The sequence below is a fragment of the Micromonospora sp. DT46 genome, assembly GCF_049841735.1.
GTDB lineage: Bacteria > Actinomycetota > Actinomycetes > Mycobacteriales > Micromonosporaceae > Micromonospora > Micromonospora reichwaldensis.
Genome location: NZ_JBNCKW010000001.1, coordinates 834,948 through 890,537, shown reverse-complemented (window position 1 = coordinate 890,537; position 55,590 = coordinate 834,948). Strand labels below are relative to the sequence as shown.

At 73.5% G+C, this 55,590-nt stretch carries 51 protein-coding genes, 1 tRNA gene and 2 pseudogenes (1 of these 54 cut by a window edge); 29 read left to right on the top strand and 25 right to left on the bottom strand.

Features of this window, described 5'->3' with window-relative positions:
- On the top strand, positions 1–438 hold the 3' portion of the coding sequence (locus ACLQ20_RS04170; protein ID WP_425854215.1) for a DivIVA domain-containing protein. The gene continues 18 nt to the left of window position 1, outside the view; 438 of the gene's 456 nt are visible here — the last part of the coding sequence; its start codon lies beyond the left edge, outside the window; the stop codon is at positions 436–438.
- Between the two features lie 37 nt (positions 439–475).
- On the opposite strand, the gene ACLQ20_RS04165 is transcribed toward ACLQ20_RS04170, so the two are convergent.
- From ACLQ20_RS04165 to ACLQ20_RS04150, 4 genes are all read right to left on the bottom strand, one after another.
- Positions 476–1,030 carry a hypothetical protein gene (locus ACLQ20_RS04165; protein WP_425854214.1) on the bottom strand — a complete coding sequence of 185 codons (555 nt, stop codon included), beginning with the start codon at positions 1,028–1,030 and terminating at the stop codon, positions 476–478.
- 87 nt (positions 1,031–1,117) lie between these two features.
- Positions 1,118–1,696, bottom strand: coding sequence for a hypothetical protein (locus ACLQ20_RS04160; RefSeq protein WP_151453424.1), 579 nt, complete (start codon positions 1,694–1,696; stop codon positions 1,118–1,120).
- Between the two features lie 236 nt (positions 1,697–1,932).
- Entirely contained in the window at positions 1,933–2,139 is a 207-nt protein-coding gene (locus ACLQ20_RS04155) for a hypothetical protein (RefSeq protein WP_151453425.1), read from the bottom strand.
- Between the two features lie 90 nt (positions 2,140–2,229).
- A complete protein-coding gene (locus tag ACLQ20_RS04150; RefSeq protein WP_425854253.1) occupies positions 2,230–4,740 on the bottom strand; it encodes a DEAD/DEAH box helicase in 2,511 nt (836 codons plus the stop codon).
- A gap of 189 nt (positions 4,741–4,929) precedes the next feature.
- Between ACLQ20_RS04150 and ACLQ20_RS04145 the strand changes: the two genes are divergently transcribed.
- From ACLQ20_RS04145 to topA, 6 genes are all read left to right on the top strand, one after another.
- Positions 4,930–5,286 (top strand): STAS domain-containing protein, encoded by a 357-nt coding sequence (locus ACLQ20_RS04145; RefSeq protein ID WP_151453426.1) that lies wholly within the window; start codon positions 4,930–4,932, stop codon positions 5,284–5,286.
- The gene (locus ACLQ20_RS04140; RefSeq protein WP_151453427.1) at positions 5,286–5,720 is read left to right on the top strand and encodes an ATP-binding protein; all 435 of its coding nucleotides are present in this window, start codon (positions 5,286–5,288) and stop codon (positions 5,718–5,720) included. Before ACLQ20_RS04145 ends, ACLQ20_RS04140 begins: the two co-directional genes overlap by 1 nt.
- Positions 5,721–6,065: 345 nt before the next feature.
- Complete coding sequence (locus tag ACLQ20_RS04135) at positions 6,066–8,420, top strand: sodium-translocating pyrophosphatase (protein WP_151453428.1); 2,355 nt, start codon at positions 6,066–6,068, stop codon at positions 8,418–8,420.
- Positions 8,421–8,534: 114 nt separating this feature from the next.
- Complete coding sequence (locus tag ACLQ20_RS04130; protein WP_151453429.1) at positions 8,535–9,077, top strand: hypothetical protein; 543 nt, start codon at positions 8,535–8,537, stop codon at positions 9,075–9,077.
- The gene (locus tag ACLQ20_RS04125; protein WP_370518914.1) at positions 9,068–9,778 is read left to right on the top strand and encodes a hypothetical protein; all 711 of its coding nucleotides are present in this window, start codon (positions 9,068–9,070) and stop codon (positions 9,776–9,778) included. The genes ACLQ20_RS04130 and ACLQ20_RS04125 overlap by 10 nt, the downstream gene beginning before the upstream one ends.
- A 343-nt stretch (positions 9,779–10,121) precedes the next feature.
- Entirely contained in the window at positions 10,122–12,953 is a 2,832-nt protein-coding gene (gene topA / locus ACLQ20_RS04120; RefSeq protein ID WP_425854210.1) for a type I DNA topoisomerase, read from the top strand.
- A 182-nt stretch (positions 12,954–13,135) separates the two neighbouring features.
- Here topA and ACLQ20_RS04115 read toward each other — a convergent pair whose 3' ends face one another.
- Both ACLQ20_RS04115 and ACLQ20_RS04110 read right to left on the bottom strand, forming a co-directional pair.
- Positions 13,136–14,104 carry a DUF559 domain-containing protein gene (locus ACLQ20_RS04115; protein ID WP_425854208.1) on the bottom strand — a complete coding sequence of 323 codons (969 nt, stop codon included), beginning with the start codon at positions 14,102–14,104 and terminating at the stop codon, positions 13,136–13,138.
- 168 nt (positions 14,105–14,272) lie between these two features.
- Positions 14,273–15,589, bottom strand: a complete 1,317-nt coding sequence (locus tag ACLQ20_RS04110) for a D-arabinono-1,4-lactone oxidase (protein ID WP_425854207.1) — start codon at positions 15,587–15,589, stop codon at positions 14,273–14,275.
- Positions 15,590–15,811: 222 nt separating this feature from the next.
- Here ACLQ20_RS04110 and ACLQ20_RS04105 point away from each other — a divergent pair, with 222 nt between their 5' ends.
- Positions 15,812–16,384, top strand: a complete 573-nt coding sequence (locus ACLQ20_RS04105) for a TetR/AcrR family transcriptional regulator (RefSeq protein WP_151453433.1) — start codon at positions 15,812–15,814, stop codon at positions 16,382–16,384.
- 145 nt (positions 16,385–16,529) lie between these two features.
- On the opposite strand, the gene ACLQ20_RS04100 is transcribed toward ACLQ20_RS04105, so the two are convergent.
- Positions 16,530–17,738, bottom strand: coding sequence for an amino acid deaminase/aldolase (locus ACLQ20_RS04100; RefSeq protein WP_425854204.1), 1,209 nt, complete (start codon positions 17,736–17,738; stop codon positions 16,530–16,532).
- Between the two features lie 334 nt (positions 17,739–18,072).
- On the opposite strand from ACLQ20_RS04100, the gene tmk reads away from it, so the two are divergent.
- The 6 genes from tmk (at position 18,073) to ACLQ20_RS04070 (ending at position 23,832) form a co-directional block, all read left to right on the top strand.
- Entirely contained in the window at positions 18,073–20,136 is a 2,064-nt protein-coding gene (tmk, locus tag ACLQ20_RS04095; protein ID WP_370518917.1) for a dTMP kinase, read from the top strand.
- On the top strand, positions 20,136–21,407 hold the full coding sequence (locus tag ACLQ20_RS04090; RefSeq protein WP_425854203.1) for a DNA polymerase III subunit delta': 1,272 nt from the start codon (positions 20,136–20,138) through the stop codon (positions 21,405–21,407). The genes tmk and ACLQ20_RS04090 overlap by 1 nt, the downstream gene beginning before the upstream one ends.
- A 181-nt stretch (positions 21,408–21,588) precedes the next feature.
- A complete protein-coding gene (locus tag ACLQ20_RS04085) occupies positions 21,589–21,918 on the top strand; it encodes a YbaB/EbfC family nucleoid-associated protein (RefSeq protein WP_121397041.1) in 330 nt (109 codons plus the stop codon).
- 1 nt (position 21,919) lies between these two features.
- On the top strand, positions 21,920–22,225 hold the full coding sequence (locus tag ACLQ20_RS04080; RefSeq protein ID WP_425854201.1) for a hypothetical protein: 306 nt from the start codon (positions 21,920–21,922) through the stop codon (positions 22,223–22,225).
- Complete coding sequence (locus ACLQ20_RS04075) at positions 22,225–22,911, top strand: hypothetical protein (RefSeq protein ID WP_425854200.1); 687 nt, start codon at positions 22,225–22,227, stop codon at positions 22,909–22,911. Before ACLQ20_RS04080 ends, ACLQ20_RS04075 begins: the two co-directional genes overlap by 1 nt.
- Before the next feature lie 81 nt (positions 22,912–22,992).
- Positions 22,993–23,832 (top strand): PSP1 domain-containing protein, encoded by an 840-nt coding sequence (locus ACLQ20_RS04070; RefSeq protein WP_151453437.1) that lies wholly within the window; start codon positions 22,993–22,995, stop codon positions 23,830–23,832.
- Positions 23,833–23,875: 43 nt separating this feature from the next.
- Here ACLQ20_RS04070 and ACLQ20_RS04065 read toward each other — a convergent pair whose 3' ends face one another.
- Positions 23,876–25,609: a metallophosphoesterase family protein gene (locus ACLQ20_RS04065; protein ID WP_151457090.1), complete on the bottom strand. Its 1,734-nt coding sequence runs from the start codon at positions 25,607–25,609 to the stop codon at positions 23,876–23,878.
- Between the two features lie 148 nt (positions 25,610–25,757).
- Between ACLQ20_RS04065 and ACLQ20_RS04060 the strand changes: the two genes are divergently transcribed.
- Positions 25,758–25,831 (top strand) — tRNA-Thr (locus ACLQ20_RS04060).
- Between the two features lie 188 nt (positions 25,832–26,019).
- On the opposite strand, the gene ACLQ20_RS04055 is transcribed toward ACLQ20_RS04060, so the two are convergent.
- A complete protein-coding gene (locus ACLQ20_RS04055) occupies positions 26,020–27,483 on the bottom strand; it encodes a multicopper oxidase family protein (protein ID WP_358114692.1) in 1,464 nt (487 codons plus the stop codon).
- 261 nt (positions 27,484–27,744) lie between these two features.
- On the opposite strand from ACLQ20_RS04055, the gene ACLQ20_RS04050 reads away from it, so the two are divergent.
- The 3 genes from ACLQ20_RS04050 (at position 27,745) to ACLQ20_RS04040 (ending at position 29,279) form a co-directional block, all read left to right on the top strand.
- Positions 27,745–28,122 (top strand): hypothetical protein, encoded by a 378-nt coding sequence (locus ACLQ20_RS04050; RefSeq protein WP_327030299.1) that lies wholly within the window; start codon positions 27,745–27,747, stop codon positions 28,120–28,122.
- Between the two features lie 122 nt (positions 28,123–28,244).
- Entirely contained in the window at positions 28,245–28,781 is a 537-nt protein-coding gene (locus ACLQ20_RS04045; RefSeq protein ID WP_151457087.1) for a DUF4240 domain-containing protein, read from the top strand.
- A 93-nt stretch (positions 28,782–28,874) separates the two neighbouring features.
- On the top strand, positions 28,875–29,279 hold the full coding sequence (locus ACLQ20_RS04040) for a VOC family protein (RefSeq protein WP_151457088.1): 405 nt from the start codon (positions 28,875–28,877) through the stop codon (positions 29,277–29,279).
- 355 nt (positions 29,280–29,634) lie between these two features.
- Here ACLQ20_RS04040 and ACLQ20_RS04035 read toward each other — a convergent pair.
- From ACLQ20_RS04035 to ACLQ20_RS04020, 4 genes and pseudogenes are all read right to left on the bottom strand, one after another.
- Positions 29,635–30,084, bottom strand: a pseudogene (locus tag ACLQ20_RS04035) (SRPBCC family protein); the annotation flags it as partial.
- Positions 30,085–30,210: 126 nt separating this feature from the next.
- Positions 30,211–31,503, bottom strand: a complete 1,293-nt coding sequence (locus tag ACLQ20_RS04030; RefSeq protein ID WP_425854197.1) for an MFS transporter — start codon at positions 31,501–31,503, stop codon at positions 30,211–30,213.
- Positions 31,500–32,294 (bottom strand): helix-turn-helix domain-containing protein, encoded by a 795-nt coding sequence (locus tag ACLQ20_RS04025; protein WP_425854196.1) that lies wholly within the window; start codon positions 32,292–32,294, stop codon positions 31,500–31,502. Before ACLQ20_RS04025 ends, ACLQ20_RS04030 begins: the two co-directional genes overlap by 4 nt.
- 375 nt (positions 32,295–32,669) lie before the next feature.
- The gene (locus ACLQ20_RS04020; RefSeq protein ID WP_132232018.1) at positions 32,670–33,287 is read right to left on the bottom strand and encodes a pyridoxamine 5'-phosphate oxidase family protein; all 618 of its coding nucleotides are present in this window, start codon (positions 33,285–33,287) and stop codon (positions 32,670–32,672) included.
- A 186-nt stretch (positions 33,288–33,473) separates the two neighbouring features.
- On the opposite strand from ACLQ20_RS04020, the gene ACLQ20_RS04015 reads away from it, so the two are divergent.
- Genes ACLQ20_RS04015 through ACLQ20_RS04005 form a run of 3 tightly spaced genes read left to right on the top strand, consistent with a single transcriptional unit; the run spans position 33,474 to position 35,696 of the window.
- Positions 33,474–33,980, top strand: coding sequence for a DUF2231 domain-containing protein (locus ACLQ20_RS04015; protein WP_151456572.1), 507 nt, complete (start codon positions 33,474–33,476; stop codon positions 33,978–33,980).
- A 37-nt stretch (positions 33,981–34,017) separates the two neighbouring features.
- On the top strand, positions 34,018–34,566 hold the full coding sequence (locus tag ACLQ20_RS04010; RefSeq protein WP_151456573.1) for an Hsp20/alpha crystallin family protein: 549 nt from the start codon (positions 34,018–34,020) through the stop codon (positions 34,564–34,566).
- Positions 34,567–34,574: 8 nt separating this feature from the next.
- Positions 34,575–35,696 carry a glycosyltransferase family 9 protein gene (locus ACLQ20_RS04005; RefSeq protein ID WP_425854195.1) on the top strand — a complete coding sequence of 374 codons (1,122 nt, stop codon included), beginning with the start codon at positions 34,575–34,577 and terminating at the stop codon, positions 35,694–35,696.
- A gap of 27 nt (positions 35,697–35,723) precedes the next feature.
- Here the strand turns inward: ACLQ20_RS04005 and ACLQ20_RS04000 are convergent, their stop codons facing one another.
- Positions 35,724–36,602, bottom strand: a complete 879-nt coding sequence (locus ACLQ20_RS04000; RefSeq protein WP_425854193.1) for a glycosyltransferase family 2 protein — start codon at positions 36,600–36,602, stop codon at positions 35,724–35,726.
- Positions 36,599–38,392 (bottom strand): D-glycero-beta-D-manno-heptose 1-phosphate adenylyltransferase, encoded by a 1,794-nt coding sequence (rfaE2, locus tag ACLQ20_RS03995; RefSeq protein WP_327030304.1) that lies wholly within the window; start codon positions 38,390–38,392, stop codon positions 36,599–36,601. The genes ACLQ20_RS04000 and rfaE2 overlap by 4 nt, the downstream gene beginning before the upstream one ends.
- Before the next feature lie 113 nt (positions 38,393–38,505).
- Here rfaE2 and ACLQ20_RS03990 point away from each other — a divergent pair, with 113 nt between their 5' ends.
- Both ACLQ20_RS03990 and ACLQ20_RS03985 read left to right on the top strand, forming a co-directional pair.
- Positions 38,506–39,066, top strand: coding sequence for a type 1 glutamine amidotransferase domain-containing protein (locus ACLQ20_RS03990; RefSeq protein WP_425854191.1), 561 nt, complete (start codon positions 38,506–38,508; stop codon positions 39,064–39,066).
- Positions 39,067–39,174: 108 nt separating this feature from the next.
- On the top strand, positions 39,175–40,842 hold the full coding sequence (locus ACLQ20_RS03985) for an MDR family MFS transporter (RefSeq protein ID WP_425854189.1): 1,668 nt from the start codon (positions 39,175–39,177) through the stop codon (positions 40,840–40,842).
- Positions 40,843–40,937: 95 nt separating this feature from the next.
- On the opposite strand, the gene ACLQ20_RS03980 is transcribed toward ACLQ20_RS03985, so the two are convergent.
- The gene (locus ACLQ20_RS03980) at positions 40,938–41,429 is read right to left on the bottom strand and encodes an NUDIX domain-containing protein (RefSeq protein ID WP_151456579.1); all 492 of its coding nucleotides are present in this window, start codon (positions 41,427–41,429) and stop codon (positions 40,938–40,940) included.
- 83 nt (positions 41,430–41,512) lie between these two features.
- Here ACLQ20_RS03980 and ACLQ20_RS03975 point away from each other — a divergent pair, with 83 nt between their 5' ends.
- Positions 41,513–43,162: a fatty acid--CoA ligase gene (locus tag ACLQ20_RS03975; protein WP_425854187.1), complete on the top strand. Its 1,650-nt coding sequence runs from the start codon at positions 41,513–41,515 to the stop codon at positions 43,160–43,162.
- A 200-nt stretch (positions 43,163–43,362) separates the two neighbouring features.
- Here ACLQ20_RS03975 and ACLQ20_RS03970 read toward each other — a convergent pair whose 3' ends face one another.
- The 8 genes and pseudogenes from ACLQ20_RS03970 to ACLQ20_RS03935 all read right to left on the bottom strand — a co-directional run bounded on the left by ACLQ20_RS03970 (position 43,363) and on the right by ACLQ20_RS03935 (position 49,546).
- The gene (locus ACLQ20_RS03970) at positions 43,363–44,379 is read right to left on the bottom strand and encodes an NADPH:quinone reductase (protein WP_425854186.1); all 1,017 of its coding nucleotides are present in this window, start codon (positions 44,377–44,379) and stop codon (positions 43,363–43,365) included.
- Between the two features lie 89 nt (positions 44,380–44,468).
- Positions 44,469–45,122 carry an HAD family hydrolase gene (locus ACLQ20_RS03965; RefSeq protein WP_358114714.1) on the bottom strand — a complete coding sequence of 218 codons (654 nt, stop codon included), beginning with the start codon at positions 45,120–45,122 and terminating at the stop codon, positions 44,469–44,471.
- A 46-nt stretch (positions 45,123–45,168) separates the two neighbouring features.
- Positions 45,169–46,059, bottom strand: a complete 891-nt coding sequence (locus tag ACLQ20_RS03960; RefSeq protein ID WP_151457717.1) for an SCO6745 family protein — start codon at positions 46,057–46,059, stop codon at positions 45,169–45,171.
- Positions 46,060–46,220: 161 nt separating this feature from the next.
- A pseudogene (locus ACLQ20_RS03955) lies at positions 46,221–46,908 on the bottom strand (FKBP-type peptidyl-prolyl cis-trans isomerase).
- 88 nt (positions 46,909–46,996) lie between these two features.
- Positions 46,997–47,641 (bottom strand): DUF4241 domain-containing protein, encoded by a 645-nt coding sequence (locus ACLQ20_RS03950; protein WP_358114720.1) that lies wholly within the window; start codon positions 47,639–47,641, stop codon positions 46,997–46,999.
- An 82-nt stretch (positions 47,642–47,723) separates the two neighbouring features.
- Complete coding sequence (gene trxA, locus ACLQ20_RS03945) at positions 47,724–48,071, bottom strand: thioredoxin (RefSeq protein WP_151457488.1); 348 nt, start codon at positions 48,069–48,071, stop codon at positions 47,724–47,726.
- Positions 48,041–48,433 (bottom strand): MerR family transcriptional regulator, encoded by a 393-nt coding sequence (locus ACLQ20_RS03940; RefSeq protein WP_151457489.1) that lies wholly within the window; start codon positions 48,431–48,433, stop codon positions 48,041–48,043. The genes trxA and ACLQ20_RS03940 overlap by 31 nt, the downstream gene beginning before the upstream one ends.
- 96 nt (positions 48,434–48,529) lie before the next feature.
- Positions 48,530–49,546, bottom strand: a complete 1,017-nt coding sequence (locus ACLQ20_RS03935) for a Ku protein (RefSeq protein WP_425854184.1) — start codon at positions 49,544–49,546, stop codon at positions 48,530–48,532.
- Positions 49,547–49,632: 86 nt separating this feature from the next.
- Here ACLQ20_RS03935 and ligD (ACLQ20_RS03930) point away from each other — a divergent pair, with 86 nt between their 5' ends.
- Together ligD (ACLQ20_RS03930) and ligD (ACLQ20_RS03925) are read left to right on the top strand one after the other, a co-directional pair.
- Positions 49,633–50,574 carry a non-homologous end-joining DNA ligase gene (gene ligD / locus ACLQ20_RS03930; protein WP_425854250.1) on the top strand — a complete coding sequence of 314 codons (942 nt, stop codon included), beginning with the start codon at positions 49,633–49,635 and terminating at the stop codon, positions 50,572–50,574.
- Positions 50,564–51,478, top strand: a complete 915-nt coding sequence (ligD, locus tag ACLQ20_RS03925; RefSeq protein ID WP_327030311.1) for a non-homologous end-joining DNA ligase — start codon at positions 50,564–50,566, stop codon at positions 51,476–51,478. The genes ligD (ACLQ20_RS03930) and ligD (ACLQ20_RS03925) overlap by 11 nt, the downstream gene beginning before the upstream one ends.
- 41 nt (positions 51,479–51,519) lie before the next feature.
- Here ligD (ACLQ20_RS03925) and ACLQ20_RS03920 read toward each other — a convergent pair whose 3' ends face one another.
- The gene (locus tag ACLQ20_RS03920; protein WP_425854183.1) at positions 51,520–52,680 is read right to left on the bottom strand and encodes a hypothetical protein; all 1,161 of its coding nucleotides are present in this window, start codon (positions 52,678–52,680) and stop codon (positions 51,520–51,522) included.
- 249 nt (positions 52,681–52,929) lie between these two features.
- Here ACLQ20_RS03920 and ACLQ20_RS03915 point away from each other — a divergent pair, with 249 nt between their 5' ends.
- The 3 genes from ACLQ20_RS03915 (at position 52,930) to ACLQ20_RS03905 (ending at position 55,501) form a co-directional block, all read left to right on the top strand.
- Complete coding sequence (locus ACLQ20_RS03915) at positions 52,930–53,694, top strand: TIGR03089 family protein (protein WP_425854182.1); 765 nt, start codon at positions 52,930–52,932, stop codon at positions 53,692–53,694.
- Positions 53,695–54,291, top strand: coding sequence for a dihydrofolate reductase family protein (locus ACLQ20_RS03910; protein WP_358114729.1), 597 nt, complete (start codon positions 53,695–53,697; stop codon positions 54,289–54,291).
- 250 nt (positions 54,292–54,541) lie between these two features.
- Positions 54,542–55,501 carry a zinc metalloprotease gene (locus tag ACLQ20_RS03905; protein WP_425854180.1) on the top strand — a complete coding sequence of 320 codons (960 nt, stop codon included), beginning with the start codon at positions 54,542–54,544 and terminating at the stop codon, positions 55,499–55,501.
- The last annotated feature ends 89 nt before the right edge of the window (positions 55,502–55,590 follow it).

The following is a 55,590-nucleotide window of genomic DNA, read 5'->3' as shown; positions in this document are numbered from 1 at the left end:
ACCGCTGGGATCCTTTTCGGGCTGGGTGCCGGCGTCGCCGTCGGCTCGTCCCTCGGCGCGGACGCCGCCTGGCCCGGCGTCGCGGTCGCCGTGCTCGGTGTCGGCCTGTCCCTGGTCGGCACAGCGGGACCCGCTCCAACGGGGGACAACCTGGTCGACCCTGACGGGGACGCCTGGTTGACCACTTCCATGACGGCCGCGGAGAGAGCGGCTGCCGCGGAGCAACGGTGGCAGGATCAGACGCGGCCCACGCTCAGTGGTCTCGGCAACCGGGTGGAACAGATTCTCAGGCTCGCAGAGAAACAGGGGGAAGACCACCGCAACGCGGCGCGGCGTGAGTCCGAGGAACTCGTCGACACCGCGCGGCGGGAGGCGGAGACGATCGTGAACCGGGCGCGCGAAGAGGCGGCCCGGATCGCTGGCGCCGAGGGCGGGTAGCGCGGCGGCGAGGGCGGGTAGCGCGGCGGCGAGTGTTTCAGGCCCGGGTGGGCGGCGTCCCGCTGCGCCCGCGACCCCGGCGCAGCAGCCGGGCGGCGATCACGGGCAGCAGGTTCAGCACGACAATGAGCGCGACCACCAACGAGACGATCTGGCCGGTGGCGAGCCCGTGCAGCGCCAGCACCAGCCAGGCGCAGGCGCCGGTGAGCAGCGCCTGGGCCGCCACGCGCAGCAGAACCCGCTGAATTGGCTGTGCCGTGCCGTCCGGGCCGGGCTTGGGGTCGCGCTGCCAGATCGTGCTGACCGACGCCGCGATCGCGATCAGCAGGGCGATGTCCAGCGCCCAGATCGCTGCCGTACCGACGCCAGCGTCGTTGGTCTGCGAAGGCACGGCGACTGTCGCGGCCACAAACACGACGAGGGTCGGCGGCCAGGTGAAAAGGAAGGCCCATACCGCTGTCGTGATCGGGTTCCGGTTCGGGTTCGGCAGGCCTGGCGGTGACTGCACCTGTTGCGTGATGCCGTCGATCACGTCGTCGGAGGCTCGCACCAACTGACGAGCCGAACGAGTGTCGGGCATCGGATCTGACATGCGAGCAAGCCTAATAACCTCTCGCTATGCCGGGCTCGGGCCGTGCCCGGGCCGGGTGCCGGAAGTCGACACCTCGGCCCGGACGGATCAGCGTCCCTGGAGTGCGTCGAGGGCGATGGCCATCGCGATCACGAGGCGGCGGTCGACCTGCGGCTGGTGGATCTGGACGATGTACCGGTCGCGCAGGCCCCACTTCTTGATGACGGAGAAGACCGGCTGACCGCCAGCGACGAAGTCGAAGTGGTAGGGCAGCCAGGACAGCGAGTCGACGAACCGGCGGAGCAGGGCCACCGGCATGCTGCGTTCCTGGCCGGTGACCTGCGGCAGGCCGGGCTGCTCGACGTGCCAGGTGGACCGCAGCAGGGACTGGGCGAAGTCCTTGCGGAACAGGCCGATCGGGCTGCCGGCGTGGTCGGTCACGTCGTACGTGGCGCCGAGGTCGAGACGCTGGCGGGCCTTGAAGCCGAGCAGGGGCTGCTGCTTCGAGTCGTCGGTGTAGATCGTCACCTGCTCCTTGAAGGCGAGCCGCTTCTGCTGGGCGAACGCCAGCAGCCCACCTTCCGAGCCGTCCGGTGCGACGGAGTGCACCTCGTACTGGTTGACCATCATCCGGATTCGCTGCCGGATGTGGAACTGCTGCTGGGCCTGCAAGTTGTCGGGCTGCATGGGTTCTCCTTCGAGGGGTCGCCGGAGTGTCGCACAGCTTCAACCGCGCTGCCGCCCACAGGTCACGCGGCCCCACCCGCAGCCCGCCCGGCTCCGCCACTCGCAACCCGGTCAGTCACGCACCGGCACCGCAACCCGGTCAGTCAGGCACCGGCACCCGGTCAGTCACGCACCGGCACCGCAACCCGGCCAGCCACGCACCGGCAGCCGCAACGGTCGGCCCGCGTGCACCGGTCTCAGCGCCCGCCGTCGACGGTCGCCTTCAGCGCCCACGCGTTGAGGACCTGGTGGATGCTGCGCAGCCGCTCGTTGATCTGCTCCAGGCGCTCGGCCTGCGCCAGCCCGGCGAGCGCGGAGCCCAGGGCGATCTGCTGGTCGAGGGTGAGTTTCTCCTGGTCGATCGTGTAGAGCAGGTCGACGGTCTCGGCGATGGTGTCGGCCACGACTCCTCCTTCGGGCGGGAAGGGCAGCTGGGGATCCGCGAGCTTGCATGGAAGCGCTCCCACACCCTTGATGCCCGGGGGGAAGAGGTTCTATGCCTGCTTCCCGCGACCCGGGACGGGGGCGTCCCCGGCAGGCGGTTCCGCCACCACCGGGGAGCGGAAGCCGCCCGAGCCCTCGGGGCCGCCGGTGGCGGCATCGTCCGCAGCGGCGCGTTCCCCCGGAATGGGAAAGTGGGAGGGGCCGTCGGACTGGCGGGGTGCCGGCACCGCGTCGGGCAGATTGGTGAGCACCACGTCCAGCACCTTGACGGCGTCCGGCTTGGAGAGCGGGTTGTTGCCGTTGCCGCACTTCGGGGACTGCACGCAGGACGGGCAGCCCGCCTCGCAGCCGCACTCCGCGATCGCGTCGCGGGTGGCCCGCAGCCAGGCTGCCGCCGTCCCGTACGCGCGCTCGGCGAAGCCCGCCCCACCCGGGTGCCCGTCGTAGACGAAGACCGTCGGGGCCTCGGTGTCCGGGTGCGCCGCCGTCGACAGTCCGCCGATGTCCCAGCGGTCGCAGGTCGCGGTGAGCGGCAGCAGGCCGATCGCGGCGTGCTCGGCGGCGTGCAGCGCGCCCGGCACGTCGGCGGGCTCCACGTCGGCGGCCGCCAGGGACTGCGGCGACAGGGTGAACCAGACCGCGACGGTACGCAGTTCCCGGGCCGGCAGGTCCAGCGGGCGGGTGTCGATGACCTCGCCGGTGGCGATCCGTCGCCGCTGGTACGACACCACCTGGCTGGTCACGTCGACCTCGCCGAGGAAGAGCCCGACGGGGCCGGCGTCCACGTACGAGCGGACCGACACCACCGACAGCGAGGTGACGTCGCGGGCGTGGGTGGACCAGTCCGGCTCCTCGGGGTGCACCAGCGCGCACCCGTCGGCCAGGTCGAGCGAGTCGACCACGTACGAGACGCCCTGGTGCAGGTAGACCGCGCCGGGGTGGAGCAGGAAGTGCGACGAGCCGCCGTCGACGGTGCCGAGCAGTCGCCCGGTCGCCGCCTCCACCACGCAGACCGGTGCGCCGCCCTCGCCGCGCAGGTCCACCTCCGGCCGCTCCCGGTGCCGCCAGTACCAGCCGGTCGGCCGCTGCCGCAGCGCCCCCGCCGCCACCAGTTGGTCCACCGCCTCCTTCGCCCCGTCGCCGAAGAGTGCCAGGTCGTCGGGGGTCAGTGGCGCCTCGGCCGCGGCGCAGGCGAGCTGCGGTGCCAGCACGTACGGGTTGGCCGGGTCGAGCACGGTCGCCTCCACCGGCCGCCCGAACACCGCCTCGGGATGGTGCACGAGATAGGTGTCGAGCGGGTCGTCCCGGGCGACCAGCACGGCGAGCGCCTCCTGCCCGGAGCGCCCCGCCCGGCCGGCCTGCTGCCACAGGGAGGCGCGGGTGCCCGGGTAGCCGCAGATCAGCACCGCGTCGAGGCCGACCAGGTCGACGCCCAGCTCCAGCGCGTTGGTCGAGGCCAGCCCGAGCAGGTCGCCGTGCAGCAGCGCCCGCTCCAGTTCGCGTCGCTCCTCGCGCAGGTAGCCGGCCCGGTAGGCGGCCACCCGGTCGCCGAGCCCGGGCACCGCCTCGTCGAGGGACCGGCGGGCGTTCGCCGCCACCACCTCGGCGCCGCGCCGGGAGCGTACGAAGGCCAGCGTGCGTACCCCCTCGGCGACCGTGTCGGCGAGCAGGTCGGCCGTCTCCCGCAGCGCCGACCGGCGGACCTGGGTGAGGTCCGCCTGCTGGTCGGCGGCGGAGTCCCGTGGCAGCAGCGGCGGCTCCCAGAGCGCGAACGTCACCCCGCCGCGGGGCGAGGTGTCCTCGGTGACGGCGGTCACGGGCACCCCGGTGAGCCGGCCCGCCGCCGTCGCCGGGTCGCCGGACGTGGCCGAGGCCAGTACGAAGACGGGTGTGCTGCGGAACCGGGCGCACTGCCGCCGCAGCCGGCGCAGCACGTGCGCGACGTGCGAGCCGAAGACCCCCCGGTAGGTGTGGCACTCGTCGATGACCACGTACGTGAGCCGGCGCAGGAAACCGGACCACTGGGCGTGCCCGGGCAGGATGCCGTGGTGCAGCATGTCGGGGTTGGTCAGCACGAACCGGGAGTGCTTGCGGATCCACTCCCGTTCGGCGCGCGGGGTGTCGCCGTCGTAGCAGGCGGGGCGTACCCCCTCCAGTTCGAGCGCGGCGACGGCGCGCAACTGGTCGGCGGCGAGCGCCTTCGTCGGCGCCAGGTAGAGCACGGTGGCCCGGGGGTCGGCGAGCAGGGTGGCCAGGGCGGGAAGCTGGTAGGCCAGGGACTTGCCGGACGCGGTGCCCGTGGCCACCACGACGTGCCGGCCGTCGTACGCCAGGGTGGCCGCCTCCGCCTGGTGCCGCCAGGGCGCGACCACGCCGCGTCGGGCGAACGCCGCGCGCAGTTCCTCCGGTGCCCAGTCCGGCCACGGGGCGGGCTCGCCGGCCCGTGCCGGCACCCGCTCGACGTGGGTGACCGGGTCGGCGCCGGCGCGGGCGCGCAGCCGACCCAGCAGGTCGGCCGGCGCCGGGTGCGTCGGGCCGGAGCGGTCGGACGACGGCTTCAGGTCGTGGCGCGGCGCTGGATGCGCCGAGCTGGGGCCGTCGGTGGTCACGTCCTGCACTCTCGCACTGGTGTTCGGAGATGGAAAGCGGGGGGCCGGGGTAAGGGGAGGCTCCGCCGGTGAGCAGAGCCGGTCTCCGGCGGGGATGGTTAGATGCCCAGGAGAGTTTACGGCTCTTGCGAGGGAGGACCGATGGAGCTGTCGCTGGCGACCCGCACCGTGGGCGAGCACACGGTGCTCGAAGTCGGCGGTGAGGTGGACGTCTACACCGCGCCCCGGCTACGGGAGCGGCTCCTCGAGCTGATCGACGGTGGGGCCCGTCACGTCGTGGTCGACCTGGGTCGGGTGGACTTCCTCGACTCCACCGGGCTGGGCGTGCTGGTCGGCGCGCTCAAGCGGCTGCGCGCGGCCGGCGGCTCGTTCGCCCTGGTCTGCGACAAGGAGCCGCTGCTCAAGATCTTCCGGATCACCGCGCTCGACCAGGTCTTCCCGCTGCATCCCACGGTCGACGCGGCGGTCGGCACCGACCCGGCCGGCACCGGCGTCTGATGGCCACGGTCAAGCTCTCCTTCTCGCCGGCCCCGGTGCACGTGCGCACCGCGCGCCTGGTCGGCGTGGCGGTCGCCCGGCGGGCCGGGGTCCGCGAGGAGCTGCTGGACGAGGTACGGCTGGCCATCGGCGAGGCGTGCACCCGCGCGGTCGCCCTGCACCGCCAGTACGGCGTGTCCGAGCCCGTGCTCGTCGAGATGTCCGACACGGGCGCGTACGCGGTGCGCGTAGTCGACCGCGCGCCGATCGAGGCCGGTCTCGGCCTGGCGGCGCTCAACGCCGACCAGCTCGCCAACGAGTCGCTCGACGAGGACGACCTCACCACCGGCGTGGGCTTCGCGCTGCTGGCCGGTTTCGTCGAGGATCTCCAGGTGCGCCCGGTCGACGAGGGCGTCGGCACCGAGGTGCGGATGGTCTGGCCCGTCGGCCGGTGAGCTGATCTTCCACCGCCCTCGCTGAGGGCGTCGTACGCCGTGAGAGGCCGTGTCCCGCCGGGGCGCGGCCTCTTTGGCATGGATGGGCTCCTATATCAGATTTTTCCTCATAACACAGCGACGAAGATCATCGCGGCGCGGTGCCCCCTCGGTGTGACCTCCAACACTGTGGAGGGCTAGAGTACGCGAGTTGTCAGCAAGTGATCCATCCCGCGGCCAGCGGGAACGGTTGTTCATCGCTGGTCCGACCGGGGTGGAGTGGCGCGCGCTTGCGACTCCGCATCCAGGCGCCGGGTCGGTGCGTCTCCACCGGCCGGCGCGAGCGTTCGGTACAGGAGGACACAGATGTCCGACACCTTGGCCGCCGATGGCGGCGGGATCTCCCTCACCGGAAACAACGTCACGTACGTCGTCATCGCCGCGGTCATCGCGCTGGTGGCGCTCGCCTTCGCCGGCGCGCTGACGAAGGCCGTACTGGCCGCCGGCAAGGGCACCAACAAAATGCAGGAGATCTCCGGCGCGGTCCAGGAGGGCGCCTCGGCCTACCTGCTCCGGCAGTTCCGGACCCTGGCGATCTTCGTGGTCATCGCCGTGGTGCTGCTCTTCCTGCTGCCGGTGCACGGCACCGACGGCAGCGAAGTGGCGGTGAAGATCGGCCGATCCGTCTTCTTCGTCGTGGGCGCGCTGTTCAGCGCGTTCATCGGCGGCGCCGGCATGTGGCTGGCCACCCGGGCCAACCTGCGGGTCGCCGCCGCCGCCCGGGAGCGCGAAGGCGGCCGGGAGGCCGCGATGAAGATCGCCTTCCGCACCGGTGGCGTGGTCGGCTTCCTCACCGTCGGCCTCGGCCTCTTCGGCGCCGCGCTGGTCGTGCTGTTCTACCGCAGCGACGCGCCGACCGTGCTGGAGGGCTTCGGCTTCGGCGCCGCGCTGCTCGCCATGTTCATGCGGGTCGGCGGCGGCATCTTCACCAAGGCCGCCGACGTCGGCGCCGACCTGGTCGGCAAGGTCGAGCAGGGCATCCCCGAGGACGACCCGCGCAACGCCGCCACCATCGCCGACAACGTGGGCGACAACGTGGGTGACTGCGCCGGCATGGCCGCCGACCTCTTCGAGTCGTACGCGGTCACCCTGGTCGCCGCGCTGATCCTCGGCCGCGCCGCCTTCGGCGAGGAGGGCCTGGTCTTCCCGCTGATCGTCTCCACCATCGGTGTGCTCGTCGCGATCGTCGGCGTCTTCATCACCCGGCTGCGCGCCTCGGACCGCAACGGCCTGACCGCGATCAACCGGGCCTTCTACATCTCGGCGGTGCTCTCCGCGGTGCTGGTGGCGATCGCCACGTACGCGTACCTGCCGGCCACCTTCGCCGAGCTGGAGGGCGGGCTGACCGACGTCAGCGAGAACCCGCGGACGGTCGCCATCGGCGCGGTCGTCATCGGCATCGTGCTGGCGGCGGCGATCCAGGCGCTGACCGGCTACTTCACCGAGACCAACCGGCGCCCGGTGCAGGACATCGGCAAGAGCTCGCAGACGGGCGCCGCCACCGTCATCCTCGCCGGCATCAGCATCGGCCTGGAGTCGGCGGTCTACTCGGCGCTGCTGATCGGCGCCGGCGTGTTCGGCGCGTTCCTGCTCGGCGGCAGCTCCATCACGCTCTCGCTGTTCGCCGTGGCGATGGCCGGCACCGGCCTGCTCACCACGGTCGGCGTGATCGTCGCGATGGACACCTTCGGCCCGATCTCCGACAACGCCCAGGGCGTGGCGGAGATGTCCGGCGACATCGACGAGCACGGCGCCCGGACGCTCACCGAGCTGGACGCGGTCGGCAACACCACCAAGGCGATCACCAAGGGCATCGCGATCGCCACGGCGGTGCTCGCCGCGACGGCGCTGTTCGGCTCGTACACCGACACGCTGCGCACCGCGTACTCGGACGCCGGAGTGGGCGACGTCGGCACCGAGATCCTCAACTCGCTGAACGTGGCGAACCCGCGCAACCTGGTCGGCCTGATCATCGGCGCCGCGGTGGTGTTCCTCTTCTCCGGCCTGGCCATCAACGCGGTCTCCCGCTCGGCGGGCGCGGTCGTGATGGAGGTACGCCGGCAGTTCCGTGAGCTGCCCGGCATCATGGACGGCACCCAGCGCCCCGAGTACGGCAAGGTCGTCGACATCTGCACCCGGGACGCGCAGCGCGAGCTGATGACCCCCGGTCTGCTCGCCATCCTCGCGCCGATCGCGGTGGGCTTCGGCCTCGGGCCCGGCGCGCTGGCGGCGTACCTGGCCGGTGCGATCGGCGCCGGCACGCTGATGGCGGTCTTCCTGTCCAACTCCGGCGGCGCCTGGGACAACGCCAAGAAGCTCGTCGAGGACGGCGCGTACGGCGGCAAGGGCTCCGAGTCGCACGCCGCCACGGTCATCGGCGACACCGTCGGCGACCCGTTCAAGGACACCGCTGGCCCGGCGATCAACCCGCTGATCAAGGTGATGAACCTGGTCTCACTGCTGATCGCGCCGGCCGTGGTGGCCTGGAGCGTGGGCGACGAGCGGAACACCGCCCTGCGGGTGGGGATCGCCGTGGTGGCGACGCTGATCATCGCCGCGGCGGTGGTGTTCAGCAAGCGCAAGGGCGTGGCCATGTCCGACGCCGACTCCGGCACGGGTGCGGGCAGTCCGGACCAGCGGCCGGAGACGGTCAACGCCTGATCCGTCCGACATCGGAGGTCCCCGGTCGGCCCGCGCGGCCGGCTGGGGACCGCCCGTGCCACCCGGCAAACCTGTCCGGTGCCCGGACTCGACAGAGGCCGTACGCTGCAACGCATGCGCACGTGCCGGGCGGCAGCCGCCGGAAAGCTCACGGTGGTCCTGGCCACGCTCGTTCTCGTGCTGGCCGGATGCGGCGGCGGCACCAACTCCCGGGCGTGGGCGGCGTCGGTCTGCACCGCGCTCACCCCGTGGCGGGCCGAGATCAGCAAGCTGACCAGCAGCACCGACCAGCAGATGACCGCCCAGACCACCCCGGCGCAGGCGAAGGAGAACCTGGTGCGGCTCTTCGGCGGCGCGGAGCAGGCCAGCGAGACCGCCCGACGCAAGGTCGAGGAGGCCGGCGTACCGGACGCCGAGCGCGGCGAGGAGGTCTCGGCGGGCTTCCAGGCCTCGCTGGCGAAGGTGCGCGACGCGTACGGCAGGGCCCGCGACACCATCGACGGGCTGGGCACCGGCCAGCCCACCGTCTTCTACGACGGCGTCCGGGCCGCCGTGGAGACCCTGAACAAGGAGTACGACGCCAGCGCGCTCGACACCAGCCAGCTCAACTCCGAGGAGTTGAAACGCGCCTTCGACGAGGTGCCGGAGTGTCGCTGAGCGGGACCGGTGACCCGTCGGGCGGCGAAGCGCTGCCGGTGCTCTTCCCGGCCCCCACGGACCGGGTCGCGCCGGTCGCCCGCCGACCCGTACCGCCCCCGCCGGCCGACGCCGACGAGTCCGCCCGGCAGCTGACCTTCTTCGGCGCGGAGGCGGCGGACCCGTCCATCGCCGATCTCGCCGGGCTGCTGGCCGGCCCGGGCGAGGCGGTCCGGATGGGCGGCACCGCCCGGCTCTCGATCGTGGTCGACGCGGCCTGGCGGGTGCACGTCCTCGTCGCCGAGCTGGCGCTGCGCGGGGTGGCGGCCACCTGGGAGGCGACCACCGACGGGCGGCACGCGGTGCGCACCTCGTACGCCCGCACGCTGAAGCCGCTCGCGGCGGCCTGGCTGCGCGGTACGGGCAAGCGACCGCCCGCCGGCTTCCACCTCAACGGGCGGCGGCTGCGGCTCTGGCTCGCCGCGGCGGGAGCCGCCGAGCCGTCCGGCTTCCTGCTCCGGCTCGGCGCCGCCGACGAGGAGTGCTGGGGGCCGGTCGCCGGGGCCCTCGACGCGGTCGGCCTGTCCGGGGCGCTGCTCGGGCCCGGCGAGGGCGGGCCGGCGTACCGGATCACCGGCCGGCGGCGGCTCGCCCGCCTGGCCGAGCTGGTGGGCGACCCGCCGCCCGCCGCCCCCGCGACCGACTGGCCGGCCCGCTCCTGACCGCCCGTCGGCGCCCGCCTCGTCGCGCCGGTCGGGCCTGTCCGATGAGGGACAACAAGTGCGCAATTTCGCGGAAAACAGCCGGGTGGCGCCTCGACCGAGGGCCCGCCATCGTCACAGTGTCCCGCCCAGCGGCACACGCACGGTGTACGGTGGCGCCGTCCGGCACGCCCCGCCGCCGGCGGAGAAAGAGGCCGCCCCGCCGGGACGGTTTGCCGCCCGCGAAACCCGAAACGCGGACGGCGCGTTACGTTGGACATCCGGGCCGCCGGGGGTCGGCGGGCCGAGAGTGGCCCGAACCGGGCGCCGGTGGCTGCGAGCAGGAGTGAGGTCGGGGAGAGACGTGCCGAGCAACGCTGGAACCACCCGTCTGGTCATCGTCGAGTCACCGGCGAAGGCCAAGACGATCTCGGGCTATCTCGGCCCGGGGTACGTCGTGGAGGCCAGCTTCGGCCACGTCCGGGACCTCCCGCGCAACGCCGCCGACGTGCCGGCCAAGTACAAGGGCGAGTCGTGGGCCCGGCTCGGGGTGGACGTCGACAACGGCTTCCACGCCCTCTACGTGGTCTCCGCCGACCGCAAGCAGCAGATCAGCAAGCTGGTGAAGCTGGCCAAGGAGGTCGACGAGATCTTCCTGGCGACGGATGAGGACCGCGAGGGCGAGGCGATCGCCTGGCACCTGGTGGAGACGCTCAAGCCCAAGGTGCCGGTCAAGCGGATGGTCTTCCACGAGATCACCAAGCCGGCCATCCAGGCCGCGGTGGCCAACCCCCGCGAGATCGACCGGGACCTGGTCGACGCCCAGGAGGCCCGGCGCATCCTCGACCGCCTCTACGGCTACGAGGTCTCGCCCGTGCTGTGGAAGAAGGTCATGCCGAAGCTCTCGGCGGGCCGGGTGCAGTCCGTGGCGACGCGGATCGTGGTGGAGCGCGAGCGGCAGCGGATGGCCTTCCGCACGGCGGAATACTGGGACATCCTGGCCACCCTGGCCGTGACGGACGCCGGCGAGGGGCCCCGCAACTTCAACGCCACCCTGGTCGCGCTGAACGGCGACCGGATCGCCACCGGCAAGGACTTCGAGCCGACCACCGGCCGGGTGAAGGCCGGCGCGGGCGTGGTCCACCTCGACGCCGGGGGCGCCCGGGGCCTTGCGGCCCGCCTGGAGGGCCGGCCGTTCACCGTCACCCGGGTCGAGGAGAAGCCCTACCGCCGCCGCCCGTACGCGCCGTTCATCACCTCCACCCTCCAGCAGGAGGCGGCCCGCAAGCTGCGGTTCTCGTCGCAGCAGACGATGCGCACCGCGCAGCGGCTCTACGAGAACGGCTACATCACCTACATGCGTACGGACTCGGTGAACCTGTCGGAGACCGCCATCACGGCGGCCCGCCGGCAGATTGTCGAGCTGTACGGCGAGCGCAGCGTGCCGCCGGAGCCGCGCCGCTACACCGGCAAGGTGAAGAACGCGCAGGAGGCGCACGAGGCGATCCGCCCGGCGGGGGACAACTTCCGCACCCCGGGCGACGTGGCCAAGGAGCTCTCCGCCGAGGAGTTCAAGCTCTACGAGCTGATCTGGCGGCGCACCATCGCCTCGCAGATGACCGACGCCGTCGGCTCGAGCGTCTCGGTGCGCATCCGCGCCGTCTCCTCCGCCCAGGAGGAGGCCGACTTCGGTGCCACCGGCAAGACCATCACCGACCCGGGCTTCCTGCGGGCGTACGTCGAGTCCAGCGACGACGAGAACGCCGAGGCCGAGGACGCCGAGCGTCGCCTGCCCAACCTGGTCAAGGGCCAGCCGCTCACCGCCGACGAACTGGCCGCGCAGGGCCACCACACCCAGCCACCGTCGCGCTACACCGAGGCGTCGCTGGTGAAGGCCCTCGAGGAGCTGGGCATCGGCCGCCCGTCGACGTACGCGTCGATCATGCAGACGATCCAGGACCGCGGCTACGTGACCAAGCGCGGCCAGGCGATGATCCCGACCTTCCTGGCCTTCGCCGTGATCGGCCTGCTGGAGCGGCACTACCCGCGCCTGATCGACTACGACTTCACCGCCAGCATGGAGAACGAGCTGGACGAGATCGCCGGCGGTGACCACGCCGCCGTCGACTTCCTCACCGCGTTCTACTTCGGCGGCGCCAACGGCGCCGGCGACCGGGACATCGCCCGCTCGGGCGGGCTGAAGAAGCTGGTCACCGAGAACATCAACGAGATCGACGCGCGCAGCGTCAACTCCATCCCGCTGTTCACCGACGACGAGGGCCGCGAGGTCGTCGTGCGGGTGGGCCGCTACGGGCCGTACCTCCAGCGGGCGGTGCCGGGCGAGCAGCAGGCGCCGGCCGCCGAGGGTGAGGAGGGCGGTGGCCAGGGCGACCGGGCCCCGATCCCCGAGGGGCTGGCGCCGGACGAGCTGACCCCGGAGAAGGTGCACGAGCTGTTCCTCGGCGGCGGGGGCGAGCGCAAGCTCGGCGACGACCCGGCCACCGGTGAGCCGATCCTGCTCAAGTCGGGCCGCTTCGGCCCGTACGTGGCCAGTGGCGAGCGCAAGTCGTCGCTGCTGCGCTCGCAGTCGCCGGACTCGCTGACCTTCGACGAGGCGCTGAAGCTGCTGAGCCTGCCCCGGCTGATCGGGGTGGCCCCGGACGGCGCCGAGGTCCTGGCGAACAACGGCCGCTACGGCCCGTACGTCAAGCAGGGCGACGAGTTCCGCTCGCTGGACTCCGAAGAGAAGATGTTCACCGTCACGCTGGACGAGGCGCTGGCCCTGCTGTCCGCCCCGAAGGCCCGCCAGCGCCGCGCCGCCGCGCCGCCGCTGCGGGAGATGGGCGTCGACCCGCTGACCGAGAAGCCGCTGGTCATCAAGGACGGCCGGTTCGGCCCGTACGTCACCGACGGCGAGACGAACGCGTCGCTGCGGCGCGGCCAGACCCCGGAGGCGCTGAGCATCGAGGAAGCCTCCGAGATGCTCGCCGAGAAGCGGGCGAAGGGGCCGGCGCCGAAGAAGAAGGCCGCCGCGAAGAAGGCGCCCGCGAAGAAGGCCACGGCGGCGAAGAAGACGGCCGCGGCGACCAAGTCGACGGCGGCGAAGAAGACCACGACGGCCAAGGCCACCACCGCCAGGAAGACCCCGGCAAAGAAGGCGGCCCCGAGAAAGGCCACCACCCCCAGCCCCGACTGACCCGATCCCGGACTGACCCAGGCCGGCTGGGCTGGAGATCTTGGTACGAGCGTGCCCCTTGGAGGGCGTGTTCGTACCAAGATCCGACGTAGCAGGGTGAACAACACGCCCAGTAGCCCGGTGAACAATGCAGCCGGGGCGCCCGGCGGCCGGTTGATGGCGCCGTCAGTCGACGGTGCTGGTCAGTACGAGTCCATCCAGCCCGCGGCTCGCAGGGCTGCTCGGAGCTGGGCGACGACGGTGCGCGAGTCGTTGCGGACCGCCCAGGCGGGGAAGCGGAGCACCCGGTCACCGTCGATCCACAGGTCGTTCTGCCGGCGCATGTCCGTCCAGGCGGTGGCGGGGTCGAGGTGCTGCCCGCCGTCGATCTCCACGTGCACCCGCCACTGCTCGAACCATGCGTCGAGGTAACGCCGGCGGCCCGCAGAGTCGTATCGGACGGCCTGCCGGGACGGGTCGGGCAACCCGGCTCGTCGGACCAGGTCGAGGAAGTCCAACTCGGCCAGGGAATGCGCGCCTCCGGCGGCGTCCGCGGCGGTCTGCCGGATCAGGTTCCGGCGCCGGATCCGGGGCATGGCGTCCAGGACCAGGTGCAGGTCGTCGCCGCCGACGAGGCGTTGCTGAAAACCGGCGGCGATGATCGCCCGAGCCTGCTCGTCGGTCGCCGCCCACTGCGCCGCGTCGACCAGCGACCGGGCGGGCATGGTGCGGGGCGGCTGCCCGACGTGCAGCACGTCCTCCTCGCCGAGCAGGGTGGTCCGGTGCAGGCGTACGCCGGGTGGCAGGGCGCGGCTCTGGTGCGCGGCCGGCAGGAGCACGTCCACGATCCGGCTGTCGTGACCGCGTAGGCCCCAGGCCTGGGCCGCTGTGAGTCCGCCGAGCATCGCGGCCGGCCCGGCGGCGAGCACGGCGATCCATCGATGCTGGGCGGGACCGACCGGACCGTTGTGCGCGACGAAGACGGCACGGTGCACCTGGCGCCAACGACGGGTGGCGACCCGGTGCCGGATCGCCTTCGACGACAGATGGCGCCGGGCCTGGTCGAGGCTGATCACGTCTTCCTGATGGAACAGCAACCAGGTCAGCTCGTCGGCGTCGTCACGCGGCAACGCCCGCCGTAGCCCTGCCAGTGAACTCGGAGACCTCGCCACACCCGCACTCTGCCCACCCGGTGCCGCCCGTGTCCGCCCCTGTGGACGGCGGACAGATCTTGGTACCAGCGCGCCCCTCGGAGGGCGTGTTCGTACCAAGATCGCGGCGCTCGCTCTCGCGAGCGGCGAGCGAGCGGGGCCGCCGCGCGCCAGGGCGGGGGCGGTGTGTCAGCCGAGGGTTCGGGTCAGGTGGGGGTTGGTGAAGAGGTGGTGTGGGTCCAGGCGGGCGCGTAGCGCCTGGAAGTCCGCCCAGCGGGGGTAGGCCGTCGCGAGCGACTCCGCGTCGCGCCAGTGCAGCTTGCCCCAGTGGGGCCGGCCGCCGAGGCTCGCGGCGACCTGCTCGAAGGCCCGGAAGTACGGCTCGTACGGCATGCCGACGTACTGGTGGACGGCCACGTACGCCGACTCGCGCCCGTAGCCGTGGGAGAGCCAGATGTCGTCGGCGGCGGTGAACCGCACCTCGACCGGGAAGAGCACCTTGAACGGCAGCCCGTCGACGATGCGCCGCAGCGCGTCGAGCGCCTCGGGCAGGGCGTCGCGCGGCAGGGCGTACTCCATCTCCATGAAGCGGACCCGGCGCGGGGTGCAGAAGACCTGGTCGGAGCGGCCGGTGTAGCGGCGTTCGGTGAGTGCGCGGGCGGAGACGGCGCTGATGCCGGGGGCGAGCGCCGGCACGGCGCGGCCGAGCCGGCAGGCCCCGGCGAAGACGGTGTTGGAGAGGAACTCGTCGTCCAGCCAGCCGCGCCACCGGGGCAGTGGCCGGTCGTCTTCGGGCACCCGGTCGTTGGCCTTGACCTGCACTCGGGCGGTGTACGGGAACCAGTAGAACTCGACGTGGTCGTGCCTGTCGATCAGCGCGGGCAGTTCGTCGAGCACGGCCGCCAGCGGCGCCGGCCGCTCGTGGGCGCGCAGCACGAAGGCGTCCACGCAGCGCAGGGTCACCTCGACGAGCACCCCGAGCGCGCCCAGCGACACCCGGGCGGCGGCGAAGACGTCGGGGTGCTCGTCGGCGGAGCAGCGCAGCACCTCGCCGGTGCCGGTGACGAGGGTGAGCGCCTCGACGAACGTCGACAGGCAGCCGTAGGCGGCGCCGGTGCCGTGGGTGCCGGTGGAGATCGCGCCGGCGATCGTCTGTGCGTCGATGTCGCCCAGGTTGGGTAGGGCCAGGCCGTGTGCGGTGAGCAGTTCGTTGAGTGCGCGCAGGGTGATCCCGGCCGGTACGGTGACCAGTCGGCGGTCGGCGTCGACGCGTACCCCGGTGTCCAGGTGGGTCAGTTCCATGCGTCGTCCGTCGGTGATCGCGACGCCGGTGAAGGAGTGGCCGCTGCCCACCGCCCGGATCCGGTCCCCGGCCGCCGCGGCGGCGCGGACGGCCTCGGTGACGTCGGCGAGGGAGGCGGGGCGCAGGATGGTGGTGGCGGTGGCGCGTTGGTTGCCGGCCCAGTTGGACCAGGCTGCCAGGGTGGGCGGTGTGGTACCGGCCATGCGCACTCCTCCACATGAATGTGAACTGACTTCATATCAGCAACGTTGTCGCAGGTAAATACCGCAATCGAGGTTTGCTCGTTGTACCGGTAGTCACGAACCCGTGACGTGCAGATATGTTCATCCGTCGAAGGGGGGTGGCGAGTGTCCACACCAGCCGCCACAGCCGGGCCGCTGCGCCGCGTACCGGTGCAGGGTCGAAGTGTCGCACGGGTCCAGCGGATGCTGGACGCCTGTGCAGAACTCGTCGACGAGGTGGGGTACGAGGGTCTGACCACGACCCTGCTCGCCGAGCGTGCCGAGGTGGCGATCGGGTCGGTCTACCAGTTCTTCCCGGACAAGCGGGCGATCGTGCAGGCGCTGACCCTGCGCACGATGGAGTCCTACCTCCAGCGGCTCGACGAGCGGTTCGCCTCCGACGACCTGACCCACTGGTGGGACGGGGTCGACGCGGGCATCGACGAGTACATCACGATGCACCGCACCGTTCCGGGATTCCGTACCCTGCACTTCGGCGACGTGGTCGACCTGCACCTGCTCGACGAGCAGCGGGACAACAACGGCGTGATCGCGGACCAGTTGGCCCGCGTACTGGCCGAGCGCTTCGGGCTCGACGTCCCCGACCTCCGGTTCCACCTGGAGATCGCCGTGGAGGCGGCCGACGCGCTGATCAAGTTGGCGTTCCGCCGGCTGCCCGAGGGCGACGACCGGGTCCTGGCCGAGGCGAAGGCGCTGATCAGGGAGTACCTGCACCGCCAGGTCGACGCCCCGGCCGACGCCAACCAGTCCGGCTGACCCGGCCGACGGCCGACCAGCCGGGCCGCGGTCGACCAGCCCGGCCGGCGGGCGACGGCGATCAACCCGGCCGACGGCTGACCAACCCGACGGAGGGCCTCGCCGACGCGGGCGCAAGCTGGCGGTGCCGCGCTGGTCGGCCGGATCAGAGGAAGGCGTGGCCCTCGCCCCGGTAGGTGGGCACGGTGGCCACGACCGCGTCCCCCTCGATCAGGTGCAGCTCGTTGACGCGCTCGCACAGCTCGCCGGCCTTGGCGTGCCGGAACCAGACCCGGTCACCGACCCGCAGCGCGCTGGCCGCCGTGCCGGCCAGCGGGGTCTGCACCTCGCCGGCCCCCTCGGTGCCGATCAGCTTGAGGCCCTCCGGCAGCCACGGCCGGGGCAGCCGGCTGTCCTCGGCCGGGCCGGAGGCGATCCAGCCGCCGCCGAGCACGGTGGCCAGGCCGGGCCCCGGGCGGCGGACCACCGCGCAGGCGAAGGCCGCCGCCGGGGTGGGGCGCCAGGCGCGGTACGCGTCGAACAGCGTCGGTCCGTACAGGCCCGATCCCGCGGTGACCTCGGTGACCGCGGGATCGGCGCTGGTCGCGGCCACGCTGCCGGTGCCGCCGCCGTTGACGAACTCCAGGTCGGCGTGTTCGCGTACGGCGGCTACCGCCGCGCCCCGGCGGGCCAGCAACTCGCGGTACGACCCGCGCTGGGCCAGCCGGATCGCGGAGCCGAGCACCGCCCGCCCGGGCGGCGCGTCGCCGAGGCCGGCGATCTGCGCCTCGTACGCCATCAGCCCGACCAGCCGGAAGCCGGCGCGGTCGGCGACGGTGGCGGCGAGCGTGCCGGCGGCCCGGGCACTGTGCACCGGCGAGCGGCGCACCCCGACGTGCACCCGCCCGCCCAGCGGTCGCCAGGAGGCGTCCAGGTCGAGGCAGACCCGCAGCTCGGGGCGGCGCCCGGGCGGGCACACGGCGTCGACGAGGTCGAGCTGGTCGGTGCCGTCGATCATCAGCGTGACGGCCGCGGCGAGCGCCGGGTCGGCGGCGAGCGCGGCGAGTGCCCCCCGGTCGGCCGTGGGGTACGCCACCAGCGCGTCGTCGGTCACGCCGGCGCGGACCAGCCAGAGCGCCTCGGGCAGGGTGAAGGCCATCACGCCCCGCCAGCCGGGACGCCCCAGCGCCCGGCCGATCAGGTCCCGGGCGCGGACCGACTTGCTGGCGATCCGGACCGGCTTGCCGTCGGCCCGTTCTGCCAGCGCGGCGGCGTTGTCGTCGAAGGCCGCGAGGTCCACGACGGCGTACGGCGGGTCGAGGTGCGCGGTCGCCCGGTCGAGGCGGTCACGAAGTTTGTCGCTTTCGATGGCCACGTGTGCACGCTAACTGTCTGGGAGCCAATGCGAAATACCCTCGCGTCTGTCCGGGCTGCGGGCGGTGGCTGCGGCGGCCTAGGCTCGACGAACAGGAGAATGTCGCGGCGGGGTGGGTCCCCGCCGGGTCTAGAGTGTTCCACCGGGACTGCCCAGCGATGGGCCGGCACGTGGAGGTACGGCCATCGAAAGCCAGTTCAACGGCGAGTCGCCCGGCGTGTCGTCGTCCTCGTCCAAGCCCAGCGGCGCCACCGAGAAGCCCGGCCCGGACCACTCCGGTTACGCCGCCATCCGCTCGGTGCTGCGGATCACCCCGTTCCGCCGGCTCTGGATCGTGCTCGGCGCGGCCTCCTTCGGCGACTGGTTCGGCCTGCTCGCCACCAGCGTCTTCGCCGCCTCCCAGGTCGAGGGCAGCACCGCCCAGGGCGCCGCGTTCGGTGGCGTGATCGCCATCCGGCTGCTGCCGGCGCTGGTGCTCGGCCCGGTCGCCGGCGTGTTCGCCGACCGGTTCGACCGGCGCTGGACCATGGTCATCTGCGACGTGCTGCGCTTCCTGCTCTTCGCCTCGATCCCGCTGGTCGCGTTGCTCGGGGCGAGCGGGCCGGTCGTGGTCGGCTGGGCGGCGATCGCCACCTTCCTGATCGAGTCGATCACGCTGCTGTGGATCCCGGCCAAGGAGGCCGCGGTCCCCAACCTGATCCCGCGCGCCCGGCTGGAGGCCGCCAACCAGCTCACGCTGATCACCACGTACGGCCTCACCCCCATCCTCGCCGCGCTGATCCTCGCCGCGCTCGACGGCATCGTGCGGGGGGCCACCGGGGGCTCGACGCCGGACTGGGCCGCGCCGGCCGACCTGGCGCTCTGGTTCAACGCGTTCTCCCGGCTGGCCACCGCGCTGGTGGTGGCGTACGGCATCAAGGAGATCAGCCAGGGGCAGTCCGCCGAGACGGACCGCACCGAGCAGAGCATGATGCGCCAGTTCAAGGAGGGCTGGCGCTACATCGGCCAGACCCCGCTGGTCCGCGGCCTGGTGCTCGGCATCTTCGGCGCGTTCGCCGGCGGCGGCATCGTGATCGGCACCGCCAAGTTCTTCGCCACCTCGCTCGGCGCCGGTGACGCCGCCTTCTACCTGCTCTTCGGCGCCATCTTCGTCGGCCTCGCGCTCGGCATCGGGCTCGGCCCGATGATCGTCAAGGAGATGTCCCGGCGGCGCTGGTTCGGCATGAGCATCGTGCTGGCCAGCGCATCGGTGATGGCCCTGGCGTTCGCCATCCACCTCTCCATGGCGATGGTCGGCGCGGTCCTGGTCGGCGCGGGCGCCGGCATGGCCTTCCTCTCCGGCACCACCCTGCTCGGCGGCGAGATCGCCGACGAGGTGCGCGGCCGGGTCTTCGCGGTGGTGCAGATCGGCACCCGGCTGGTGCTGATCCTCGCGATCGGCCTCAGCAGCCTGCTCGCCGGCGTCGGCGGCTCGCGCCGGCTGGAACTGGCCGACCTGGGCGTGTCGATCTCGTCCACCCGACTGCTGCTGCTCGCCGCCGGCGCCGCCGGCATCTTCGCCGGGATCAGCGCGTTCGGGCAGATGGACGACAAGAAGGGCGTTCCCGTCCTGGCCGACCTCTGGGGCTCGATCCGGGGACGCCCGCTGATGCCGGCCGAGCCGTTCGTCTCCGCCGGCCTCTTCGTGGTCTTCGAGGGCGGCGAGGGCGCCGGCAAGTCCACGCAGCTCGCCGCGCTCGCCGAGCGGCTGCGTGGGCAGGGGCGCGACGTGGTGGTGACCCGCGAGCCGGGGGCCACCGCCGTCGGCGAGCGGATCCGGTCGCTGCTGCTCGGCGCGCCCGGCTCCGACGTGCCGTCGCCGCGCGCCGAGGCGCTGCTCTACGCCGCCGACCGGGCGCACCACGTGGCCACCGTTGTCCGGCCGGCGCTCGTCCGGGGCGCGGTCGTGATCAGCGACCGGTACGTCGACTCGTCCCTGGCGTACCAGGGGGCAGGGCGGACGCTCCCCGTCGACGAGGTCTCCTGGCTCTCGTCGTGGGCCACCGGCGGGCTCAAGCCCGACCTGGTGGTGCTGCTGGACGTCGAACCGCACACCGGCCTGGCCCGGGTGGCGGCGCGCGCCGAGGCGGCCGACCACCTGGAGGCCGAGTCCGTCGCCTTCCACGAGCGGGTCCGCTACGCCTTCCTCGACCTCGCCGCCGCCGACCCGAAGCGCTATCTGGTGCTCGACGCGTCCCGCCCGGTCGAGGAGATCACCGGGCAGGTGGCCCGGCGGGTCGAGGAGATGTTCGGCAGCCCCGGCGGCATCGTGCACCCGCGCCCCGCGCAGGGACCGGACACCTCGGTGCAGCCGGAGTTATCCGAATCGGAGCTGGTACCGATGGAGCGCCGGACCTGATGCCCGACGTCTTCGCCGACCTGGTCGGGCAGGACGAGGCGGTCGACACGCTGCGCCGGGCCGCCGCCGCGGCGTCCGCCGTGCTGCGCGCCGCCGCCCCGCCCACGACCGACGCCGCCGGGGACGAGTTCGACGCGCTCGCCGACGAGGCCGACGGCGGTCAGCCGGCGCCCGTCGTCGACGCGGGGGCGGGGATGACGCACGCCTGGATCTTCACCGGGCCGCCCGGGTCGGGCCGGTCGGTGGCGGCGCGGGCCTTCGCCGCCGCCCTCCAGTGCGCGTACGGCACCGGCTGCGGCGGGTGCCCCGGCTGCCACACCACGATGACCGGCACCCACGCCGACGTCCGGATGGTGGTGCCGGAGGGGCTCTCCATCGGCGTCAACGAGATGCGGGCGCTGGTGCTGCGCGCCGCCAGCACCCCGTCCGGCGGGCGCTGGCAGGTGGTGGTCATCGAGGACGCGGACCGGCTCACCGAGGCGGCCGGCAACGCGCTGCTCAAGGCCATCGAGGAGCCGCCGCCGCGGACGGTCTTCCTGCTCTGCGCCCCGTCGACCCACCCGGACGACATCTCGGTGACCATCCGGTCGCGCTGCCGGGTCGTACCGCTGGTGCAGCCCGCGCCGGAGGCGGTGGCCGAGGTGCTGGCCCGCCGGGACGGCGTCGCGCCCGACGTGGCGCGCTGGGCCGCGGCGGCGGCGCAGGGGCACGTGGGACGGGCCCGCCGGCTGGCCCGCGACCCGGAGGCGCGCACCCGCCGGGAGGCGGTGCTCGCGGTGCCGCGCCGGCTGACCGGCGTGGGTGCCGCCTTCGACGCGGCGTCGGCGCTGATCGAGGCGGCCGAGGCGGAGGCCGAGGCGTCCGTCGCGGAGACCGCCGCGGCCGAGCGGGCGGCGCTGGAGACCGCGCTCGGTGCCGGTGGCACCGGGCGGGGCGCGGCCGGCGCCATCCGGGGCGCCGCCGGGCAACTGAAGGACCTGGAGAAGCGGCAGAAGTCCCGGGCCACCCGGGCCCAGCGGGACGCGCTGGACCGGGCGCTGGTCGACCTGGCCGGCTTCTACCGCGACGCGCTCACCATGGCGCTGCGCGCCCCCGTCGCGCCGGTGCACACCGACACCGCCGCGCTGGCCGGGGCGGGCGCGCAGAAATGGGACGCCGAGGGGGCGCTGCGCCGCCTGGAAGCGGTGCTGGAGTGCCGGGCGGCGATCGAGGCGAACGTCAAGCCCCGGATCGCCGTCGAGGCGATGATGCTCTCGCTCTGGAAGGGCTGAGCCCGCCGACCGGACCGCCCGAGCCGGGGCTTCAGCGGCCGACCCGCCCCCGGAGTCCCGGCGGCCGGACCGGTTGTCCACAGGCATCGACAGGCGCAATTGCTGTGCGGTACGGTCCGGTGTGCCGCCGTGACGGTGGCAGCACGCACAGTGATTTTCCTGTTCCGGGAGGGGTCCGCCGATGCCGCGGGGGGAGATCGACGAGGCCTGGATCGAGGAGGCGGTGCGGCGCTACCGCCGGATCGAGTCCCTCCAGACCGAGTTCGACCAGGCGGTGTCGACCGTCGAGGTCACCGTGCGGTCGCCCGACGGGCTGGTCGAGGTGGTGGTCACCGCCGGCGGGCGGATCACCGACGTGCGCTTCCTGGGCCCGCTGCACACCCGCAACCCCCGCGACGTCGCCGGCTCGGTGCAGGCGGCGGTCACCGCGGCGGCCGACGCCGCCCAGTGGGCCCGGGAGAAGCTGCACAACGAGACCTTCGCCGCCTACCGGCCGCTGGCGGGAGCCTGAGATGGAGAGCCTGCGCGCCCTCGCCGCCCGGCTCGACGAGGCGAGCGAGACCATGACCGCCATGTCCCGCACGGTCACCGCCGGCGACCCGGCGCAGGCCGCGTTCGGCGTCGACGCCCCCGGCCGGCCCGGGGAGATCGGGCGGGCCCTGCACCGGCAGTGGACCGCCGCCACCGGCGACCGGGCCCGGGAGGCGCACGTCGCCGCCCAGCGGCTGGCCGCCGCCGCAGCGGCGGTGCGGGCCGCCGCCGACCACTACGCGGACGTCGACCGCGCCGCTCGCCACCGGCTGACCGGGGAGGCGTGATGGACGCGCTGGACCGGCTCGCCGAGCCCGGCCTCGACCTGCTCCGCCGGGTCGACACGCTGCTCGCTGCGGGGGCCCCCGAGGGGCATCGCGTGTGGCCGCTGCTGCGCCGGATGCAGGTGCTCCCCGGCGAGGCCGTCCGCAACTTCCTCGACCTGCATCCGGCACCGCTGGCCGCCGCCGGCCACACCGCGCGCCGCCTGATGCGGGGCTACGACGACGCCTGCGCCGCGCTGACCGACCCATTGCTCTGGTCCGGCCCGGCCGCGTCGTCCTACGGGCAGGCCCGGGCGGCCCTGCTGCGCCACCTCGACGAGGGGCCGGAGAGCCTGGTCGGCCGGCTGGAGTCGACGGCCGGCTACGCCGACGCGCTCGCCGACTGGGTGGAGGGCAGCCGGCTCGCACTGGCCCGGGCGCTCGCCGACGTCCTCCGGTGTGCCGAGGCGGTGACCGTGGTCGCCGCGACGTCGACGCCGGGCGGCGCACCGGGGCACCGGGCAGCCGCGGGTCCGGGCGCGACCGAGGCCGCCGAGATCGCCGCGCGGGTGCTGGCGGTGCTCTGCGTCGCGTACGACGGGGCCGAGACCCTGCTGCGCCAGTGGGCGCCGAGCCTCGCCGAGTCCCGCTGGCGGGCGCCCGTGGTCGACCGCCCCCGCTACGACACCCCCACCCGCGTCGGCTGGTGACGGACCCCGGATGCACGCGCGGTAGCCGGATGGCGACTGCCGGCCCGGCCGCCCCGGCCCGCGCGTCGTAGGGTGTGAGGCATGGGCATGCTCTGCGCGGTCAGCTTCCAGCGGTACGGGCGCCTCTACTACCTGGACCCGGGCGAGCTGCGTCCCCAGGTCGGCGACAAGGTGCTGGTGCCCACCGATGACGGGCCCGAGGTGGCCGAGTGCGTCTGGGCGGCGCAGTGGGTCACCGAGGAGACCGAGGGCTTCCCCCGGCTGGCCGGCCTGGCCGGCGAGGAGGACCTGCGTCGCGACGAGACGGTGCGCCGCCGCAAGGCCGAGGCCAAGGTCGCGGCGAAGCGGCTGATCCGGGAGCACGCTCTGCCGATGAAGGTGGTGGCGATCGACCACGTGCTGGGCGCTGCCGAGGGTGGTGGCGAGCGGAGCACCATCTACTTCACGGCCCCGCACCGGGTGGACTTCCGCGCGCTGGTCCGGGACCTCGGCGCCACCCTGCACTGCCGGGTCGAGCTGCGGCAGCTCTCCGCCCGGGACTCGGCGCGGGTGCAGGGCGGCATCGGCTCCTGCGGCCGGGACCTCTGCTGCGCCACCTTCCTCAACGACTTCGAGCCGGTCACCATCCGGATGGCGAAGGACCAGGACCTGCCGCTCAACCCGCTGCGCATCTCCGGCGCGTGCGGCCGGCTCATGTGCTGCCTCAAGTACGAGCACCCGCTCTACCAGCGGTTCCAGGAGTCGGCCCCGGCGATCGGCACGCGCGTGTCGACGCCGGAGGGCGACGGCCGGGTCGTCGGCCACAGCGTTCCCCGGGACTCCGTCACGGTACGTCTCGACGCTGACGGCTCCCGCTGTTCCTGCTCCCGCGCCTCGGTCTGCGGCCCCCGCCAGGCCCACGACCAGCACTACACCTCCTAGCCCACCCTTCCTCCACCCCCGCCTGCCCTGCCCCGGGGCAGGGTCAGGTGAGGGTGGTGGGGGGTTCGGCCAGGCGGGGGCGCAGCGGCCGCTTCGGAGCCAGCCAGGAGGACTCCGGGGACTGGTCGGGGTTGACCTGCCAGTCGCGGGACACCCGGTCGACGGCGATCGGGTAGATCGTCAGGGTCCCGTCGGGATCGATGCGCAGCCGCAGGAACGCCTTGGCGTCCTCGATGCCCTGCCCGGCGAAGAGTTCGTTGAGGTTCACCCCGAACGCGCCCGCCACCAGCAGGTACGCGGCCACCAACTGGCTCGCCACCAGCCCGCTCACCGGGCCGTAGAGCACCGCCGCGGCGACGGCCGGCAGCGGCCACGGCCAGTCGTAGAAGGGCAGGGCCAGCCACGCCCAGGTGCCGGCGGCGGCCAGCCCGATCTGGGCCAGGCCGTGGCCCACGCCGAGGATCCAGTGCCGGGCGTGCCGCTTGCCGCCGGAGCTGGGCGGCTTGGCGAAGAACGCCGCCGCGAGCATCGTGACGATCAGCATCGCCATCAGCGGCACGCTGAACAGCCGCTGGTCCGTCCCGCTCGGGTTGGTCGCGACGCCGGCCATCGCCAGCATCAGCAGCGTGTGCAGGGTGCCCAGCAGGGTGGTGAAGCCCGGGTTGCGCAGCGGCAGGCGGGGGAAGATCCCCCACGCGTACCGCCGGGAGCGGGCCTGCTCCGGGTAGCGGCCGGCCAGCTCGTACGGGTGGGAGGCGCTGGCCCGCCGGGCGAGGGTGTCGCGCGGCGGCACCTCGATGCGCTTTGGGAGCTGGTGCGTCGGGTAGAGGTACGCGCCGCCGCCCCCGCAGGTGATCAGCTGGCGGTCCGGGCCGGCGTAGCGGGCGTAGTGGTGCAGGTCGCCGGAGATCAGCAGCCGCACCTGGGCCCCGGTGGGCGCGACGATCGTACGGATGAAGTAGTCGATCGAGTCGTACGCCGTGGGGTGGTCGGCGGCCTTGACCCACGTCGGCGCCGGCACGGCCAGGATCACCCGGCTCTGCGGGCCCAGCCGCTCGGCGACCCGGTCGAAGTAGGTGAGCTGCGGGTCGTCCAGGTACGAGCCGGACTGGTCGTCGAGGCCGAGCAGCCACCAGCCGGCGGGCAGCTCCACCGCGAAGTACGAGCGGGACTGCCCGGTCTCCCAGCCGCCGAAGTGCCGGTCCCGGGACCGGACGAAGAGCCGCAGGAAGGCGGTCAGGCCGTCGTACCAGTCGTGGTTGCCGGGCACCGCGAAGAGCGTGGGCCGCTCGGGCGGGGTGACCGGCAGCGCGGCCTGGTAGGGCCCCTTGCACCGGTCCTCGTACGCCTCGAAGGCCGCCGACGGGTAGACCTGGTCACCGCCCATCACCAGGGTCTGCGCGCGGGGCAGCCGGTGCCCGTCCACCTCCAGCTCGGGCTGGGCGATCAGGTACGCCACCGAGTAGGTGGCGTTGAATCCGTCGCCCAGGTCGGCCACGTAGTCCAGCCAGAGCCCGCCGTCCGGCCCGACCTGCCGCGCGATGCCCGCGTCGAGGGAGTTCTGCAGCTCGCGCTTGTCCAGGTACGCCCCGAAGAGCATCGCCAGGAGCGTACGGATGCCGGTGCTGATCAGCAGGAACGGCGCGAGCCACGGCACCGGCTTGCGCGGGGTGAAGCCCAGCTCCCGGGGATCGGTGCCGCGTGGCCGGCGCGCCGCCCGCCCGCCCGCCGACTCGCTCGTGTGGGCACTCTCCGCCGCGCCGTCCTGCGGATCCACGTCGGGGGCGCGATCGTCGTTCACCCGCCGCAGCGTAGTCCCGGCCGACGGCGGTCGCTGTCCGGCGGACGACGGTTCGGGGTCGGATGTCCGGATGGGGAACCCGCTCGGCCCGCCGGCGGGTCGTGCCGTACACTTGCTGATCGTTGCCGCCTTAGCTCAGTCGGCTAGAGCGACGCACTCGTAATGCGTAGGTCGACGGTTCGATTCCGTCAGGCGGCTCGGTGAAGAAGCCCAGGTCAACGACCTGGGCTTCTTCGTTTCTCCAGGTCGGTCACGCCCGTCGAGATCCCGTCCGCACATGGCCCGCACCCCCGTGCCACGCCAAGCTGCCCGCGCAACGACCCGGCCCCGGGCACCGAAGGCCCGGGGCCGGGTCCTGGCCCGTGTGACTCTCCCAGCGGGTCGGATCAGACGATCTTGAGATTGGCCATCATGCCCATCGCGCTGTGGTCAACCATGTGGCAGTGGTACGGGTAGACCCCGCGCCAGGTGTCGAAGGTGGCCTGGAGCCGTACGCTCTGCCCGGGCCAGACGATCACAGTGTCCTTCAGGCCGGACTCGGTGGGATCGGCCGGTGCGCCGTTGCGGCCGAGCACCCGGAACTGCACCAGGTGCATGTGGAAGTTGTGCGGCATGAAGGCGTTGGCGTTGGTCACCGTCCACTCCTCGGTGCTGCCCCAGGCGATGGTGGTGTCGATCCGCGCCGGATCGAAGACCTTGCCGTCGATGTACGCCTGGTGCCCACCGGAGCCCGGCTCGTCCATCCGCAGCTCGATGTTGCGGCGCACGGTCGGCGTGGGCAGTGGAGGCAGGGTGCGCAGCCGCTGCGGTACCGAGGTGCGGTCCCGCCCCTTCGCCCGTACGACGTCGAAGCGCATCACCTGGCCTACCTGCTCGGCCGGGCCCGGCCCCATCAGGTTCTGCAGCACCACCGAGGTGCCAGGCTGGTAGCGGGCGAAGTCGATCACCACGTCGAGCCGTTCGCCGGGCGAGAACAGCAGGTGCTGCATGGTGACCGGTGCCTCCAGCAGGCCTCCGTCGGAACCGATCACCGTGATGTCCCCGCCGTCGGCGAGCCGCAGCAGGAAGAACCGCAGATTGCTTGAGTTGACCAAACGGAAACGATAGCGGCGGGCCTGTACCTCAAAGCGCGGCCACGGCCGCCCGTTGACCAGCAGGGTGGTCCGGTTGTCGGCGTCGTCCATGGTCCAGACCAGCTGAGCGTTGGCGTCCAGGTGCGCGTCGCGTAGCACCAGCGGGACGTCGAACCGGCCGCGGGGCAACGGGAGCGCCGTCTCGGTGCGGTCGGTGAGCAGGTAGAGGCTGGACAGGCCCCGGTAGAGGTGCTCGGCCTCCATGTGGTGGGTGTGGTCGTGCATCCAGAGCGTGGCGTGCGGCTGCCGGTTCGGATAGTTGTAGACCCGCTCGCCGCCGGGCGGAATCGTGGCGTCGCCCGAGCCGTCGTCGCCGGGGGCGGTGGCGCCGCCGTGCAGGTGCACCGCCGTGGGCATGTCCAGCCGGTTGCGCTGGCGTACCACCACCCGCCGACCCGACGTAGCGCGGATCGTCGGGCCGGGCAGGTCGCCGTTGTAGGTGTACACCTCGGTGCGGGTGCCCGGCACGATCTCCAGGCGCCTGCGGTGCATCGTGACCGAGTAGTAGTCGGTGGTGGCGGTCCGCAGCACCGGGCGCAGGGTCTGCGGCACGGTCAACGGGACGGTGAACGGGGTCACGGGCGGGGGCGTCGGGGAGGCTACCCCTGCCGCTGCGGGGGCTGCGCCCAACCTTCCGGCGAGGCTGGCCAGGCCGCTGGTCGCCCCGATGATGCCCGACGCCGCACCGAGGCGCAGCAGTTGACGACGAGTGGACAAGTTGGTCCCTTCCCAGGATGTTCGCGAGAGTTCCCGCAGGCGCCGGCGGCTGGCGGACCGGACGGTCGTCGCAGGCACGATGATGCCGGCAATCACACAGAGAGGTGACCCCTATCGGCCGCGCACCTGGAGACGCTCTGCGGGTCGAATGCCCCTATGGATGGCAGGGCGGGTGGGCGTGACGGGTGCGGGGAGATGCCGGTGGATCTCGCGGGCGACGACGGGCCGCCGAGGTGGCGAGGCGTGTCGTACGGTCGACGCATGCCCGCACCCGATGACGTCCTGGCCGCCCTCCGCGACTTCGTGGCCCGCGTCGACGCCCTCGATCCGGCCGCCGCGCCGCAGGGCGAGCTGGTCGTCGGCCTGCGGGGCGTGGAGTCGCGGCTGGCGCTGAGCGCCCCGGTCGCCCGCGCCCTGGTGGAGGCGTTGCGGGCGTACCACGACCCGCGCGACCGGGGTCGCTGCGACCACTGCGGCGGCGGGCGACTCGACGACAACTTCCTGTGCGGAGACTGCGGCCGACCCAGCGGGCTGTTCGGCCAGTTGGTCTCCGAGCGGGCCGCCCGGCACCCGGAGCAGGGCGCGGTCCCGGCGGCGCCCGCCGCGGGCGGCCGGCACGCCCGCGCCGACGGTCGCTGACCCCGGCGGGCCCGACCCGACCGCGCGGTGCCGCGGCCCTGCCGGCGGCGACCACGGCCGGGAGGCATGGCGTACGTCGGCGACCCACGACTTTTGTCGGTCCTCGTCGCTACCCTCCCGGCGTGACTGATCTGGTGGATGGCGTGCGGGTGCCGAGCGTCGAGGAGGAGGCCCGGTTCTGGGCCCTCATCGAGGCGGCCTGGGAACGGCTCGGCGACGAGCCCGCCGCGCTCCGGCGCGCGCTGCCGACGCGGGACCCGGCAGCCGGCGACGAGGGCCTCTACGCCATCGACGCGTGGCTCGACCGGTTCCTCGACAACCTGCGCCAGCTCGCCGAGGGACTGTCCAGCCGGGAGCTGACCGACCTGGACCGGGTGCTCGAGCGCAAACTGCACGACATCGACCGGGCCGACGTGCACGAGGTGACCGACGGCTCCGACGACGGTTTCCTCTACTCCCGGGGCCACATCGTCGCGCTCGGGCGGGATTTCTACGAGGCGGTGCACGCCGATCCGACCGTCGCTCTGCCCGACACCGCGTACGAGGCCATGTGCTACTTCTTCGCCAGGCTGCACAGGGAGCGCTTCGGCGCCTGGCCGGAGACCGGCTCGGGCATCTCCCGCGAGTCCTGCACCAACCCGGCCGGCTGGAGCGCCTGACACCACGCCCGCCACGGCGGGGGCAACCAGGAGTTCCGCGCGACGGCCCGCACACTGACCGTACGCAGTCGTCAACCCTCCGGAGGCAGCCTCATGCAGTACGCACCCGTCGTCGTCGCCCTGCCGATCGCCGACCGCCCCACCTCGTACCGCTTCTACTCGGAGGGGCTCGGCCTGGAGGCCATCGGCGAGTTGGCCGAGGACGGCATCCCCGAGCCCCTGCAGTACGCCGTCAACGACGGCCTCCGCGTCATGCTGGTGCCCACCGGCGGCTTCGGCTGGGTCATCGGCGACCACGAGGTGGCCCCGCGCGGGCAGAGCGAGTGCCTCGTCAGCCTCCCGGCCGCGACGCCGGCCGAGGTCGACGAACTCGTCGGGCGGGCCCGGGCCGCCGGCGCGCAGGTCGTCGTCGAGCCGGCTGCCCAGCCCTGGGGCTACACGGGCACCTTCGCCGACCCGGACGGTCACCTCTGGACGGTGCAGGCCGACGGGCGCTGACGCCACCGACCGGACCGAGACGAGCGGACGGCCCGGTTCGCGGGGAACCGGGCCGTCCGCCGACAGGGGCAGGTGTGCGGGGAGATCAGAGGGTGCGGTGCGGGTAGCCGGCGGTGCCGGGCTCCGGAACGACCTCGACCTCGGTCACCACGTACTCCGTGTCGGTCGTCGTGGTGGCCGGCCGGTCGTCGGCGTCGGAGCGGCGCTTCGCCGCCGCGGCGGCTCCGGCGGCTGCGGCGGCCCCGGCCACGGCGGCGCCCGCCGCCACGGCCTTGCCGGACACGCCGGCGCTGCCGCTGTCGCCGCGGGTGGCGGCGGCATGCTCGACGCCCGGGGTGCCGACACCGAGGCCGCTGTCGACCGAGCCGCGCCAGGCGCCGCTCTCGACGCCGCGCTCCTCGATGTACGTCTTGAACTTCCGCAGGTCGGATTCCGCCTGCCGCTCGATGATGTTGAGCTTGTCGCCGGCCTTCTCGAGCAGGCCCTCGGGCTCGTACTCGAGGTGCAGGCTGACCATGGTGCGGTCGGCGTCGACGGGCTGGAAGTAGACCGCGCCGGCGTTGGTCACACCCTCGGTGGCCGCCCAGGCCACCTTCCGGTCGGGCACCTGCTCCAGCACCCTGGCGTCCCACTCGCGCTGGACGCCACCGATCTCGGCGACCCAGTGCATGCGCCTGTCGTCGAGCTGGCGCACCTCACGGACGCCCCCCATGAAGCGGGGGAACTCCTCGAACTGCGTCCACTGGTTGTACGCGGTGCTGACCGGAACCTGTACTTCGATGGACTTCTCGACCTTCGTGGTCATGGGCAATCCTCCTCGTCAGGTTGAGCCGTCATCGTCGACGAAACTCCTACCCCGACCGAGGGCACTCAACCGCCGGACCTGCCGACACACCACATCGGAGGGCCGCCGATCGCCCGTCGGGGCCGGTCAGTCGGCCTGCTCGGGGAGCCCGTGAAGGCGGCGTACCGGGGAGAAGGCGACCCACAGCACCCCGGCGAGCGCGCCCGCCGTCGCGATCCACAACGCCGGCCGTACGCCGAGGGCGGTGCCGAGCGCGCCGCCGAGCAGCGCGCCGATCGGCCGGATGCCGTAGTTGATGGTGCGCCGGGCCCCGGCGATCCGCGCCAGCAGCGCCTCCGGGGTCAGCGCGGTCTGCACCGAGCCGACCGTGATGTCGAGCAGCATCACCCCGGCGGCGGAGAGGAACTCGGCGGCGAAGAGCATCCCGACCATCAGCGGTGTCGGCCCGCCGGCGAGGGGGATGAGCACCAGGGGGGCGGGGAAGAGGACGAACCCGGCCAGCAGGGTCGGGCCGACGCCGAAGCGGCGGACCAGCCGGCCGGTGAGCGCCGCCCCGATCAGGCCGCCCACCGCCCCCGCGCCCAGCACGGCGCCCAGCAGGCCGGGCGCGAGGCCCAGCTCCTGCGTGGCGTAGAGCACGAAGAGCGCGATGAACATGAAGTTGAACAGGTTGATCGTGGTGGTGCCGAGCACGGTCGCGCGCATCATCGGCGTCCGCGCGATGAAGCCCAGCCCGGCGCCGAGGGCCAGCCCACCGCCGCGCGCGGGTGCCGGCTCCGTCGGCCGGATGCGCACCAGGAAGTACGCGGACAAGACGTACGACAGCGCGTCGGCGACCAGGGCGATCGGCGCGGTGAGCACCTGCACGAGGACGCCGCCGATGCTCGGCCCGGCCACCAGGGACATCGCCCGGCTGCCGTTGATGAGGGTGTTCGCCTCGACGTAGTCGGCGCGCCCGACCACGGAGACGAAGAGCGGCCCCCGGGCGACCTCGAAGATCACGGCGAGCGTGCCGACGGCGAAGGCCGCCAGGTAGAGCTGCGGCATCGTCAGCAGGTCCAGCATGTACGCCACCGGCACGGCGGTGAGCAGCAGCGCCCGCCCGAGGTCCGTCAGGATCATGAGCCGGCGCTTGTGCGGGTACCGGTCGACCCAGGCGCCGGCGAGCAGCGAGAAGAGCAGGTTCGGGGCGAGCGCGGCGGCGGTCAGGTAGCCCATCTCGGCGGGGGTCGCCTCGAAGACCAGCACGGCCAGCAGCGGCAGGGCCAGGGTGGAGATCTCGTCGCCGAAGTACGAGACGGTCTGCGCCGACCAGTACCGACGGAACACGCGCTCGCGCAGCAACCGGGGCAGCGGGCCGCGCCGGGCGGGACCGTCGGGTGGGGCGGCAACCGGGACGCCGGTCGCCTGACCGCTCATCGGTCGCTCTCCTGCTCACCGAGGTCGCGGGCAACCGGTCCGCTGACCGGAAGCTCCCCGTCACCGCCACCGTCACCGTCCCCGCCGCCGGCGCCGGTGGTGGCCGCGTTGGCGTGGTCGGTGGTCGGGCTGGCTCCGGCGACGGCCGTGTTGGTGTTGGCGGTGGTCGGGCTGTCATTGGTGGTGGTGGTAGGGCCGGTGGCGTCGGCGAGGGCATCGGTGGGTGGCGGGTCGGCGAGGAGGGCCAGGCGGATGAGGCTGACCTTCCGGCTGCCGGCCGGACGCTTCGCCGGGTCGGCGATCCGGTCGTCGTACTCGGTGACCAGGGCGTCGATCCGTGCCCTGAGCGCGGCCATCTCGTCGACGGTGACGTAGACCGGCCGGTCGGCGAAGCCGGTGACCGCCCGCCAGGCCGTCGACTCCTCGGCGCGTCGGGCCAGGAACTCCTCGGCCTTGCGGACGTAGAGGGCGAGCTGGACGGCGCTCAGTTCGTCGACGGCCGCGCGGGTCTGCGGGTCGTCCGAGACGTCGTCCCAGGAGGTGTTGAGGGCGGTGGCCCGCCAGGGCCGCTCGCGGGCGTCGGCGCCGGGTGCCCGCTCGGCGAGCCCGTACTTGGCGAGCTGCCGGAGGTGGAACGAGCAGTTCGGGACGCTCTCGCCGAGCCGCTCGGCGGCCTGGGTCGCAGTCATCGGGCCCTGCTGGCGCAGCAGACCGATCAGCGCCATCCGCAGCGGGTGTGCGTACCCGCGCAGGGCCTTGGGGTCGGAGAGTTTCACCTCGGGCAACGACATACCCTAAAGCTATCTTTATAAAGAACCCTTTAGCAACACCACGGCCGCCACCACGTATGACCGACACCCACCCGCCGATGGCCGCCCAACACCGCATCAACCGGAGGTGATCAGGACGCCATGGACGTCAAAAGCACCCCTTGACGTCCATGGCGTCCTGATCACCAGGGGCCCACTGGGGTGGGTGCCCTGGCGGGTGGCGCGGTGGGGGCAACGGCGTGCCATCTGCGGCGGGTGGCAGCGCGGTGTCTCACCCGCGCGGGCAGCCAGGGGACGCGGCCCGGGAGACATGGCCCAGTGCAGGGGAGGGCTCAGGAGCTGACGGCGAGGTGTCAGGCGTGGGCGAGCGAGGGCTCAGGGGCCGGCGGCGAGGTGTCAGGTGTAGATGGTGGTGGCGTAGTTCGGGCCGTAGTGGCGTTCCAGGTCGGCCAGGCTCTCGGCCGGGTTCTCGACCTCCTTGATCAGCCGGGCCCGGGACGGCAGTGCGTCCGGCTGCCAGCTCTCCGGCTGCCACAACTCGGAGCGCAGGAACGCCTTGGCGCAGTGGTAGAAGATCTGCTCGATCTCCACCACCACGGCGAGGATCGGGCGGTGCCCCTTGACCACCATGTCGTCGAACCACGGCGCGTCGCGGACCAGTCGGGCCCGGCCGTTGATCCGCAGCGTGTCCGTACGCCCGGGAATCAGGAAGATCAGTCCGACGTGCGGGTTGTCCAGGATGTTGCGGTAGCCGTCGGCGCGCCGGTTGCCCGGCCGTTCCGGGATGGCGATGGTCCGCTCGTCCAGCACCAGCGCGAAGCCGGGCGGGTCGCCCTTCGGCGAGACGTCGCAGCTGCCGTCCGCGCCTGCCGTCGCCACCAGGCAGAACGGCGACGCGGCCAGCCAGTCCCGGTCCCGGGCGTGCAGGACGGGCCGCTCCTTGGTCACCGCGCGCGGCATCGGCGCCCCCAGCAGCTCGCGCAGTTCCTCGTGCGAGGTGATGTCCACCGTCACGTGATCCTCCCCCGTGCGTTGACTCCGGTGGCGGGGTGTCCGCCACGAGTCAGCCTAGAGCGCGACCAGCGCGAGGTTTGTCCCTCCAGGGCGGGGGTACCGCCTCACCCGACCCGCCCCGGAGAGACCGACCCGCCCGGAGAGACTGACCCGACCCGCCCGGAGATATCGAGCAGTGGAGGCCCGATGGAGAGCCGGCTCAAGGTGCTGGGTCATCCCGTCCACCCGATGCTGGTCATGTTCCCGGTCGGCCTGCTGGTCACCGCGGTCCTGTTCGACCTGGTGGACACCGTCGGCGGGCCGGACTTCCTCGGCGAGGTCGCGTACTGGAACATCACCGTCGGCCTGATCGGCGGCCTGCTGGCCGCGGCGGCCGGGACGTTCGACCTGCTGGCCATCCCGTCGGCCACCCGCGCGAAGCGGGTGGCGCTGACCCACGCCGCCGCCAACGTGGCGGTGATCCTGCTCTTCGCCGCGATTTGGGTGGTCCGGCTCAACGCCGAATCCCGGGCCGCCGGGGGCGCGCTGATCGCCATCGAGGTGGTCGCGCTGGCCATCCTCGGCGTGAGCGCCTGGCTGGGCGGGGAACTGGTCGACCGGCTCGGCGTCGGCGTGGACCGGGAGGCCGGGCTGGACGCGCCCAGCTCACTGCGATCCCCGGCGGCCACCCACCGGATCGGAGAGGTGCAATGAGCGAGCGCAGCGAGCGGGTCGTCAGCGGAGGGCCGGCATGAGCGAGCAGAGCGGCGGGACCGGCCGGGGTTGGCGCGGCCGTCAGCAGGGCTGGGATCCGATGGGCGAACTCCAGTCGCTGCGTTCGGAGCTGCGCCGGCTGGTCGGGGGCCGGGCCGGGCCACCGGACGTCGAGATGGCCGAGACCGCCGACGGCTGGGAGGTCGTGGTGCGGCTGCCCGGGGTGGCGCCGGAGGAGGTGGCCGTCGAACTGGACGACCGCGAGCTCTGCGTCCGGGCCCGCTCCGAGGCCGAGGTCAACGCCGACCACGGCATCCCCGGCGGCTTCGAGACCAGGGGCTTCGAGTACCGGGTCGACCTGCCGTCCCGGGTGGACCCCGACAGCATCGACGCGGTCATGGACCACGGCCTGCTCCGGGTGCGGCTGCCCCGGGCCGCCCGGCCCGCGCCGCGCACCATCACCGTCGGCCGCACCGGCCCCCGACCCGCCGGCCCCGACGGGGGTACGCCGAGCGTCCTCGACCCGGCCGCGGACCGGGAGATGCACCACCCGGACATCGCCGTCGGCGAGACCGACCGGCCGTAACGAGCCGCGTGGGCACCCCGAACCTGCTCGGCCCGGCCAGCGGCCGCGTGCCCGACGTTGAGCGGATCGCCGTGCTGCGCGCCAACGCGCTCGGGGACTTCATCTTCGTCCTGCCGGCGCTGGACGCGCTGCGGGCCGCGTACCCGGAAGCGGAGATCGTGCTGCTCGGCGCGCCGTGGCACGCGAAGTTCTGGCGCGACCGGCCCGGGCCGGTGGACCGCGTGCTGGTGGTGCCGCCCGCGCCGGGGATCCGGGGTCCCGATCCGGGCGAGCCGGAGTCGACGCTTGACGACTTCCTGGCCGCGGCCCGCGAGGAACGCTTCGACCTGGCGTTGCAGCTGCACGGCGGCGGGGCCAACTCCAACCCGTTCGTCGCCGCCCTCGGGGCGCGGGTCACCGCCGGGCTGCGCGCCGAGGACGCGCCGCCGCTGGACCGCTGGATCCGGTACGTCTACTACCAGCAGGAGGTGATCCGCTACCTGGAGGTGGCCGGCCTGGTCGGCGCGGGCGCCACCACGATCGTCCCGGCGCTGGCCGTGACCGACGCCGACCGGGCCGAGGCGGCCGAGGTGCTCGGCCCGGCGGAGCGGCCGAGAGCGGCGCTGCACCCCGGCGCCACCGACACCCGCCGCCGGTGGCCCGCCGAACGCTTCGCCGAGGTGGCCCGCGAGCTGGTCGGCGACGGGTACGAGGTGCTGGTCACGGGCACGCCCGCCGAGCAGGACGTGGTGGACCGGGTGGTCGCGGCGGCCGGGGTGCCGGTCCGGCCGCAGGTGGGCACGCTCAGCCTCGGCGGCCTGGCCGGCTGCTACGCCGGCTGCGAGCTGGTGGTCTCCAACGACACCGGGCCACTGCACCTGGCCGCCGCCGTGGGCACCGCGACCGTCGGCATCTACTGGGTCGGCAACCTGATCACGGTGGCGAACCTAGTGCGCGGCCGGCACCGGCCGATCAGCTCGTGGACGGTGCTCTGCCCGGTCTGCGGCGTGGACTGCACCCCGGGCATCTACCCGCACCGCCCCGGCGACGGCGAGTGCCCGCACCGGGACTCCTTCGTCACCGACGTGCCGGTGGTCGAGGTCCTGGAGGCGGCCCGCGAGCTGCTCCGCCCGGAGCCCGGCGCCCCCTGAACGGCCCCGGGGCGGGCGCGCGTCGGCTCAGGCCGGCTGCGCCGTCTCCTCCTCGGCGAGCACGACCTCCCACGCCTCCACCTCCCGGTCGGTGACCGTGGTGGGCGACTCCAGGTGGTAGGCGCCGCTGGGCAGGACGCCGGCGCCGCCGAAGCGCGCCAGCACGGCGAGCTGGGCGGCGACGTCCTCGCCCTGGTGCTTCTCGTCCACCCGCCGCCAGAAGTCGAACCCGCCGGAGTCGACCAGCTTCGCCCGGTCGTAGAGCACGCAGCCGCCGATCCAGGACACCCTGTACGCCCGCCAGCCACCCGACGGCAGGTCCAGTTGCCGCGTGACGTGCAGCAGGTTCGCCGCCGAATGGATCGACGCCCGCTCCCACTCCGGCGTGCCGGGGCGGATCCGTTCCGGCGTGGGCGGGCCGGTCCACTCCTCGTAATGTCGGTGCGTCTCCGGCCGGACGTCGTCGGCGTACGACAGCCCGTGCACCGCGTTGCCGACGAAGCCGCAGCCCAGCTCCTCGATGGCGGTGACCAGCCGGCGCAACGTGCCCGGCTCCAGCCAGACGTCGTCGTCGAGGCAGAGCACGTACCGGGCGGCGGAGGCGGCCAGCAGGTACGCCCGGTGCTCGGCCAGCCCGCGCCGGGGCAGCCGGCGGGTCAGCAGCACGGGGTGCCCCCGGTGGCGCAGCGCCCGGACCATGGTGGCCGCCGCCGGGTGCCGGTACGCGGCGTCGCCGTCGGACTGGTCGCTGACCACCACGCCGAAGCCGGGTACGCCCTCCTGGGCGGCCAGCCCGGAGAGGGTGACCGCCAGTTCGGCGGGGCGGTTGCGGGTCGGGATCAGCACGTCGAGCAGCCGATCCGCGCGGAACCCGCCGGCCGTGCCGAGGTCGAGCGGGCGGTTCACGACGGCTCGGGCGTCAGGGAGGTGTCCTCCTGCGGCTCCTGGCCGTGCGCCCGGATCCGGTCGATGATCGCCGAGGTGGACCGGTCGGGGACGTACCCGAGGGTGCGGACCTGCCCGCCGAGGCTGCGTACCAGCGGCGCCTCGGGCACCATCTCCGGTGGGTAGTCGCCGCCCTTGACGTACACGTCGGGGCGGACCGCCTCGATCAGCTCCGCCGGGGAGTCCTCCTCGAAGACCACCACGTGGTCGACGCAGGCCAGCGCGGCGAGCAGGGCGATGCGGTCCTCCACCGGGTTGACCGGCCGGTCCGGGCCCTTCAGCCGGCGTACGCTGCCGTCGGAGTTGACCGCCACCACCAGCAGGTCGCCGAGCGCGCGGGCCTGCTCCAGGTAGCGCACGTGGCCCCGGTGCAGCACGTCGAAGCAGCCGTTGGTGAAGACGATCGCGCGGCCCGCCCGGCGGTGTTCCTCGACGAGCGCGGCCAGCTCGTCGATGCCGACCAGCGCCCGGTGGCCGGCCCCGTCGACCGGTGCGTCCAGCGCGACGAGCAGGTCCTCCCGGCGGCACACGCAGGTGCCGGTGTCCGAGACGGTGATGGTCGCGGCCAGCTGGGCCAGCTGCGCGGCGGTGGGCAGCGGCGCGTCGGCGGCCAACGCCAGCGTCATCGCCGCCAGGTACGCGTCGCCCGCCCCGACCGCGTGGCTGGCCGGCACGGGGGTGCTGTGGCTGCGTCGGGGCTCGCCGTCCGCCCCGCCGACCACCGCGCCGTCGGTGTCCAGGGTCACCGCCACCACGTCGGCGCCGGTGTGCGCGCGCAGCTCGGCGAGGCGGGACTCGGCCAGCACGGCCCGGTCGACGCCCTCGCCGGCCGTGGCGTTGACGGTGACGCCGGTGCCGGTCACGGTGAGCCCGTTCCCGGTCATCGCCACCCGGCCCTCGCCGGCCGTCGGCTCGCCGGTCGGGTTCGTCGGGCCGGGGCGGTGGACGGCGTGGTGCGGCGCGACACCGCCGGGGGAGACGCCCACCGTCAGTTCGGAGGGGCCGTCGGCCGGGTCGCCGTCCGGGTGGTCCAGGTGCAGCCCGGCACCGGGTGCCGGACGGGCGCCGGCGGCCCGGGCGAGCAGCCGGGTCGCCTCGGCGAAGCTGGGGGTCACCACCGTCGGGGCCAGGCCGCGCCAGTCGGCCAGGTCGTGGGCGTCCAGCGCGACCGTCGCGTACCGCTCCCGGTGGGTCACCAGCCAGGCGCGCACGGGCGCGGGCAGCGCGCCCAGGCCGTAGTCGCAGACCACCAGGGTGGGCGCCTCGCCGCCAGCGGCGCGCAGCTCCTCGGTGGCGCAGTCCAGCGCGGTGAGCAGCCGGGCCACCCCGTCGGCGTCGAGCACGTCGTCGGGGTCGCCGGAGTCCTCCCGGAGCAGGATCTGGTTGCCCGCCAGCATCCGCCGCTTCACCGGCGTCGGGCGGGCGGGCTGGTTGACCGTACGGTCCCAGACGCCGGCCCGGTCCAGACAGTCGTGCAGTTCGTCGCCGGCGACGTCCGCGCCGACCGGCGCCACCAGCACCGCCCGGCCCCCGAGCGCGGCGACGTTCACGGCGGTGTTCGCCGCCCCGCCGGCCGCGGAGATCCGCCGGCGCAGGGTGAGGACCGGGGCTGGCGCCTCCCGGCAGAGCCGGTCGGACTCGGCGAAGCGCCACTCGTCGAGCATGGCGTCCCCGACGACCAGGACGGGACGACCCAGCCAGCCCTCCACCACTGCGGCGAGCCGGCGCTGTTCCGCTGCTCCTCCTGCCATGCCGTCCCGGGTCCCCCGGGGCATCCGGGCCAAACCTGCCGCCGCCGGGAGGGGTTTCGGGCACCGGGCCCCGGGAAGGGACGGACGGTACCCCGGAGAGGAGAGAGACCGAGATGGCAGCGACGACACTTCAGGGCAAGCGGATCGCGTTCCTGGCCGCCGACGGCGTCGAGGAGGTCGAGTACGTCCAGCCCCGCGAGGCGGTGGAGCAGGCCGGCGCCACGGTGGAGCTGGTCTCGCTCAAGCCCGGCACCATCCAGTCCTTCAACCACCTGGACCAGTCGAAGACGTACGACGTGGACGTGACCGCGGCCGACGCGGACGCCGGCGGCTACGACGCGCTGGTGCTGCCCGGCGGGATGGCGAACCCGGACTTCCTGCGGGCCGACGCGGACGCGGTGCGCTTCGTCAGGGCGTTCTTCGACGCCGGCAAGCCGGTCGGGGTGATCTGCCACGGGCCGTGGACACTCATCGAGGCGGACGTGGTGCGGGGCCGCCGGCTCACCTCCTGGCCCAGCCTGCGCACCGACCTGGCCAACGCCGGCGCGGACTGGGTCGACGAGCAGGTCGTCACGGACGGCGGCCTGGTCAGCAGCCGCAAGCCGGACGATCTGCCGGCCTTCTGCGCCAAGATCGTCGAAGAGTTCGCCGAGGGCCCGCACTCGTCCCGCTGACCGATCGTTGGTCGTGAGGTCGGTGGCCGGAGCGCCACCGGCCCCACGATCGACAAGGTGCCCTACGCTCCGCACGCATGTTTCGGGTGAGCGGGGAAAGGAGGCGGGATGACCACGGAAGCCCCGGCGCTCGGCGGGCGACAGATCCGGCTGCTGATGTTCGGCCTGATGACCGGCATGTTGTTGGCCGCGCTCGACCAGACCATCGTCGGCACCGCGCTGCCGACCATCGTCGGCGAGTTGGGCGGGATCAACCACTACTCGTGGGTGGTGACCGCGTACCTGCTGGCCTCCACGGCCTCGACGCCGCTCTACGGCAAGATGGCCGACCTGTACGGGCGACGCCCCGTCTTCCTCTTCTCCATCGGCACGTTCCTGCTCGGCTCGCTGCTGGCCGGCCTGTCGCAGGACATGACCCAGCTCATCGTCACCCGGGGGGTCCAGGGCCTCGGCGCCGGCGGCCTGATGACGCTCGCGTTCACCATCATCTCGGACGTGGTGTCGCCCCGGGATCGCGGTCGCTACCAGGGCCTGTTCGGGGCGGTCTTCGGCCTCTCGTCGGTCGCCGGACCGCTGGTCGGCGGCTACTTCGCCGAGACCGACTGGCGGTGGATCTTCTACATCAACGTGCCGCTGGGGATCCTGGCGATCATCGTGTGCTCCCGGGTGCTGCGGCTGATCCCGTTCACCAGGCGCGACCACTCGATCGACTGGCTCGGCGCGGCGCTGCTGGTCGCCGGGGTGAGCAGCCTGCTGCTCGCGCTGAGCTGGGGCGGCAACGAGTACGCCTGGGGCTCCGGGGTGATCATCGGCCTCTTCGTCGCGGGCGCGGTGCTCGGCGTGCTCTTCGTGCTCCAGGAGGCCCGGGTGGCCGAGCCGATCCTGCCGCTGCGGCTGTTCCGCAGCGCCACGTTCGCGCTGGCCAACTCGGCCGGCTTCGTGCTCGGCCTGGTGATGTTCGGCTCGATCATCTTCATCCCGCTCTACCTCCAGATCGTCCGGGGCGCCTCGCCCACCCGCAGCGGACTGCTGATGCTGCCGATGATGGCCGGCATCATCGTCACCTCGGTGCTGACCGGCCGGGCGATGAGCCGGATCGGGCGGTACAAGTGGTTCCCGGTATCCGGCGCGGCGGTGCTGCTGGTCGGCATGCTGCTGTTCACCCGGCTGGAGGTGGACACCTCGCTCTGGGTGGCCTTCGGCTACATGGTCGTGATCGGGGTCGGGCTGGGGCTCTGCATGCAGTCGCTGATCCTGGCCGTGCAGAACTCCGTGTCGATGCGCGACCTGGGCGCCGGCACCTCGTCGGCGACGTTCTTCCGGTCGCTGGGCGGCTCGTTCGGCGTCGCCATCCTCGGCGCGGTGCTGTCGTCGCGGCTCACCTCGGAACTCGCGGACCGGCTGCCGGGCGCGATCGCCGTACTGCCGCCGGAGCAGCAGGCCGCCGTCGCGGCGAGCGGCGGGGCGGACGTCTCGGTCAACGATCCGGAGACCATCCTGGCGCTCCCCGCCCCGGTGCGCGCGGCCGTCCAGGCGGCGTTCGTCGAGTCGCTGCACCTGGTCTTCCTGACCACCGGCCTGATCGCGATCGTGGCGGTGCTGGTCACGCTGGCGCTGCCGAACGAGAAGCTGCGCGGTGCGGGCCCGGGCGGCGCCACGGGCGGCACGGACGGCCTCGGCGGCGAGGGCCCGGCGCCCGGCGGCAAGCCGCTGGACAGGGAGTCGAAGCAGGAGGCCGCCGCCGAGATGGAGGCGAAGAGCCAGACGATGCTCTGACCGGCCCGACCGCGGCTCCGGCTCCCGACCTCGGCCTCGGCTCCGGTCCCGACCTAGGGTCCGAGTCGGGACCGGTCGGGGCCGGGTCGGGCGGCCTACTTGAGGATCAGCCGGTTGGTCTGCTCGAAGACGTCCAGGTCGGCGACGGTCTCGGCGACGCTCGCGGAGAGCGGGGCCGGCAGTTGCGCCCGGTGGAAGAAGCCCGCGTCGGTCGTCTCGTCGGTGATCCGGGTCAGCGCGCCGTCCCACTCGTCGACGCGGAACGCGGTCGTGAAGATCTGGTACGTGTGGCCGTACATGTTGGTGTGGGTGCGGTCCGGGCCCGTGTAGAGGGCGAAGGCGCTGACCCGCAGCGCGCGCAGCCCGGTCTCCTCGCGTACCTCCCGGACGGCGCAGTCGGCGATGGACTCGCCCAGCTCCATCGCCCCGGCGGGCAGGGCCCACTGCCCGTTGTCTGAGCGCTGGATCAGCAGGAGGCGCCCCGCCTTGTCGCGGACCACGGCGCGGGCGCCGACGAACATCAGCGTCCGGTCACCGGCGAGCGCGCGTAGCTGTCCCACGTACGAATCGGCCCAGGAGATGCTCACCCGGACAATTTACGGTGCCGTTACGGTCTCGACCGGCATTCCAGGGTTCCCAACCTGTGACCGCCGACACTACTTTGTTACCCATGCGTAGCACGATGATGGACGCTCCCCTCCAGGTCTCCCGGATCCTCGGTCACGGCGCCACCGTGCACGGCACGGCGGAGGTCGTCACCTGGACGGGCGGCGAGCCGCGCCGGATGACGTACGCCGAGGTCGGGCGCACGGCGGCCCGGCTGGCCCACGCGCTGCGCGACGAGTGCGGTGTCACCGGCGACGAGCGGGTCGCCACCTTCATGTGGAACAACGCCGAGCACCTGGTGGCGTACTTCGCGGTGCCCAGCATGGGCGCGGTGCTGCACACCCTCAACCTCCGGCTCTTCCCCGATCAGGTCGCCTACATCGCCAACCACGCCGAGGACCGGGTGGTGCTTGTCGACTCGACGCTCATCCCGCTGTTGGCCCGGGTGATCGGCGAGATGGGCACCGTGCGGCACGTGGTGGTCGTCGGCGGCGGCGACCCGGCCCCGCTCGCGGCGGCGGCCGGCGACCGGATCACCGTGCACCACTGGGACGCGCTGCTGGCCGACCGCCCGGACGTCTTCGACTGGCCCGTGGTGGACGAGCGCGACGCCGCCGCCCTCTGCTACACCTCGGGGACCACCGGCAACCCGAAGGGCGTGGCCTACTCGCACCGCTCGATCTACCTGCACTCGCTCCAGGTCTGCATGCCGGAGGGCTTCGGCCTCGGCCCGACCGACCGCGAGCTGGCCATCGTGCCGATGTTCCACGCGATGTCCTGGGGCCTGCCGTACGCGGCCTTCCTCTCGGGGGCGTCGCTGATCATGCCGGACAGGTTCCTCCAGGCCGGGCCGATCGCCGACATGATCGCCGCCGAGCGGCCCACCCTGGCCGGCGCGGTGCCGACCATCTGGACCGACCTGCTTGCCCACCTGGACGCCCACGACGTGGACAGTTCCTCGCTGCGGGAGGTGATCGTCGGCGGCTCGGCCTGCCCGCCGGCGCTGATGCACGCGTTCGCCGAGCGGCACGGCATCGACGTCATCCACGCCTGGGGGATGACGGAGATGTCCCCGTTGGGCTCGGTCTCCCGGCCGCCGGCCGGCGCGACCGGCGAGGAGGCCTGGCGCTACCGCTACACGCAGGGCCGGGTGCCGGCCGGGGTCGAGGCCCGCATCGTCGGCCCGCTGGGCGAGCCGCTGCCCGCCGACGGGGCGTCGGTCGGCGAGCTGGAGGTCCGCGGGCCGTGGGTGACCGCGCGGTACGTCGGCGACGACGTGCCGGACGAGGAGAAGTTCCGCGACGGCTGGCTGCGTACCGGCGACGTCGGCACCCTCTCGCCGGACGGCTACATCACGCTCACGGACCGGGCCAAGGACGTCATCAAGTCCGGCGGCGAGTGGATCTCCTCGGTCGAGCTGGAGAACGCCCTGATGGCCCACCCGGCGGTGCTGGAGGCCTGCGTGGTGGGGGTGCCCGACGAGCGCTGGGGTGAGCGGCCGCTGGCCACCGTCGTGCTCCGCGAGGGCGCGTCGGCGACGGTCGAGGAGCTGCGGGAGTTCCTGGCCGGGTCGGTGGCCCGCTGGCAGCTGCCGGAACGCTGGGCCGTCATCGACGCGGTGCCGAAGACCAGCGTCGGCAAGTTCGACAAGAAGGTCGTCCGTTCCCGGTACGCCGGGGGCGAACTGAGTGTCCGGGAGCTGACCGCCCCGTAACGTTCTCAGGCGCACCGTCGCCTGTTGGGGTAGGGAACACTCCTGAATTCCCTCCCCAGGGGCGGCCCCGGCGTTCGCACCGCGCCGGGGCCGCCCGCTCCATGCGGGGTACCCGCACCGTCATTGTTGCGAAACTTGTTCGCCTCTGTGCCCACTACGGGGAAATCCGCCCAGCTCAGAGGGCTTTCGGCCTCCGGCCGTCACTCGTCCCCGCTCGTGGTGATCAGCACCTTCCCGACCACCGAGTTCTCCACCGCCTCGTGGGCCGCGACGGCCGCCGAGAGCGGGTGACGGTGCAGCGGCAGGCCCGCGTCCTCGCCCACCCGGATCCCGCCCTGCGCCGCCGCGGCGGCCACGTCCACCACCGCCTGGGCCTTGGCCGCCTTCGGCTCGGTGTAGACGAGGACGAACTGGAACCGCGCGTTCGGCGCCATCAACGGCCGGATCGGCAGGGTCACCTCGTCCCCGCCGTCGTCGGCGTAGACGCAGACCGCCCCGCCGCGCCGGAGCAGTTGGACGTCGGCGGCGGCGTTGCGCGCCGCGGAGACCTCGACGATCGTGTGCACCCCGTCGGGCGCGATCTTGCGGACCTCCTCGACCACGTCCTGCTCCCGGTAGTCGACCACGAAGGACGCGCCGGCCGCCGCCGCCAACTGCGCCTTCTCCGGGCTGCTGACGGTGGCGACCACGCAGGCGTCCGCCCAGCGGGCGAGCTGGATGGCCGCGTTGCCCACCGCGCCCGCCCCGCCCTGCACGAGCACCGTGTGGTCGCTGAGCGCGCCCGCGCGCAGCCGGTCCGCCGTGTACTCGCCGGCGGTAAGGCAGCGGTGCGCGGTGAGGAAGGGGATGCCCAGGCTGGCCCCCAGTTCGAAGGAGGCGTCGCCGAGGGGCACCGCCTGCCGTACCGGCACCACCGTGTACTCGGCGGCGGTGCCCCAGGGCCGCTGCCACGCGGCCTCCCACAGCCAGACCCGCTCGCCGATCAGGTCCCGGTCGACGCCCTCGCCCACCGCCTCGATCACCCCCGCGCCGTCCTGCCCGGGCGTCTGCCAGTCGCCCGGCATCGGCCCCTGCGAGCGGGCCTTCCAGTCCGTCGGGTTCACCCCGGAGAACGCCACCCGCACCAGGACCTCGCCGGGGCCGGGCTCCGGCACCGGCCGGTCGACCAGTTGCAGCACCGAGGCGTCGCCGGTGCGCTCGTACACGATCGCCTTCATCCCCGTCTCCTCACCCGGCGGCCCCGGCCGGGGCGCCGTGGCTGCGGTACCCGGCGGATCCGCGCTCATGCCCGCGCCGGGCACGCTGCCTACCCGAGGCGGTCCACGGCCTGCGGGGTCACCTCCCCGACCGTGCCCAGGACCAGCGTCGCGAGGCGCTCGGCGTCCGGGTCCAGCGGGTACGCCCCGTGCGGCACCGCCACCACAGTCATCCGGGCGGCGGCGGCCGAGCGGACGCCGTTGGACGAGTCCTCCACGGCCACGCAGCGGGCCGGGTCGACCCCCAGCCGCTCGGCAACCGCCAGGTAGACGTCGGGCGCCGGCTTGCCCCGCTCGGTCTCCTCGGTCGACAGCGTGGCGCCGAACGCCCCGGTCAGGTCCGTCGCGGCCAGCGCCGCCGCGATCAGCCGGGTAGGCGACGAGCTGGCCAGCCCCAGCGGCCACCGTTCGGCCAGCCGGCGCACGACCTGGTCGGCCCCGTCGATCAGCGGTACGCGCTGCGCGTACCGCCGGGTCATCTCCTCGATCACCTCGGCGGCGACCTGCTCGGGGCTGCGGTCGACGCCCAGCTCACCGCTGAGGTAGCGGGCCCACTCGCCGGTGCTCATGCCCATCAGCCGGCGCTGCGTGTCGGGCTGCCAGGTGCCGCCGTGCGCCGCGACGTACGCCCGCCGGACCTCCTCCCACACCGGCTCGGAGTCCACGATCACGCCGTCCAGGTCGAAGACCACCGCATCCGCCACGAACCCATCCTGCCCCATCGGCAGCGTCCGGGCCGGCGGGCGGGGGTCAGCTCCGCAGCGCGGGCAGGCCGATCGGGTTGCCCTCCGGGATGACGGTGTGGGCGGCGCGGGCGATCGGCTCGAGCAGCTCCCGCAGCCGCTCGGCGCGCTCCGGGCCCAGGGTCCGCCACGGGCGGGCGGCGGCGGCGTCGGTGGCGTCCTCGATCGCCTGGAACCGGGCGAGACCCTGCTCGGTCGGCTTCCCGTCCGGGGTGAGCCAGCCCCGCTCGGCCAGCCGGGCGCGGGCGGCGGCCCACTGCTCCTCGGACCAGCCGCGCCCGAGCAGGTTCAGCGGCGAGATGTCGACCGCGACCCGCCAGGCCAGCGTCTCCACCGGGTCGAGGTCGGCCGCGACCAGGGCGGCGATGTGCCCGTCGCCGCGCTGCTCGCGCAGGGTGGTGGCGGCCTGCCAGAGCCGGGCCAGCGGGTACTCGCCGCGCGGCAGGGCGGCGTTGGCGGCGCCCAGCACCCGGCCGGCGGGCTCCGCCTCGGCGGCGGCGGCCTCCAGCAGCTCGGCCGCCTCGACGAGGTGCGACTCCGGCAGCTCGTAGGTCAGCTCGGCCAGCGCCTGCACGGCGCCCGTGAGCCGCGCCCGCAGCGCCTCCTCCGGGGTGGCCAGCCGCCAGACGGCCGGCAGCGCCCGCGCCACCGTGTGCGGGGCGAAGTTGAAGAACGCCGCCGTCACCGGGGCGGGCTCGGCGGCCCCCAGCGGCGCGGCCCGGCCGGCGAAGTAGCCGCGCCAGAAGCCCCGCAGCCCGACCGCCTCGAAGGCGGCCCGGGCGCGGGGGTGGAAGTAGGTGATCGCGTGGACCGGCTCGTAGTGGGTCCACAACACCCGGGCGGTCCGCCCCGCGTCGTCCAGCGCCGTCACGTGCACCTCCGCGTCCGGTCCGGTCATCACCCCGGACGGTCGGACCGCCCGGGGTGACGCTGAACCTACTGCCGGTGGCTGAGGGGCCGGAAGCCCTCTGTGGGCTACTGCATCAACGACGGGCGACATCCCGGGCGAACCGGGCCGCTATCGCGGGGCAACGGCCCGGTCACGGGCCGACCGGCGGATCACTGGGCCGCGAGCACGTCCACCACGAAGCGCAGCGGGCCGGCGGGACGGCCGCCGGGCGGGTTCGTGCCGTACGCCAGCTCGGCCGGAAGGTCGAGCTGCACGCGGCTGCCCACGGTCACCCCGACCAGGCCCTGGTCCCAGCCCGGGATGACCTGGCCGACGCCGATGGCGAAGGAGGCCGGCTGCCCGGCGTTCCACGAGGAGTCGAACTCCTTGCCGTCCTTGTAGAAGACGCCGACGTAGTTCGTGGTGATCATCTGACCCTTCTTCACCGCCGGGCCGGTGCCCTTGATCATCGGGGTCACGACGAGCTTCTTCAGCTCGCCCTCGCCGGCGGTGACCTTCGGCTTGGTGCCCAGGGCCGGGTCGGCCCCCTCCGGCAGCTGCGGGGCGGGGGGCGCGTCGGCGGCGGGGGCGCTGGCGGACGGGCCGGCCGAGGGGGCGCTGGCCGTCTGGTCCTTGTCACCGTCGCTGTTGCGCCCGATCGTCACGAAGACGGTGATCAGCACCGCGACGACCGCGACCCCGGCGAGCCCGCCGGCCCAGGCCTGCCGGCGGCGCTTCGCCTCGGCCGCCTTCTGGGCGGCCAACTGGGCGGCCAGCCGCCGCTCCGACTTCTGGGACCGGTTCTGCGTACGCTCGCTCACGGCGTCGACTCCCTGCTGCGAAGGTGGTGGCCGGCATCGGAGTGCCGGGGGGAAAGCCGACGCACACGGTACCCGCCCGGCCGCCCACCGCGCCGCCTCGACCGTGGCCGCTCCCGCCGCACGGGTCACGCCGGCCCCGGCACCACCATGAAGTCGGTCACGAACGAGGTGACCCGGCCGTCGGCGGTCCGCCCGATCCAGGTGCCGTAGCAGCCGTCGCCCCAGCCGGACCAGACCGTCACCACGTTGGCCCCGGTCGCCTCGTCGAGCACCGCGGCGACGTGCCCCGGCACCGGCCCGCCCGCGGGCTCGTCCGCGACGAAGACGTCCGTCACCGCGCCCTCGTCCCACGTTTCCAGGGCGGCCAGCGCGGTGGGATCGGCCAGGGTGCCGATGCCGGTGTCCACCCCGTAGCCGAACCAACCGTCCGGCTTGAGGGCCGAGACGTCCTGGTCGCCGACCAGCGCCATCTCCCAGCGCGCCGTCGGCTCGTCGTGGACCACCAGTTCGAGGGCGGCCACCCGCCGGTCCGCCTCGGTGTCCTCGCCCCGCACCACCGCGACCCAGGCCCGCGCCGGGTAGCGGCCGGGGGCCACCCCGACCGTGAACGGTTCGTCCTCGGGGCAGGCCACCGGGTCGCAGCCGACCACCCGCCCCGTCGGCAGCACGACGTCGCCCAGCGGGTGCACCTCCATGACGTACGTGGCGTGCTCGTCGGCGAAGCGGGCGCCGGGTGTCAGCAGCCGGTCCAGGTCGGGGGTGTACGGCATGGGGTTCCTCTCGCGGCGGGGGCCGGCGGAGCGTACCCGCGGCGATCCGCACCCGCGAGACCGCACCGCGCCGGCCGGCGGTTCAGCCCTCGAGATGCCGTGCCAACCCCTGGCGCAGGTGGTGCTTCGGGCGGGAGCCGACGATCGAGCCGACCACCTGCCCGTGGCGGAAGACCAGGAGGGTGGGCAGGGACATCACGCCGTAGGTGCGGGTGGCCGTCGGGTTGGCGTCGGTGTCGATCGTGGCCACGACCAGCCGCCCGGCGAACTCCTCGGCGAGCTCGGCGAGGCTGCGGGAGATGGCCCGGCACGGCGGGCACCAGTCCGCCCAGAAGTCGACCACCACCGGCCGGTCGGCGGCGAGCACCACGGTGGCGAAGGTGTCGTCGGTGACAGCGGTCAGCGAGCCGTCCGGCGCAGTCTCGAGCATGTTTCCTCCCGGTGGGTGATGGCGTGGGCGAGTTGGTCGCGCAGCTCCTGGCGGACCGCGTGCAGCCGGTCGATGCCGGCGTCGAGCTCGGCCAGCTTGCGCCGCAGCACGGCCACCGAGTCGGGGCAGACGTGACCGGAGGCGTTTCCGGCCCGCAGGCAGGCGACGAACGGGCGGATGTCGTCCAGGCCGAAGCCCACCGCCAGCAGCGCCCGGATCTCGCGTACGACGTGCAGCTCCGCCTCGTCGTAGACCCGGTAGCCGTTGGCCGAGCGGGCCGCCCGGACCAGGCCGTGCGTCTCGTAGTAACGCAGGGCCCGGGTGCTCGTGCCGGCGCGCTCCGCCAGCTCACCGATCAGCATCCGACCTCCCTCGTCCGACCCGACCGACGCTAGACCTTGTCACCGGCGTCAAGGCAACCTCGGCCGGGCGGGCGGCGGTACGCGTACGACCAGGGGTCAGGCCGTCTTGCGGGCCGCCTTCTTCGCGGCGGCCTTCTTGGCGGCGGGCTTCTTCTCGCCCTCGGCGGCCTTCTTCGGGGCGGCCTTCTTGGCGGCAGCCTTCTTCGGCGCGGCCTTCTTCTCGGCGGTCTTCCTGGCCGGCGCCTTCGCCGCCTTCTTCTCGGCGGCCTTCTTCTGCGCCGAGCGGGCGGCCGAGATCGGGGTCGGCTCCCCGCCGCCGCCGGCCGGCGCCTCGCCCCGGGCGGACCGGGCGCGCTCGACGGACGCCTTCAGCGCCGCCATCAGGTCCACCGCCGCGGCCGGGGCCTCCTCGACCTCCTCCGGCTGGACCACCTCGCGACCCTCCACCTTGGCGTCGATGACCTCCTGCAGGGCCGCCCGGTAGTCGTCGGTGAAGGCGTCCGGCTCGAACTCGCCGGCCATCGAGTCGATCAGCGAGCTGGCCATCGCCAGCTCCGGCGGGCGGACCTTCAGGTCCTCGTCGAGGAAGCCGAAGTCGGGCTTCCGGATCTCGTCCGGCCAGAGCATCGTGTTGAGCAGCAGCACGCCCTCGCGGACCCGCAGCGTGGCGAGCTGCTCCCGCTGGCGCAACGCCACCTTGACGATCGCCACCCGCTCCGAGTCGGCGAGCGCGTCGCGCAGCAGCACGTACGGCTTGGTGGCGGTGCCCTCCGGCTCCAGGAAGTACGCCTTGTTGTAGAGGATCGGGTCGACCTGCTCGGCGGGGACGAACTCCAGCACGTCGATCGCGCGCGAGCTGGACAGTGGCAGCTCGGCGAAGTCCTCGTCGGTGAGGATCACCATCTCGCCGCCGCCGATGTCGTAGCCCTTGGCGATGTCGTCGTAGGTGACCTCCTCGCCGCAGATCTGGCAGGTGCGCTTGTAGCGGATGCGCCCGCCGTCCTCCCGGTGCACCTGGTGGAACCGGATGTCCTTCTCCTCGGTGGCCGAGTAGAGCTTGACCCCGATGGAGACGAGCCCGAACGAGACGGCTCCCTTCCAGATGGCCCGCATCCCCGTGCTCCTCTCGCCGGTACAGCCCAGGATCGCAAATGATCGAAGGCCACGCGAGCGCTTCGGTGCGCAAGTACAGTCGGGACGTGCCCGGCGCGCCGCTCAAGCCGATGCTCGCGATGACCGGGCAGCTCCCGGCGGGTGCCGGCTGGGCGTACGAGTTCAAGTGGGACGGCGTCCGCGCGCTCGCCGACATCTCCGGCGGCCGGCAGCACCTGTACGCCCGCAGCGGCGTGGAGATCACCGCCGCGTACCCCGAGCTGGCCACCCTGCACGAGCAGGCGGGCGACGCGCTGCTCGACGGCGAGGTGGTGCTGCTCGGCGAGACCGGCCAGCCCTCGTTCACGGCCCTGGCGGAGCGGATGCACGTCCGCGACCGGAACAAGGCCACCCGGCTGGCGGCGGTCGCCCCGGTGACGTACATGATCTTCGACCTGCTCCGGCTCGACGGCGAGGACCTGACCGGCCGGTCGTACGCCCGCCGGCGGGAGGCCCTGGACGGCCTGGCGCTCGGCGGCGCCCGGTGGGCGGTGTCGCCGCTCTTCGGCGACGGCCCGGCCACCTACGAGGCGGCCGGCGAGCACGGCCTGGAGGGGGTGATGGCCAAGCGGGTCGACGCGGTCTACCGGCCGGGCGTGCGCTCGCCCGACTGGGTGAAGGTCAAGCTGGAGGTCACCGGCGACTTCGTGGTCGGCGGCTGGCGGCCCGGGGCGCGCCGGATCGGCGGCCTGCTGGTCGGGGTGCCGCGCCCGGACGGGCGGCTCACCTACCGGGGGCGCGTCGGTGGCGGCATCGGCGCGGCCATCGAGCGGGAACTGCTCCGCGAGCTGGAGCCGCTGCGCGCCGGCGCGTCGCCGTTCGCCGGGGACGTGCCGCGCGAGGATGCCCGGGGCGCGATCTGGGTAACACCCCTGGTCGTGGTGGAGGTCAAGTACGGCCAGCGCACCCCGGACGGGCGACTGCGGTTCCCCCGGGTGCTCCGGCTGCGGCCGGACAAACCCGCCGAGGAGGTCGACGATGCCGGCTGAACGGTTCAAGGTGGACGTCGAGGGACGCGCGCTGGAGCTTTCCAACCTGGACAAGGTGCTCTATCCCGAGGCCGGGTTCACCAAGGGCGAGGTGATCGACTACTACACCCGGATCGCCCCGGTGCTCCTGCCGCACCTGGCCGACCGGGCGCTCACCCGGATCCGCTTCCCCAACGGGGTCACCGGCGGCTCCTTCTTCGAGAAGAACGCCCCGGCCGCCACCCCCGGCTGGGTACGCACCGAGACGCTGCCCGCGCCCGGGTCCAGCAAGGGCCGGGACACCATCGACTACGTGGTCGCCGACGACCTGCCCACCCTCGTCTGGCTGGCCAACCTCGCCGCGCTGGAGCTGCACACGCCGCAGTGGAAGGTCGGCGAGCACCCCGACATGATGGTCGTCGACCTCGATCCCGGGCCGCCGGCGGCGCTGCGCCAGTGCTGCCAGGTGGCGCTGCTGATGCGCGACCGGCTCGCCGACGACGGCATCTCCTCGTATCCCAAGACGTCGGGGAAGAAGGGCATGCAGCTCTGCTGCCCGATCGCCGGCAGCCAGTCCTCCGACCACGTGTCCGACTACGCCAAGCGGATCGCGCAGGAGCTGGAGCGGGCGCACCCGAAGCTGGTCGTGTCGAAGATGGCCAAGAACCTGCGGCCGGGCAAGGTCTTCATCGACTGGAGCCAGAACAACGCCGCCAAGACGACCGTGTCGCCGTACTCGCTGCGGGCGCAGTCCGTGCCGTCCGTCTCCACCCCGCTGACCTGGGACGAGGTCGAGGCGGGCGCGGCAGGGAAGAGGCCGGCGACGAAGCCGTACACGGCGGGGGAGGTGCTGAAGCGGGTGGAGAAGCAGGGCGACCTGCTGGCCCCGCTACTCGACGGCGGCCCCGAACTGCCCGCCCCCTGACAGAACCCGGCCGGCGGGAGCGGGCCGGCCGGGCAGCGGCGTCAGGCGGCCGGCCAGGTGGTGTACGAGATCCGCGCGTTCAGGTTGGCCGGCACGCCCAGCCAGGTGTAGCAGTTGACCGAGACGACGGTGTCGGCCCCGGACGGGGACCACCCGGCCAGTACGCAGTAGCCGCGCGGCGGACGTTGGAGACTGGTCACGAACGAGTTCACGAAGGCGGTGCCGTAACCGGTGGCCGTGCCGGCGAAGCGCGCCTGGTAGCGGCCGGTGCCGAGCACCGTGCCCGTCGCGCCGCCGAAGCCCGGGATCGTCGAGTTGTAGCTCTCGCCGCCGATCCAGGTGCCGCTGACGTTCTCGCCGTGGAACACGCCGCTGGCGAAGCGCGGCCCGAACGCCCGGCCCAACAGGTCCACCCGGGAGCCGTACGTGACCGCGAAGCGGGCGTCCACCGGGTTTCCGGCGGCGTTCGCACAGTGGACCACCCACCCGTCCGGCGGATCGAGCTGGCAGTGCACGGCGGTGCCGCCCAGCGCGGTCACGTGCGCCATCGGGAAGATCGCCCCGCCCTCGCTGGGCGGGTTCGGGTTCATCAGGAAGCGGTACCGGCCCTTGTCGAGGCGCTCGTAGGAGACCGTCCCGCCGGCCGAGTCGTACCGGTAGGCGGCGGGCAGCGTGCGTACGCCGGTCGGCTGCGCCTGGTCGGTGACGAACCACGCCAGCCGGCCCTGACCGACCTGCCGGACGTTGGTGAAGGTGGCCACGAAGCGGCTGTCCGCCGGGCTGCCGGTCGCGGCGAAGCAGCGCACCTGGATCAGCAGGTCGGGGGCGCCGATCGGGCTGCGGTACCAGCTCGCCACCGTGCAGAGGACCGGCCCGCCCCCGTACGCCACCGCGTGCGCCACCCCGCCGCTGGTCGCCGCCCCCTCCAGCATCACCGTGTACGCCCCGGTGCCGGTCCGCCGCACCACGACGTCGCCGTCGCCGGAGTGGGCGCTGTAGCCGCCGGTGATGCGGTACTCGGTCGTGGTCGGGGAGTGCGCCCACACCGTGGCGGTCACCGTGGGGTTGGGGTCCGGCAGCGGGTCCGCCGCGGCGGGCGCCGGCCGGGCCAGCGCCGCCCCGGCGAGCAGTACCGCCAGCGCCACGGCGCCCCGTAGCGTCCCGCCCCGCCGGGCCCGGGGCACACGTTCGTCTGTCTGCATGACGCAGCCTCCCTGGGCCTCGGCGGACCGTCCGCGTCACGAGTGTGGCAACGCCGGTCAATGCCCGTGCCGGTGCGGCGGCGCTGCCTGCCCGACCCACCGCACCCGGAAGTGTCACGCACGGTGCGGTGCCAGTGCCTGTGCGGTGCCCCCGCGGTGTCGGCGCGGGTGCCCGGGACCGGCGCGTCGGTGCCCCGTCGGCCCGCCGCCCGTTGAGTAGGGTGGCCGCAGCCTGCCGAGGAGTGCGAGATGAACATGACCGATGCCCTCGTTCGGGAGCCGCTGGCCGGTGGCCGGACGGCGGAGGTGGACCGGCCCCTGCTGACCTACCTCGACGACGCGACCGGCGAGCGGGTCGACCTGACCGCGACGGAGCTGGGCGGCTGGGCGGCGCGGGCCGCCGGGTTGCTGCGCGACGGCTGCGGGCTCGGTGTCGGCGACCGGGCGGCGGTGATGCTCCCGGCGCACTGGCAGACCGCCGCCGTGCTGCTGGGCGCCTGGTCGGCCGGGGTGGCGGTGTCGTTCCGCCCCCGGGCGACCGCCGGCCTGCCGTCGCTCGAACCGGGCGCCGACCGGCCGTACGACGCGCTCTTCGTCAGCGCGCAGCGGCTGGACGACTGGCTGGAGGACGTGCCCGAGGCGCGGCACCGCTACGTGCTCTCCCTCGGCGCCGCGCCGCGCGGGGAGCGGCCCCTGGGCTACCTGGACTGGCTCACCGAGGTCGGCCGGCACACCGACGCGCTGCCCGCGTCCGCCCCGCTGACCAGCACCGACGCGGCCAGCCCCGACGGCACGAGCTACCGCGAGTGGGGCAGCGTCGCGCTGGCCGTGGCGGAACGGCTCGACCTGCGGGCCGGCGACCGCCTGCTGGTCGACGTCGCCGAGCACGAGCAACCCGTCTACTGGCTGCTGGCGCCGCTGGCCGTCGGCGCGTCGGTGGTGCTCTGCGCCAACCTGGACCCGGCCCGGCTCGACGCCCGGATCGCCGCCGAGCAGATCACCCGGGTGCTGTAGATGGCCGGGATCTACACCGAGGCGAGCATGTCGCTGGACGGCTACATCGCCGGCCCGGGCGAGAGCGGCTTCGACCACCTCTTCCAGTGGTACGGCAACGGCGACGTCGCCACCGCAACCGCCAAGCCGGAGATGACGTTCCGCACCTCGCAGGCGAGCGCCGGGCACCTGCGGCACACCCTGGACGACACCGGCGCCCTGGTCGTCGGCCGACGGCTGTTCGACCTCGTGGACGCCTGGGACGGCCGGCACCCCATGGACAAGCCCGTCGTGGTCGTCACCCACCACGTGCCGGACGGCTGGCCCCGGCCGGGCGCGCCGTTCACCTTCGTCACCGAGGGCGTGGAGGCCGCCGTCGCGCAGGCCAGGGAGCTGGCCGGCGACCGCTGGGTGGCGGTGAACGGGGGCAGCATCGCCCGCCAGTGCCTGGCGGCCGGGCTGCTCGACGAGATCCGGGTCAACCTGGTGCCGGTCCTGCTCGGCGACGGCGTGCCGTTCTTCGACCACGTCCGCGACGCCCCCGTCGAGCTGTCGAACCCGACGGTCGTCGAGGGCGACCGGGTCACCCACCTCTACTACCGGGTCCGCCGACGGTAGCCGTCCGAAAGGACGAAACGAGCCTCGCCGGTACGCCCCGAACAGGCGTGGCGCGGGCCGCGGAACGCCCCGCGCGCCTTCGATCAGCGCTCCCCGGCCCCCTGGCGTTACAGGGAAAACAGGCTCTTTCCGCAGGTCTGTTGCATGGGCGATCGACGTGGTCTCATACCGGGGAGACGACGTCATCGACCTGGTCATGACAACCCCGCGTCGACTTCGCACCGCCTCCATCCTCCTGAAAGGTGCACCGATGCACAGGAGACCCATCTTCCGACTCGCGGTCCTCACCGCCACCGCCGCGACGCTCCTGGCGTCCGGCGGCGCCTACGGCGCGGTGTCGGCGGCGCCCTTGCCCGTCTCCCCGGGCGCGGCCGAGTGCGAGCCGGACGCCCACGGGCACGGCGCGGCCCGGCTCGCCGAGGGCGCCACGGCCAAGGAGCCGGAGCTGTACTCCAAGAACGAGGCGAAGGCCTACGGCGTCATCAAGGACGCCCCGCGCCTGGCCAACGGCAGCGTCACCGTGCCGACGGTCTTCCACATGATCTCCGACCACCCGCTCAGCGCGGCCGAGACGACCCGGTGGAACACCCTGATCGCGGCGCAGGTGAAGGTGCTCAACGACTCGTTCGCGGGCCGTACCGCCGCCAACGCCTCCGACACGCCGTTCCGGTTCGACCTCGTCGACACGACGTGGACGGTGAACAGCAACTGGTACACCGTCGTGCCGGGCAAGAACGAGCGCGACATGAAGAAGGCGCTGCACACCGGCGACTCCGAGACCCTCAACGTGTACGCGGCCAACATCGGCGGCGGCCTGCTCGGCTGGGCGTACTTCCCGAAGGGCTACAACAACGGCCGCGACTACATCGACGGCGTGGTCATGCTCGACGAGTCGATGCCGGGCGGCACGGCCGGCAAGTACGCCCTCGGTGACACGCTGACGCACGAGGTCGGGCACTGGCTGATGCTGGAGCACACCTTCGCGCACGGCTGCTCCGCCGCCGGCGACTTCGTCGCGGACACCCCGCGCGAGGCGGCGCCGCAGTTCAACTGCCCGGTGGGCGCGGACACCTGCACCGCACCCGGGCTGGACCCGATCCACAACTTCATGGACTACACGCAGGACTCCTGCATGAACATGTTCACGCCGGGTCAGGCGGACCGGATGAGCGACGCCTGGGTCGCCTTCCGAGCCGGCGGCGCCGGCTGACGCAGTGCGCGGGTGGCGGGCCGGGGGGGGACCGGCCCCCCCCCCCGGCCCCCCACCCCGGATACACCGGCCCGGGCGGGGAAACATTA

Excerpts from the sequence above, each read along its gene's own strand:
- ACLQ20_RS04165 (WP_425854214.1), bottom strand. The coding sequence starts at position 1,030 with ATGTCAGATCCGATGCCCGACACTCGTTCGGCTCGTCAGTTGGTGCGA.
- ACLQ20_RS04160 (WP_151453424.1), bottom strand. The coding sequence starts at position 1,696 with ATGCAGCCCGACAACTTGCAGGCCCAGCAGCAGTTCCACATCCGGCAG.
- ACLQ20_RS04145 (WP_151453426.1), top strand. The coding sequence starts at position 4,930 with ATGGAGCTGTCGCTGGCGACCCGCACCGTGGGCGAGCACACGGTGCTC.
- ACLQ20_RS04140 (WP_151453427.1), top strand. The coding sequence starts at position 5,286 with ATGGCCACGGTCAAGCTCTCCTTCTCGCCGGCCCCGGTGCACGTGCGC.
- ACLQ20_RS04135 (WP_151453428.1), top strand. The coding sequence starts at position 6,066 with ATGTCCGACACCTTGGCCGCCGATGGCGGCGGGATCTCCCTCACCGGA.
- ACLQ20_RS04130 (WP_151453429.1), top strand. The coding sequence starts at position 8,535 with ATGCGCACGTGCCGGGCGGCAGCCGCCGGAAAGCTCACGGTGGTCCTG.
- ACLQ20_RS04110 (WP_425854207.1), bottom strand. The coding sequence starts at position 15,589 with ATGGCCGGTACCACACCGCCCACCCTGGCAGCCTGGTCCAACTGGGCC.
- ACLQ20_RS04105 (WP_151453433.1), top strand. The coding sequence starts at position 15,812 with ATGCTGGACGCCTGTGCAGAACTCGTCGACGAGGTGGGGTACGAGGGT.
- ACLQ20_RS04090 (WP_425854203.1), top strand. The coding sequence starts at position 20,136 with ATGCCCGACGTCTTCGCCGACCTGGTCGGGCAGGACGAGGCGGTCGAC.
- ACLQ20_RS04085 (WP_121397041.1), top strand. The coding sequence starts at position 21,589 with ATGCCGCGGGGGGAGATCGACGAGGCCTGGATCGAGGAGGCGGTGCGG.
- ACLQ20_RS04080 (WP_425854201.1), top strand. The coding sequence starts at position 21,920 with ATGGAGAGCCTGCGCGCCCTCGCCGCCCGGCTCGACGAGGCGAGCGAG.
- ACLQ20_RS04075 (WP_425854200.1), top strand. The coding sequence starts at position 22,225 with ATGGACGCGCTGGACCGGCTCGCCGAGCCCGGCCTCGACCTGCTCCGC.
- ACLQ20_RS04070 (WP_151453437.1), top strand. The coding sequence starts at position 22,993 with ATGGGCATGCTCTGCGCGGTCAGCTTCCAGCGGTACGGGCGCCTCTAC.
- ACLQ20_RS04050 (WP_327030299.1), top strand. The coding sequence starts at position 27,745 with ATGCCCGCACCCGATGACGTCCTGGCCGCCCTCCGCGACTTCGTGGCC.
- ACLQ20_RS04040 (WP_151457088.1), top strand. The coding sequence starts at position 28,875 with ATGCAGTACGCACCCGTCGTCGTCGCCCTGCCGATCGCCGACCGCCCC.
- ACLQ20_RS04030 (WP_425854197.1), bottom strand. The coding sequence starts at position 31,503 with ATGAGCGGTCAGGCGACCGGCGTCCCGGTTGCCGCCCCACCCGACGGT.
- ACLQ20_RS04025 (WP_425854196.1), bottom strand. The coding sequence starts at position 32,294 with ATGTCGTTGCCCGAGGTGAAACTCTCCGACCCCAAGGCCCTGCGCGGG.
- ACLQ20_RS04015 (WP_151456572.1), top strand. The coding sequence starts at position 33,474 with ATGGAGAGCCGGCTCAAGGTGCTGGGTCATCCCGTCCACCCGATGCTG.
- ACLQ20_RS04010 (WP_151456573.1), top strand. The coding sequence starts at position 34,018 with ATGAGCGAGCAGAGCGGCGGGACCGGCCGGGGTTGGCGCGGCCGTCAG.
- rfaE2 (WP_327030304.1), bottom strand. The coding sequence starts at position 38,392 with ATGGCAGGAGGAGCAGCGGAACAGCGCCGGCTCGCCGCAGTGGTGGAG.
- ACLQ20_RS03990 (WP_425854191.1), top strand. The coding sequence starts at position 38,506 with ATGGCAGCGACGACACTTCAGGGCAAGCGGATCGCGTTCCTGGCCGCC.
- ACLQ20_RS03985 (WP_425854189.1), top strand. The coding sequence starts at position 39,175 with ATGACCACGGAAGCCCCGGCGCTCGGCGGGCGACAGATCCGGCTGCTG.
- ACLQ20_RS03975 (WP_425854187.1), top strand. The coding sequence starts at position 41,513 with ATGCGTAGCACGATGATGGACGCTCCCCTCCAGGTCTCCCGGATCCTC.
- ACLQ20_RS03970 (WP_425854186.1), bottom strand. The coding sequence starts at position 44,379 with ATGAAGGCGATCGTGTACGAGCGCACCGGCGACGCCTCGGTGCTGCAA.
- ACLQ20_RS03960 (WP_151457717.1), bottom strand. The coding sequence starts at position 46,059 with ATGACCGGACCGGACGCGGAGGTGCACGTGACGGCGCTGGACGACGCG.
- ACLQ20_RS03950 (WP_358114720.1), bottom strand. The coding sequence starts at position 47,641 with ATGCCGTACACCCCCGACCTGGACCGGCTGCTGACACCCGGCGCCCGC.
- trxA (WP_151457488.1), bottom strand. The coding sequence starts at position 48,071 with ATGCTCGAGACTGCGCCGGACGGCTCGCTGACCGCTGTCACCGACGAC.
- ACLQ20_RS03940 (WP_151457489.1), bottom strand. The coding sequence starts at position 48,433 with ATGCTGATCGGTGAGCTGGCGGAGCGCGCCGGCACGAGCACCCGGGCC.
- ACLQ20_RS03935 (WP_425854184.1), bottom strand. The coding sequence starts at position 49,546 with ATGCGGGCCATCTGGAAGGGAGCCGTCTCGTTCGGGCTCGTCTCCATC.
- ligD (WP_327030311.1), top strand. The coding sequence starts at position 50,564 with ATGCCGGCTGAACGGTTCAAGGTGGACGTCGAGGGACGCGCGCTGGAG.
- ACLQ20_RS03920 (WP_425854183.1), bottom strand. The coding sequence starts at position 52,680 with ATGCAGACAGACGAACGTGTGCCCCGGGCCCGGCGGGGCGGGACGCTA.
- ACLQ20_RS03915 (WP_425854182.1), top strand. The coding sequence starts at position 52,930 with ATGAACATGACCGATGCCCTCGTTCGGGAGCCGCTGGCCGGTGGCCGG.
- ACLQ20_RS03910 (WP_358114729.1), top strand. The coding sequence starts at position 53,695 with ATGGCCGGGATCTACACCGAGGCGAGCATGTCGCTGGACGGCTACATC.
- ACLQ20_RS03905 (WP_425854180.1), top strand. The coding sequence starts at position 54,542 with ATGCACAGGAGACCCATCTTCCGACTCGCGGTCCTCACCGCCACCGCC.